Below are 45787 nucleotides of genomic sequence, written 5' to 3' on the forward strand. Positions count from 1 at the left end.
CTCCCGCCGGGCCCCCGACCCCAAAACCCCACCGGCCCCCCCCCTACAACACCCCCCCGCCCCACCCCCCACCAGGCCCCGGGCCCCCGCGCCCCGCCGGGCAGCTCCCGCGCACGCCCGACGGCGTACCCCCGGGTCGCCCCCGGGGACGGGTGCTGCCACCTACCGGTTCCTGCTGGTCCCTGCGGGTCTCCGCGGCTTCCCGCGGCTTCCGGAGGCTTCCCGCCGGGAGGGTGCTACTTCTTGCCCTTGCCCTCGCCGGCCGACTCGTCGGTCGACAGGACGGAGATGAACGCGTCCTGCGGCACCTCCACGTTGCCGACCATCTTCATCCGCTTCTTGCCTTCCTTCTGCTTCTCCAGCAGCTTCCGCTTACGGGAGATGTCACCGCCGTAGCACTTGGCGAGGACGTCCTTGCGGATGGCGCGGACGGTCTCACGGGCGATGACCCGGGAGCCGATGGCGGCCTGGATCGGCACCTCGAAGTTCTGCCGGGGGATGAGCTTCTGCAGCTTGGCGACGAGCCGGACGCCGTACGCGTACGCCTTGTCCTTGTGCGTGACCGCCGAGAACGCGTCGACCTTGTCGCCGTGCAGGAGGATGTCGACCTTGACGAGCTGGGCGGACTGCTCCCCGGTGGGCTCGTAGTCGAGGGAGGCGTAACCGCGGGTCTTGGACTTCAGCTGGTCGAAGAAGTCGAAGACGATCTCGGCGAGCGGCAGGGTGTAGCGGATCTCCACCCGGTCCTCGGAGAGGTAGTCCATGCCGATCAGGGTGCCGCGCCGGTTCTGGCAGAGCTCCATGATCGCGCCGATGAACTCGCTGGGCGCCAGGACCGTGGCCCTCACCACCGGCTCGTGCACCTTGTCGATCTTGCCCTCGGGGAACTCGCTCGGGTTGGTGACGATGTGCTCCGAGCCGTCCTCCATCTCCACCCGGTAGACCACGTTCGGGGCGGTGGCGATGAGCTCGAGGCCGAACTCCCGCTCCAGGCGCTCACGGATCACGTCGAGGTGCAGCAGGCCGAGGAAGCCCACGCGGAAGCCGAAGCCGAGCGCGGCCGACGTCTCCGGCTCGTAGACCAGGGCGGCGTCGTTGAGCTGGAGCTTGTCCAGGGCCTCACGCAGGTCCGGGTAGTCGGAGCCGTCCAGGGGGTAGAGCCCCGAGAACACCATCGGCTTCGGGTCCTTGTAGCCGCCCAGCGCCTCGGTCGCCCCCTTGTTCAGGGAGGTGATGGTGTCACCGACCTTGGACTGCCGGACGTCCTTCACACCGGTGATGATGTAGCCGACCTCGCCGACGCCGATGCCGTCGGCCGGGGTCATCTCGGGTGAGGAGACCCCGATCTCCAGCAGTTCGTGGGTGGCGCCCGTCGACATCATCCTGATGCGCTCGCGCTTGTTGAGCTGGCCGTCGACGACCCTGACGTAGGTGACGACACCGCGGTAGGCGTCGTAGACCGAGTCGAAGATCATCGCGCGCGCCGGGGCGTCGGCCTGGCCGACCGGGGCCGGGACGTCCCGGACGACCCGGTCGAGCAGCGCGTCCACGCCGACACCGGTCTTCGCGGAGACCTTGAGCACGTCCTCGGGCTGGCAGCCGATGAGGTTGGCCAGCTCCTCGGAGAACTTCTCGGGCTGGGCCGCGGGCAGGTCGATCTTGTTGAGCACCGGGACGATGGTGAGGTCGTTCTCCATCGCCAGGTAGAGGTTGGCCAGCGTCTGCGCCTCGATGCCCTGGGCCGCGTCCACCAGCAGGACGGTTCCCTCGCACGCGGCCAGGGAACGGGAGACCTCGTACGTGAAGTCCACGTGGCCCGGGGTGTCGATCATGTTGAGGATGTGGGTCGCGCCCTTGTCCTCGCCCTCGGTGGGCGCCCACGGCAGACGGACCGCCTGGGACTTGATGGTGATGCCGCGCTCGCGCTCGATGTCCATCCGGTCGAGATACTGGGCGCGCATCTGCCGCTGGTCGACCACTCCCGTCAGCTGGAGCATCCGGTCGGCAAGCGTCGACTTGCCGTGGTCGATGTGCGCGATGATGCAGAAGTTACGGATCAGCGCCGGGTCGGTACGGCTCGGCTCGGGCACGTTGGTAGGAGTCGCGGGCACGCAGGGTCCTGATTCTTGAGACGCCGGACGCCGTGTCTCGGGTCGAAGTCGGGTCGGACGGATCGATACGTAGCCTCCATCGTCCCACGCCTGAGGGACCGGGACCGGTTTGGGCCGGTCCGAGGGTGGCTGCTACCGTGGGCAGCTGTGCCTCGTGGCCCTCAGAAGCGGCGTGGCGCACATAGAAGATCCAACGAACCTGAAAAGGCTCTTTCGTGGCGAACATCAAGTCCCAGATCAAGCGGAACAAGACGAACGAGAAGGCGCGCCTGCGCAACAAGGCCGTCAAGTCCTCGCTCAAGACCTCGATCCGCAAGGCCCGCGAGGCTGCCGCTGCCGGTGACGTCGAGAAGGCCACCGTGGCCGTCCGCGACGCCTCCCGCCAGCTCGACAAGGCTGTCTCGAAGGGTGTCATCCACAAGAACGCCGCCGCCAACAAGAAGTCGGCGCTGGCTCTCAAGGTTGCCGCCCTCCAGGGCTGAGCTACTGATGTGATCGCCGGTACGGACTCAGCGGGCCCTCTCTCCCGCTCCTGACCGGCACCCCGCGCCGCACACCGAACCTGCGTTCGCCACGCGGGTGCGGCGCACCAAGCGTGAACCGAAGGCCCCGGCCACGTCCTCCCCAGGACGACGGCCGGGGCCTTCGTGCGTGGGTTGGGTTGCGGGGGGGGCGGGCGACGGGGGCAACGGGGGGCCACCGGGGCACCGGGGGGCGTGGCTGAGGCTGGGGGGCGGGACCGGGGCTGGGGCTGAGGGGCGGGACCGGGGCTGGGCGGGGGCTCGGGTCGGGGCTGGGGTGGGGGCTGGGGCTGGGGGGCGGGACCGGGGCTGGGGCTGGGGGCGAGGCTGAGGCTGGGGCTGGGGCTGGGGCTGGGGGCGAGGCTGGGGCTGGGCGACCCAGGCCCCGTGCCGCCCACGGGCTTGAGGCTGGTCGAGGCTGAGGGCTGAGGGTCGGCCGGGGGCGTAGTCAGGACCTCGGGTACGGGGCTGAGAGCTGGTCGGGCCTGGACTCGTACGTACTCAAGGCTTCGGGGCCGGAGGCCCACGGCCCCGACTCGGGGCCGGGATGCGTGAACCCCGGCTCGGGGCCGGGGTGTGTGAAACCCGGCTCGGGGGCGGGGTGCGTGGACCACGACTCGGGGCCGGGGTGCGTGCCAAACCTTCGAGTGCGGTGGGGGCGGGGCTGGGCCGGGGCTCGGGAGCGTACTCGACGCTTCGCGGTTGGGGCCCGCGGCTCGTCGGCGCTGGGGTGCGTGCCCAAGGCTTCGGATGCGACGGGACTGGGGCGGGGGCCCGGCCCCGCGCGGAGAGGGCTGGTGGACTCGGCTCGGATCGCAGAGGACCGGCGAGGGGAGGACCGGTGGGGTCGGCAAGGTGCGAGAGGTCCGGTTCAGGGACGACCGGCGGGACCCCGGGTGCGAGAGGACCGGCTCAGGGACGAACGGCGGGACCGTCAGGGGCGCGGCCGGGTACGGCGGCGCCGGGGCGCCAGGTGCCGGTGCGGCCGTCGGACAGCAGCCGATCGGACCGACGGTCGCCGGATCGCGCGCCGGCTCAGCGGCCTCCGGCTCGTGCCGCGCGGGCGACGGCGACCACGGCCTTCTCCAGGGCGTACTCGGGGTCGTCCCCGCCTCCCTTGACACCGGCGTCGGCCGCCGCGACGGCGGTCAGTGCCGCTGCGACTCCGTCCGGAGTCCAACCGCGCATCTGCTGGCGCACCCGGTCGATCTTCCAGGGCGGCATGCCGAGTTCGCGAGCCAGGTCCGCCGGGCGCCCGCCCCGGGCGGAGGAGAGCTTGCCGATCGCCCGGACACCCTGTGCGAGGGCGCTGGTGATCAGGACGGGTGCGACGCCTGTGGACAGCGACCACCGCAGCGCCTCCAGCGCTTCGGCCGCCCGGCCTTCCACGGCACGGTCGGCGACGGTGAAGGAGGATGCCTCCGCCCGGCCCGTGTAGTAGCGGCCGACGACTGCCTCGTCGATGGTGCCCTCGACGTCCGCGGCCAGCTGCGACACGGCGCTCGCCAGCTCCCGCAGGTCACTGCCGATGGAGTCCACCAGTGCCTGGCACGCTTCCGGGGTCGCGGACCGTCCGAGGGTCCGGAACTCCGACCGCACGAAGGACAGCCGCTCGGCGGGCTTGGTGGTCTTGGGGCACGCCACCTCACGCGCCCCTGCCTTCCGGACCGCGTCCAGCAGCCCCTTGCCCTTGGCTCCTCCCGCGTGCAGCAGCACGAGGGTGATCTCCTCGGCGGGGGCACCCAGGTACGCCTTGACGTCCTTGATGGTGTCGGCGGAGAGATCATGCGCGTTGCGCACGATCACCACCTTGCGCTCGGCGAAGAGCGAGGGGCTGGTGAGCTCCGCGAGTGTGCCCGGCTGCAACTGGTCCGGGGTGAGGTCGCGGACGTCCGTGTCGGCGTCGGAGGCCCGGGCCGCGGCAACCACCTGCTGCACGGCACGGTCCAGGAGCAGGTCCTCCTGGCCCACGGCGAGCGTGACGGGGGCGAGCGGATCGTCGGTGGAATTACGTCTGGTGGCCATCGCGGTCCAGCATCCCACGCCCCTGTGACAACGCCGCGGGGCAGCCGCCCCGGCGTACGGCCCGACCCTGCCTGACGGAGAATGACCCGGTGAGCGATGTGAGACATGTACTGGTGCTGCCCGACCGCGACGCGGCCGAGGAAGTCGCCGGAGAACTGGCCGACCGGTTCGGCGTCGGCGAGGAACCGCAGCTCGTGCGGGACGCCCTGGCCGGCGAGGACGACGCCGAGGACGCCCAGTGGCTGGTGGTCGTGGAGGACCCGGACGGACGGCTGGATTCCGCGGCGCTCGACGCGTTCGCCGCCGAGTACGAGGGGTGGCTGGAGGCACCGTGACAGCGGCGAGGACGTGTGCGGCCGACGGCGCCCGCCGGCCGCACCACCCTGCGGGCCCCGCACAGCCGTCAGCACGTGGTGTGTGGATGCGCCGAGTGGCGTGGGCCCGCAGTGCAATCCCGGTGTGGCGCGGGGGCGCGGCGGGGGCCCGCAGTGCAATCCCTGCGGCGCGAGGGCGCGGCGCGGGCCTGCGATGCAGTGCCTTCGGTGTCAGCCCTTGGGAACGATCTGGATGTCCATCTCGATCTTGATACTGGGGCCGACCACGGCGATTCCGCGTGCCAGCATCGTCTGCCACGTGAGCGTGAAGTCCTCGCGGTGCAGCTCAGTGGTCGCCCGGCAGGCGGCCCGGGTCTCGCCCTCCAGGCCGTTGCCCAGGCCGAGGTACCGGGTGTCCAGGGTGACGGTACGGCTCACGCCGTGCAGGGTGAGCGCGCCGGTGACACCCCAACGGGTACCACCGCGGTGGACGAAGCGCTCGCTGTAGAACTCGAGCGTCGGATAGCGCCCGACGTCGAGGAAGTCACCGGACCGCAGGTGGTCGTCGCGCATCCGGACGTTCGTGTCGATCGACGAGGCGTCGATGATGACGTGCATGGCCGAGTCCTCCATGCGGTCGGCGATCCGCACCGCACCGGCGAAGGTGTTGAACCTGCCGTGGATCCGGGCCATGCCGATATGCCGTGCCGTGAAACCGATCTGGGTGTGCGTCGGCTCGATCTCCCAGTCACCCGGGTCGGGCAACTGCGGGGGCTGGGACACCGGGAGCGAGACGTCGCCGACGCTCACGTGACCGCCCTGGGTCACGGTGACCGAACGGTGGAAGGGCGTGAAGCCCTCCGCTGTGACACCCAGGCGGTAGTCCCCCGGCGGCACCGTGGCGACCACGTTTCCGAAGGGGTCGGTCTCGCCGCCGACGACTTTGCGGCCCGCGCTGTCGGTGACGACGAAGTCGGCCTGCTGCACGGGCTCGGACACCGGGTCCAGCACCCGGCAGCTCAGCATTCCGGCATTCTGCGGCACGGGGAAGCCTGCGGGGGCACTGTTCTGCGCGGTGCCGGACTTCGCTCTGCTGCCTAGCCAACGGCCGAACATGTGCACGTACTCCCCAGGGCGGTTCTCACCTCGGACCCCTGACAGCCGGACGTCGTTGTCGGATCAGCGGCCCGCCGACGAATAGGCATTCGATCACCATTGCGATGTTCGAGGCAAACGCAGCAGCTCAGGCAGGTTGTGCCGAGCTGTGACCAGCTGTCCGCCACTGTGCGCAGGTACTACCGAAGGTCCGTATTGCACCGATACCCATCGGCCCCGTAGGCCCACTGGATGTCACCGGACCCCATCCGGCGTCCACAGCCCGTATCGCCCTGCTCAGCCGGTCATGGGCGGGCGTACCGACGGCGGGTGCGTCAGCGTGATGCCGAAGTGGTCCTGGTAGGCGGCGAGCACCTCGGCGTTGTTGTCCAGCTCCGTCTCGTGGCGCTCTCCTCTCCGGGTCGTGATCAGGGTGCGGCCGCGAAGCGTCACCCGGCCGTCCCCGGTGTACCGGGAGCAGATGAGTGACCGGGAGAAGTGGGATTCCGGCGACGTGCGGTGGTACCAGGCCCCGGCCCGGAACTCCGTCAGCACACGGGGCCTCATGTCCAGGCGGAACTGCCGTGACCCGTCGCGCAGTAGGTCGAGGTCCCCCTGCGGCGCCTCCCGGAAGCGGAAGGTGCCGCAGGGATCGTCCTGTTCGGTGCGGACCTCCAGTTCGAGCGGGTGAAGGGCGTGGTCGCCGAATCCCACATCGGCGAGCCAGGGGCCCGTACCGTCGTCCGTCTCGACCCGCAGCGCGACGTGGTCGTACGGGATGCCGAGGCGTCCGCCGTCTCCGAACACCCGCGCCTGGAGCAGGGTGACGCGGAAGCCCAGCTCGCGCAGCAGCGCGGCGAAGGCGCCGTTGAGCTCGTAGCAGAAGCCGCCTCGCCGTTGCGCCACGATCTTGTCGACGAGCTTCGCCTCCTCCAGGACGATGTCCTGTCCGAGATGGATCGAGAGGTTCTCGAAAGGCACGGTCATCAGGTGGCGGAGCTGGAGCACGCGCAGGGCCGAGGCGTCGGAACGGACCGGGCGGGCCGCGCCGATGCGTTCGAGATAGGCGTCCGCCCAGGCAGAGTCGGGCACATGGGCCGGCTGCCGCCGTTCCTCGTTCATGCAGGAAGTCTGCCGTGGTACGTCCGGCGGCGCCATTGGTCTCCCGACCTAGGACCGGTGGCCGATGCCACGGTCGCTGCCGCTGGCTAGCGTGTGGCCGATGACGGAGCGAGAGCCGGCACGCGACCGGAAACAGCGCAAGCAGGACGCACTCGATCGCCTGGAGAAGGACCAGGACGCCTGGGTGGCGACCGCCTCCGCCGACGGCGTGCCGTGCCTGGTGCCCCTGTGGTTCGTGTGGGACCGGAACACGCTGCTGCTGGCCACCCGGCGTACCAACCCGACAGCGGTCAACGTGACTCCGTCCGGACAGATCAGAGTCACTGTCGGCAACGCGCGGGACGTGGTGCTGATCGAGGGCACAGCCGAGGTCGTCGAGGGGACGGATCTCCCCACCGCGTCGGGGGAGGCCTTCGCGGAGAAGCTCAACTGGGACCCACGCGGTCATCCCACGTGGGTGTACCTGCGCATCACGCCGTACGCCCTCAAGGCCTGGCGCGAGAAGAACGAGCTGGCGGGCCGTGACCTGATGCGGGACGGAACCTGGCTGGTCTGACAGCAGTGCCCCGCCCACCGGACGCCCTCCCTCGGCAGCGGCAGGGACCGGCCCGGCGGGGGCAGGGGCAGGCCCGGCAGGGACAGGAACCGACCCGGCGGAACGGATCGGCCCGGCAGAATCGACGAGCGTGGCGGGGCGGATCCGCCCAGCAGAACCGACCAGCGTGGCGGGGATCGGCACATGCGGCGCCGGCACGACAGATACCGACAGGTCCAGGGCAGGAGCGGCAGCGACCGGCCCGACCCGGAACGTCCCGACGGCAACCGACCGCACTGGGATGCTCTCGACGGGGACCGGAACAACCAGGCTCCGCACAGCGGCGGTGGCACGGCACCCGCCGGGTTCCTCGCTCATGACCGGCCCGCCGCGCGCAGAGCCGCCCCTGCGCCTCGCACCGCGATCGCCCCATGGATGTCGGTACGCAGAACCTTCGCTCCTGTCGCCTCGAGGGCATCGACCGTACGGGCCGCCGGATGGCCGTACGGATTGTCCGTGCCGCAGCTGATCAGTGCGAGCCTCGGGTGTGCACTGCTCAGGAGTGCGGTGTCCTGATGGGCGGAGCCGTGGTGCGCGACCTTGAGCACGTCCACCCGGGGCAGCGCCGGCTGACCGCGCAACATCCCCCTCTGTGCCGGGGGTTCGAGGTCGCCCAGCAACAGCAGGGTCATCCCCCCGGACCGGACGAGAAGTGTGACGCTGGAATCGTTCGGTTCCTCGGTCGGACCGGCCGGGGCGGCCCCCGGCGCACCCGCCGCGGGCCAGAGCACCTGCCACTCGAGGGGGCCGGTCCGGCGTCGCTCACCCGGAACGGCCCGGATGGTGGGGACGTGCGCCTCCTCGGCCGTTCTCCTCACGAAGGCCGCCTGTTCCGGAGGCTTGTCGAGGCTCGTCGTCTGGATCGCGCCGACCTCGCGCCCCCTCAGCACACCGGGCAGACCGCGCACATGGTCGGCGTGGAAGTGGGTCAGCAGCAGGAGGGGCACACGGGTGATGCCGAGATCGCGTAGGCACCGGTCGACCAGGCGGGGTTCGGGGCCCGTGTCCACGACCACTCCGGTGCTGTCCCCGGCGGCGAGCACCATGGCGTCCCCCTGTCCCACGTCGCAGAGCGCGAAGGCCCACCCGGGAGGCGGCCACCCTGTCATGAGCCGGGTGAGCGGAACCGGCCTGAGCACCGCGAGCACCAGGAGGAGCGCGGCGGCGGAGCACACCCAGGGGTGGCGTGCCAGGCGTCGGGCTGAGAGCACCAGGAGAACCGTGAGGACGGCCAGGAGCGCGGCTCCTCTCCAGCCGCCCGGCCAGTCGACTTCCGCCCCGGGAAGCGCCGCCCCGGTACGGGCCACGGACGCGATCCATCCGACGGGCCAGCCCGCGGCCTCGGCCAGCGCTTCCGCCACCGTCATGGAGACAGGGGCGACGGCGAGCGAGGCGAACCCGAGGACTGTCGCGGGAGCCACAGCGAACTCGGCCAGCAGGTTGCAGGGAATCGCCACCAGGCTGACCCGCGACGCGAGGACCACGACCACGGGTGCACAGACCGCCTGGGCCGCCCCGGCGGCGGCCAGCACCTCGGCAAGCCGTGCCGGGACCCCGCGACGCTGAAGCGCACCGCTCCATCCCGGTGCGAGGGTGAGGAGCGCACCGGTGGCGAGGACGGACAGCAGGAAGCCGTAACTGCGGGCCAGCCACGGGTCGTACAGCACCAGCAGCAGAACGGCGGTCGCCAGCGCGGGAATCAGCGATCTGCGCCGGCCCGTCCCGATGGCGAGCAGTGTGATCACGCCGCAGGCGGCCGCGCGAAGAACGCTCGGCTCCGGACGGCAGACGATCACGAAGGCCAGGGCGACCGCGCCGCCGGTGAGGGCCGTCATACGCAGGGAGATGCCCAGGCGCGGTGCCAGGCCCCGGCGTTCACTCCGCGAGGCCGTACCCGGAGGGCCGATGAGGAGGAAGAGCAGGATCGACAGGTTGGAGCCGGACACGGCGAGCAGGTGGGTGAGGTCGGTGGCCTTGAAAGCGTCGTGCAGGTCGGGCTGAACCCGTGACGTATCGCCGACGACCAGACCTGGCAGGAGCGCCCGCGCGTCGGGGTCGAGGCCGTCGGTGGCCTCCCGGAGGCCGGACCGCAGCTTCCCCGCGGCGCGTTGGAGGAGGGTGGGCTCCGTCGTGATCTGCGGGGGCCGGTCCGCGTCGGTGCCGAGTACGGCTGCGATGCGCTCCCCCTCGTGGCGCGGTGGCGCGAGCCGTCCTCTGACGCGGAGGCCGGTCGAGGGCAGCAGCCGCTGCCAGCGCGCCGCCTCGTCACCCGGGGCGACCATGACGAGGACCGGGGTCCGGAGTTTGGTCACCGTCCCGTCGGGTGCGGTCAGCCGGTCGATCTCGGCGTCCAGGAGCAGCGAGACGGGGGTGCTGTGGTCACCCTGTACGCGCGGCCGGGTCCGGCGGGGGTCGGACGTCACGGTCACCTCCGCCTCGACCCGCGCGTAGGACTCCGCCAGCCCGGGGACGGGTCCGCTGCGGGCATCCGCGCCGTGGAGGCCGGCGGCCGCCGCTCCGGCCGCAGCGCACAGCAGCACTCCGGCTGCGACCGTGACACGTGCCCCCGCGCGCCGGGATCGCCCGGTGACTTGCGGGGCCGCCCGCCCGGGCTGCCCGCGCGCCGGGCCCCCGTGCCCGGCAGCGTCCGCCTCACCGGCCCGGGCGCCCGGCTCCCCGCTGCCGCCCGGTGCCGCTCGCGCCAGGAAGCGGGGTACGGCGAGGAGTGCCAGGCCGGTGCAGAGGCAGAGAGCCACTCCGGTCGCGACCGACACGCCAGGCGCTCCCGCTGCCAGGACCGCCGCCGCCCAGGCTGCCAGGGCCGGAGGGACCAGCCGCAGATCGGCCGGAGTCTGGGTGCGCGGATCGGCCTCGCCCGGACTCGGCCCGGAGTCCGTGTGGACGCCCGGACCGTTCATGGCCTGACCAGAGGACGGAGGTCCGCGAACCTGCGGTCCCCGATGCCGCTGACCTCGCGGAGTTCGTCGACGGAGCGGTATCCACCGTGCTCGGTGCGGTAGTCGATGATGTGCTGGGCGAGCACCGGTCCGACCCCGGGCAGGGTTTCGAGCTGTTCGGCGGTGGCCGTACCGAGGCTGACCGGCGCCGCAGGCCCGCCTCCGCCCGTCGCGGCGCCTCCCGTCCCGCCTTCGGGCGGCGGCGCACCGGGCAGGCCCACGGCCACCTGCTCACCGTCCGTCAGGACACGCGCGCGGTTGAGCAGGGTGACGTCGGCGCCCTCGCGGACACCTCCTGCGGCACGCAGGGCGTCCGCGACGCGTGAGCCGACGGGCAGGTACTGGATCCCCGGCCGGCGCACCTTGCCGCTCACATCGACGACGATCTGCCCGCCCGGGGAGGCGGCCCGCGTTCCCGTGTCCGGGCCGGCCGTGGGGCCGGGCGACCCGGCGTTCGGGGACTCCGCCCCGTCCGTCAGGACCGATGCCGCCTCGGTGACGCGGTCGGGAGCGTGTACGTCCTCGGGGCGGGCCGACCAGAAGTGGGTCGCGGCGAGAACCGCGGCCCCGGCCAGGACAACGGCGAGCGCGGCGAGCGCGCGTGGTTCCAGGCCGCACCGCAGCTGCACCCAGAGGGGTAAGCGGTCCCGCAGGGCGGGCCCGGCCTCTCGCCACCACCGCGGCCTCATGGCTGAGCCGTCGAGTGCCCCGGAGCGTGGCGGGAGCGGCGGCCCGGCAGGGGCAGGCGGAGCGGGAGCGGGAGCCGGGCACGCTTCGGGCTCCGTTCGCGCTGCCGGGGCAACGGCCCAGGACGGTGCCGCCCTGGTCCGGCCGTCCGCGCCGGACAGCACTTCGGGCGTGCCCTCCCCCGCCACTGCCGAGGCGGCCTTGACGGGACGGTCGGCTGCCATGAGGGCGTCCGCCCGGAGCCGGGAAGCGGCCGCGACCCGGGCGTCCGGCCCGCGCGCCAGGCGTCGTCGGCGTCCGTGCCGGGCCCCGGACGTCATGCCGGGCGAAGTACCGGCCGCACCGGCGGGACGCACGCCCGGCCTGTTCCGGGCGTGCACCGCCCGGCCGGCCCCGCGCGGCACCCGGTGCGCGGCCCCGGGTTCCGCCGGGTGACCGGGCGGGTCCATGGCCGCGTGCGCCGGGAGATCCGCGAGCCGGTGCGCGGCCGGGTTCGCAGCACTCCAGGAGACGCCGTCGGAAGGACTCCGCGGCTGCTCAGGGGCGGGCGCGGGGCTGATGGGGGGAAGTGGTCGGAAGGTCATGTCTCACGACGCTAGACACTTCCGCGAGAATCCGCTGATACGCCCTACATCCGGTGGATAACTGGCCAGTTGTGGATAACGGCGTCACCCGCGGGGGTGGGATTCAGCGTGGTGCGACCACGGCTCCCAGCAGCCCCGGCCCGGTGTGCGCCCCGATCACGGCGCCGACCTCGCTCACGTGCAGATCGACCAGTCCCGGCACCCGCTCGCTCAGCCGTTGCGCCAGTCGCTCGGCCCCGTCAGGGTCGGCAAGGTGGTGGACCGCGATGTCCACCGCGCCCTCACCGGCCCGCGCGGCGACGATCTCCTCGAGCCGCGCGATCGCCTTGGACGCGGTCCGCACCTTCTCCAGCATCTCGATGCGGCCGCCGTCGAGCTGGAGCAGTGGTTTCACGGCCAGGGCGGAACCCAGCAGCGCCTGCGCGGCCCCGATACGGCCGCCCCGGCGGAGGTAGTCGAGCGTGTCCACGTAGAAGAACGCCGCCGTGCCCGCCGCCCGCTTCTCGGCCGCCGCGACCGCCTCGTCCGGGCCGCCGCCGGCCTCGCCCGCCTCGGCAGCGGCCAGCGCGCAGAAGCCCAGGGCCATGGCGACCATGCCGGTGTCGACCACACGGACCGGCACGGGCGCGTCCTTCGCGGCGAGGACCGCGGCGTCGTACGTGCCGGAGAACTCGGCCGAGAGGTGAAGGGAAACGATGCTGCTGGCCCCCGCGTCGGCGACGGCGCGGTACGTGGCGGCGAAGACTTCCGGGCTGGGCCGTGACGTCGTCACCGAACGGCGCTTCTGCAGTGCCAGAGCCAGCGACCGGGCCGAGATCTCCGTGCCTTCCTCCAGGGCCTGATCACCCAGAACGACGGTCAGCGGCACCGCTGTGATGCCGTGCCGTTCCATCGTCTGGGGCGGCAGGTAGGCCGTTGAATCGGTGACGATCGCGACATGGCGGGACATGAGCCGGAGGTTACCTTCCGGGGCGTGAGCGTGGCAGCCCGGGACCGGCCTGCTGATCATTTTCGGTCGGTCCGGAGTCGGTCTCCGGACCTACCCTTTACGTCTTCGAAGGTGTTCAGCGCACGTGCGTTCAAACCCCAAGATCGTCGCGCATCCACGGCTGTCGAGCTCGCCCCGTGCGGCCCTCACGCATCCCCCGTGACCGCCCGGCCGCAGGGGATGCGGCCTCACCGGCCGCGGGAGGTCAGTTCGTGGTCTCCGGCCTGGCCGACTTGTGCCACGGATAGCCCGTGCGCGGCCGCGGATCCGGAGGGGTGAGTGACGGCGGTACCGGTGAGGTGTGCGCGCCGGCCGGTCCGCCGCGGCTCTGCCCGGCACCCTCGTCCCGGGCGGCCGAGGGTTCCTCGGTGGTCCAGTGCCGCAGGGCACCGGCCTCCAGATCGATCTGGGCGTTGAGTGCGGCCAGGTCGTCGTCCGCGAACTGCCTGGCACGGTCTCGCGCCGCCCAGCGCAGCGATTCCGCCGAGTGCGTGATGCGCTCGGTGCGCTCCTTCAGGCCCGGCAGCAGCGAGGCCACCGTCGCCCGGTCCGGCTCGCGTTCCAGTCGCTTGAGGTCGTTGTCGAGCTCATGCCCGTGCGCGCTCAGGCGCTGGAAGAGCCCGAGCGACTCCGAGAGGGAGGCGTCCTCCGCCACCCCGGCGTTCAGGGCGTCCTGGGTGGCCCGCATCGATGTGCGCAGCACGAGTCTGAGCTGGGCGAGCTCGCCCGCCACACCCGGCTGGCTGTAGCTCCTGGCCCGCAGCGTGGTGTCCTCCACGGAGCGGCGTGCCTGGGTGATCGTCCGGTCGACACCGCGCTTGGCCGCGCGCACCGTCTTCACACCGGCGTACACCCCGAGCGCCAGGAATGCCACGAACAGCAGCGTCACGATCAGGATCACGGCTTCCATGAACGCCCCTCGGTCGTCGGAATCGGCTGCGGTGTGCGGTCGCCCCTTCCACCGTAAACGGAACGGGCAGGCCGCGGGTTCCTCCGGAACCCCCAACCTGCCCGTAGGGGAAAGCCCTGGCACGTCCGTACGGACAGCCCGGCGCCGTCACGCGGGCGGCGCCCGGGCCTCCGGCCGTCCTGCCCCCGCAGAGCCGCCGGACCCGCCATGGGCCCTCGGCCGCCCTCAGAGGAAGCGGCCCGGGGCTCCCTCACGCGGAGGGAGCCCCGGATCCCGTCACGCGGGGACGATGTTGACGAGCTTCGGTGCCCGCACGATCACCTTGCGGATCCCGGCCCCGCCCAGCGCGGCGACGACGTTCTCGTCCGCCAGGGCCAGCGCCTCCAGCTCCTCGTCCGAGATCGACGGGGAGATCTCCAGACGGGCCTTGACCTTGCCCTTGATCTGCACCACGCAGGTCACGGTCTCGTCCACGACGTACGCCGGGTCGGCGACCGGGAAGTCCTGGTGCACCACGGACCCGGTGTGGCCCAGCCGGTGCCACAGCTCCTCCGCCACATGGGGCGCCAGCGGCGCCACCAGCAGGACCAGCCGCTCGGCGACCGAGCGGGACAGCGGACCGCCCACCTTCGTCAGGTGGTTGTTCAGCTCGGTGACCTTGGCGATCGCGGTGTTGAAGCGCATCCCGGCCATGTCCTGGCCGACACCGTCGATGGCCTTGTGCAGCGCCCGCAGCGTGTCCTCGCCGGGCTCCGCGTCCACGACGGTGACCTCACCGGTCTCCTCGTCGACGATGTTGCGCCACAGCCGCTGCAGCAGCCGGTACTGGCCGACCACGGCCCGGGTGTCCCACGGGCGCGAGACGTCCAGCGGTCCCATGGCCATCTCGTACAGCCGCAGGGTGTCCGCCCCGTACTCGCCGCAGATCTCGTCGGGCGTCACGGCGTTCTTGAGGGACTTGCCCATCTTGCCCAGGACGCGGCTGACCTTCTCGCCGGCGTGGTAGTACGCCCCGTCGCGCTCCTCGACCTCGGCGGCCGGGACCGCGATACCGCGGCTGTCCCGGTAGACGAAGGCCTGGATCATGCCCTGGTTGTACAGCTTGTGGAACGGCTCGGCGGACGAGATGTGCCCCAGGTCGTGCAGCACCTTGGACCAGAAACGCGCGTACAGCAGGTGCAGTACGGCGTGCTCGGCGCCGCCGACGTACAGGTCGACACCGCCGGTGGGCTGCCCCTCGCGCGGCCCCATCCAGTACTGCTCGATCGCCGGGTCGACCAGCCGCTGGTCGTTGTCCGGGTCCAGGTAGCGCAGCTCGTACCAGCAGGAACCGGCCCAGTTCGGCATGGTGTTGGTCTCACGGCGGTAACGCCGCGGGCCGGCGCCGTCGCCGAGGTCCAGGGTGACGTTGACCCAGTCGGCGTTCCGCGACAGCGGGGTCTCGGGCTGCGTGTCGGCGTCCTCCGGGTCGAAGGTGCGCGGCGAGTAGTCCTCGACCTCGGGCAGCTCCAGCGGCAGCATCGACTCGGGCAGCGGGTGGGCGATGCCCTCCTCGTCGTACACGATCGGGAAGGGCTCGCCCCAGTAGCGCTGGCGGCTGAACAGCCAGTCGCGCAGCCGGAAGTTGACGGTGCCCTCGCCGACGCCCCGCTCCTTCAGCCACTCGGTGATCTTCGCCTTGGCCTCGGCGACGCCCAGGCCGTCCAGCGAGATCTCGTCGTTCGAGGAGTTGACCAGCTTCGCGTCGTACGAACCGAAGGCGTCGTCCCAGGTGGAGGCGTCCGTGCCACGGTCGTCCGACGGCTCGACCACACAGCGCATCGGCAGCTCGAAGGCGCGCGCGAAGGCGAAGTCGCGCGCGTCGTGCGCCGGTACCGCCATGATCGCGCCGGTGCCGTACCCCATGAGGACGTAGTCGGCGATGAAGACCGGTACCTTGTCGCCGCTGACCGGGTTGGTCGCGTACGCCCCGGTGAAGACGCCGGTCTTGTCCTTGGCCTCGGCCTGGCGCTCCACGTCGGACTTGGCTGCGGCCTGCTTGCGGTACGCCGTGACGGCCTCGGCGGGGCTCGTGTGACCGCCGGTCCAGACCGGGTGGGTGCCCTCGGGCCAGGCGGCGGGGATGATCCGCTCGACCAGCTCGTGTTCGGGCGCCAGCACCATGTAGGTGGCGCCGAACAGGGTGTCCTGACGGGTGGTGAAGACGGTGATGTCTCCGGCGCCGTCGACGGGGAAGTCGACGCGCGCGCCCTCGGAACGGCCGATCCAGTTGCGCTGCTGCAGCTTGATGGCCTCGGGCCAGTCCAGCCCGTCCAGGTCGTTCAGCAGCCGGTCCGCATAGGCGGTGATGCGCATGTTCCACTGGCGCAGCTTGGCCTTGAAGACCGGGAAGTTCCCGCGCTCGGAGCGGCCGTCGGCCGTCACCTCTTCGTTGGCCAGTACCGTGCCGAGTCCCGGCGACCAGTTGACGGGCGCGTCGGAGGCGTACGCCAGGCGGTACTCCCCCAGGATGTCGGCGCGGTCGGCCGCGCTCAGCGCACCCCACTCGCGCCCACCGGGAACCGGGCGCTCACCGCTCTCGAACTGGGCGACCAGTTCGGCGATCGGGCGGGCCCGGTCGGCCTCGGTGTCGTACCAGGAGTTGAAGATCTGCAGGAAGATCCACTGCGTCCACCTGTAGTAGTCCGCGTCGATCGTCGCGAAGGAGCGGCGCTTGTCGTGGCCCAGGCCCAGCCGTCGCAGCTGGATCTTCATGTTCTCCATGTTGGCCTCGGTGGAGGCCCGCGGGTGGGTGCCCGTCTGCACGGCGTACTGCTCGGCCGGCAGGCCGAACGCGTCGAAGCCCAGGGTGTGCAGGACGTTGTGCCCGGTCATCCGCTGGTGGCGGGCGTAGACGTCGGTGGCGATGTATCCGAGCGGGTGCCCGACGTGCAGACCGGCACCCGAGGGGTAGGGAAACATGTCCATGACGAAGCGCTTCGGCTTGGCGGCCAGCTCCGGATCGCCCGCCAGGTCACCGGTCGGGTTGGGCGCCTCGTACGTGCCCTCCGCGTCCCAGAAGTCCTGCCAGCGTGCCTCGATGTCGGCGGCCATCGCTGCCGTGTAGCGGTGCGGCGCGGCCACCTCGGCCGCGGTGTTCGTCTCGCTCATGATCCTCAAAGCTCCATCGATCGTCATCTGCCGGCGCCACGTCTACGGACACACGTCTACGGAAACGAAAAATCCCCTCGCACAGGAGGGGACGCCGCGCCGAGTCCGACCAGGCATTCTCACCGGTCGGGAATGATCAGCGCGGCTCGCTAAGCAGAAGGCGTACGGCACGCATGGCGTCAGGGTACCGCACGGGCCCGGAACCCGGCCCGGGACATATCCCGGCGGGCGGCCGCACGCGGTCGCGTCACACCGGGCCGGCAGCCACGTCATCGGCGGCTCCCCGGCGGGGCGGAAGAGCCGGTGGCCGGGCGGACGGCACCGCGCTGTCCGGCCGTCGCGGACGGGAGCGCGGGACTCGTCGACACGGGCAGCCTGGGACGACGAGGAGTGACGTGGACGACAAGAAGCGGGCCATCCGATTCGGATGACCCGCTTCCTCACTGTGGAGCTAAGGAGAATTGAACTCCTGACCTCCTGCATGCCATGCAGGCGCTCTACCAACTGAGCTATAGCCCCGTGCTGTTTGCCGCCCGGTTTCCCTGGCGACATCGAGAACATTACACGGTCCGACCGGCCCATCAAAAATCGTTTCCACTCTGTCCGGATATGACCGGCGAGCGATGCCCTGACCAGCGGTTGCTACGACGGCGACCGTGCCGGCAGAAGGGCCGCGTCAGGCGGTGGCGAAGGAGTAGAAGCGCTTGAGGGTGCAGTGCTCCTCCAGGAGCCTGCCGTAGATCGGCTCCCCCTCGAGTTCCCGGTAGGTCTCGATGGGGTCGCCTTTTATGATCAGCGCCCGCGCGCACTCCTCGCACCAGTACTGGAACTCCGCGTTGACCGGGTCCATGTCCCTGACGATGGGCGTACCACTGCCGCACCAGTCGCATTTCCGCCTGTGCGCACCCATCCGCTCAGCTCCGGGGGTGGCCGCAGGCCGTGCACTCGAAGGGGCCCTCCTGCGGGGCGCCGAGGGAGCGGGTCGCGAGGGGGCCGTGAGCGGTGGAGCCGTGGGTCGCGAGGGGGCCAAGAGGCGGGCCCGGGGCCCGTACGCGGCTCGCAGGCATCGCGCTCCCTCCCGATCGGTCCGTCGCCCCCTCCGGCGCTCCGATTCTGCCATGGCGCCGCAAGGGGGTCAGCCCGACGAGCGCTCCACGGCCCGGCTTTGTCCGGAAGGAAGCCCGCGGGGACGGCCCGCGTACCTGCGGCGACGGCACCGGAGCGCGCCCTCGCCCCTTGTCCCAGGCGGGCCGGGGCAGTTGGGGCACACCAGGAGGGGGCCGCACCACCGGTTCCGCGGAACCGGCAAAAAAAGATCCCGCCCCCTGCCGGGGACGGGATCTTCACTGTGGAGCTAAGGAGAATTGAACTCCTGACCTCCTGCATGCCATGCAGGCGCTCTACCAACTGAGCTATAGCCCCGCTGTCCGCTGTGTTTCCCTGCGTTTCCGCGCTGCGAACAAGAAGAACTTTAGCCTGCGACGAGCCGGAAAGTGAAATCCGGCCCCCGCCGCCCGGAGGGAGCCTCCGGGCGCCCGCTAATCGTCGTCCCCGAGCACCGGTTCGGGGAGCGTCCCGGCGTTGTGCTCGAGCAGGCGCCAGCCACGCGCTCCTTCGCCCAGCACGGACCAGCAGCAGTTGGAAAGCCCTCCGAGCCCCTCCCAGTGGTGGGACTCGAGCCCGAGCAGGCGGCCGATGGTCGTGCGGATCGTGCCTCCGTGGCTCACGACGACGAGCGTGCCCGCGTCGGGCAGCTTCCCGGCGTGCTCCAGCACGACGGGCGCCGCCCGGTCGGCGACCTCGGTCTCCAGCTCGCCACCGCCCCTGCGGACCGGCTCACCGCGCTTCCACGCGGCGTACTGATCGCCGTACTGACCGACGATCTCCTCGTGCGTGAGGCCCTGCCAGGCGCCCGCGTACGTCTCACGCAGCGCGGAGTCGTGTGCGACGCCGAGGCCGGTGACCGCGGCGAGCTCGGCCGCCGTGGCCGCGGCCCGCCGCAGGTCGGACGCCACGATCGCGGCCGGCTGCAGCGAGGCGAGCAGCCGGGCGGCGCGGCGGGCCTGGCCGACGCCGGTCTCGGTCAGCTCGATGTCCGTGGACCCCTGGAAGCGGCGCTCCAGGTTCCACGCCGTCTGGCCGTGGCGCCAGAGGACGATCTTGCGGCCCCTGCCGCTCCCGCTGCCGTTCAGCTCTGGTCACCTTCCGTGCCGCCGTTGAGCTGGGCGTGCTCCTCGGCCTTGCCCTTGGTCTTGACCGCGTCCTCGGGGAGAGCGATCTCGGGGCAGTCCTTCCACAGGCGTTCGAGCGCGTAGAAGACGCGCTCCTCGCTGTGCTGGACGTGGATCACGATGTCGACGTAGTCGAGGAGGATCCAGCGGGCGTCGCGGTCGCCCTCGCGGCGTACCGGCTTGGCGCCGAGCTCCTTCTGCAGCCGCTCCTCGATCTCGTCGACGATCGACTTGACCTGGCGGTCGTTGGGAGCCGAGGCCAGCAGGAAGGCGTCGGTGATCGACAGCACGTCGCTGACGTCGTAGGCGATGATGTCGTGCGCGAGCCGGTCGGCCGCCGCCTGGGCGGCGGCGTTGATGAGCTCGATGGAGCGGTCCGTGGCGGTCACATGCAGGCTTTCGTCGGCGGTCAGATCGACCTCTAGGGTCTCACGGACCGCCGACAGCCCTTACGACATCCGTTCGGCCGTGCTCACGAGGTCTGCTCGGGGATCTTGTAGTCCTGTCCGAGGACGACGGAGACATCGGCGTTCGCGGCGGGGTCGCCCTTCTTGACCGCGCTCTCCGGCAGCCCCAGTGTCTTCGCGACCTCGACGGCCTTCGCCTTGTCCTCCGCGGTCCCGTGGATCACCTCGGACGACGGCGTGGAATCCGCCTTGCCGCTGTCGACGAAGGCGTAGCCGCCGTTGACGAGCTGGACCCTGGCGTACTCGGTGCCCTTCGTGTCACCCGTGGCGTTCTTGATGCCGACGCGTACCGCCGCGCCCTGGTCCGGGGCCTTCACCTTGCCGCCCAGGACGTCCTTGACGACGTTCTCGGTGGCCTTCTCGGTGAGGGTTCCGTCGCTCTGGACCGGGAGCAGCTCCGTCTTGTAGTCGCCCACCTTGGCGTGCCCGGCGAGCTTGGCCAGCGAGGCGCCCAGGTCCTGCTCCGGCAGGGACGGGTCGAGGATCTGCGCGAGCGTCTCGATGGTGACGGTCGCGGCCTTGGGGTCCTCGGACAGCTTGCGCAGCACACTGCGCATGACCTGGCCGAAGCGTGTCAGCTGGTTGGCCTCGGGCTCGCCCTCGCCCTGGTAGGTGGCGTACGCGACGGCCATCGGACCGCTCAGCGTCTGCCCCTCCCCCTTGTTCACGAGGGGCGAGGCGCCCTTCTTGGTGTCGGGGACGGCGGTGTCGGTGTCGACCTCGATGTTGCCGACGAGCTCGACGAGGTTCTCGAGGTACGGGGTGTCGAGGCGCCAGGTGCCGCTGATGCTGGTGCCGAGCAGGGTGTCGATCGCCTCACGGGTGCCGGTGGACCCGTCGTCGTCGACGGACTTGCCGAGCGTGGTGGTGGTTCCGTCCTCACCGGCCACGGCCAGCGAGTTGGGGAGCAGGACGGTGGTGCCCTGGCCCGTGGTGACGTTGTCGACGAGCAGCGCCGTGGAGGTGCCGCCCTTCTTGGTGTTGTGCAGGTGGACGACGATGACGTCCCGCTTCTGCGGCCCCGTCGTCGCGGTGTTCTGCTCGTCCCCGCCGGAGACTCCGGGGATCTTTCCGGCGAACCAGAGGTAGCCCGCTCCGCCGACGACCACCAGGGCCACGACGACTATGAGCGCGACCATCCGGTTGCGCCCGCGCCGGCGGGCCTCCTCCCGCCGCTCGCTGCGGGACTCGGTGAATTTCAGCCAGTCGATGACGTCTTCGGAGTCCTCGTCGGGCTCCTCGATGAAGGAGAACTCCTCCGTGCCGGGGTCGCGGTCGGCTCGGCGCGGTCCGGGAACGGCGGCCTCGGCCGGAGGTTCCGGGTCGCTCCGCGGCGCGGGCACCGGTGGCGGCGCGGCGGCTGTCGGCGCGGCAGGGGCGGCCGGGGCGGCGGCCCACTGCTGGGTCGAGTCGTCGACGGCGGGCTGCTGACCGGTGTCGTAGCCGTACGCGCCGTAGCCGCCGTCGTACGCGTAGCCCTGCTGGGGCTGCTGGGCCTGCTGGGCCTGCTGGGCCTGCTGGCCGGCGTACGGGTCGTACTGCTGCTGGGCCCCGGCGTACGGGTCGTAGCCGTAGCCCTGCTGCGCCTGCCCGTCGTGCTGGGGCTGCTGCTGAGGCTGCTGGGCGTACGGGTCGTACTGCTGCTGGGTTCCGTCGTAGTGCTGCTGTCCCTGCCCCTGCTGCTGTCCCTGCTGCTGATAGACCGGCTGCCCGTACTCGTCGTAGCCGATGATCTGCGGCTGCTGGTACGGGTCGTACGGGTTCTGTCGGTCGTTCACAGGTGCCCCTCTCCGTGGCTCATTCGCCGCGGTACAGCTGGCGCTTGTCGATGTAGCGGACGACACCGTCCGGCACCAGATACCAGACCGGCTCCCCCTGGGCGACCCTGGCACGGCAGTCCGTGGACGAGATCGCCAGCGCGGGCACCTCCACCAGCGAGACCCCGCCCTTCGGCAGCCCGTCGTCCGTCAGCAGATGCCCCGGGCGGGTCACGCCGATGAAGTGGGAGAGCGAGAAGAGCTCCTCGGCGTCCCGCCAGGTGAGGATCTGGGACAGGGCGTCGGCGCCGGTGATGAAGAAGAGGTCGGCGTCGCCGTGTGCGGTGCGCAGGTCCCGCAGGGTGTCGATCGTGTACGTCGGTCCACCGCGGTCGATGTCGCTGCGGCTGACCGAGAACTGCGGGTTGGACGCCGTCGCGATGACGGTCATCAGGTAACGGTCCTCGGCCGGGGACACCTGCTTGTGGCTCTTCTGCCAGGGCTGCCCGGTCGGGACGAAGATGACCTCGTCCAGGTGGAAGTGGGCGGCCACTTCACTGGCCGCCACCAGGTGTCCGTGGTGGATCGGGTCAAACGTCCCGCCCATCACGCCGAGTCGGCGCTTGCCGCGGCCGGTAGGCACTTCCTGCTCTCCCATGCGTGCAGACCCTACTGGTACAGCTGTTCGCCTGTTCGCCTCCGCCTCAGCGGTCGCGGTTGAAGCGGGTGGTGATCCACAGGAGGAGGAGGAGCGCGAGGAGCGCGCCGCCGCCGGTGAGGTACGGGCTGAGGCTGTCGTGGTTACCACCCTGCTCGCCTTCTGAGGCGAGGGTGACCAGCTGGTGCGCGGTGCTCGAGAGGCTCATCTTCTGCGGGACCTATCCATCGGGAATCAGGAGGGAGACGTCGGGCACATCGTATGCGGGCCTCACGGGCACGCTCACGCCGACTCAGTCGTTGTTGTCGTCGTTGCGGTATCCGCGCAGCAGGAACCAGGCGAGCAGGGCGGCTCCGACGAGCGCCACGAGCAGCACGACGCGGAGCGTGTTGCCCGGCCCCTGGTCCTCGGACACGGCGGCGAGCATGAAGGCGGTATGCGGCATTCCGGGCGCTCCTCAAAGTTATCCACAGCCCCCCGCACACCGTAGCGCCAGCACATACGCTGGCTTTTGTCAGGGGGACGAGCAACGTCTCGTACGAACAGGGGGCATCCATGACCGACACCGGCCACGAGAGCGTGCCGAGCAGGCACCGCAGGCGATTCCCGGACATCTCCTCACGGACCTACGAACACCCGGCGGACCGCTCGGCCCTGGTGGCCCTGCGCAAGCTGAGCGGTTTCGACACCGTGTTCAAGGCTCTGAGCGGCCTGCTTCCTGAGCGGAGTCTGCGGCTCCTCTTCCTGTCGGACTCCGTCCGGGTGAGCGACGCCCAGTTCGCACACCTCAACGACATGCTGCGGGACGCCTGTTACATCCTGGACCTCGAGAAGGTCCCGCCGATGTACGTGACGCAGAATCCGCAGCCGAACGCCATGTGTATCGGCCTCGACGAGCCGATCATCGTGGTGACCACCGGGCTGGTGGAGCTGCTCGACGAGGAGGAGATGCGGGCCGTCGTCGGTCACGAGGTGGGCCATGCCCTCTCCGGTCATTCGGTGTACCGCACGATATTGCTCTTCCTGACCAGCCTCGCGCTCAAGGTGGCGTGGATCCCGCTCGGCAACGTCGCGATCATGGCGATCGTGACGGCGCTGCGCGAGTGGTTCCGCAAGTCGGAGCTGTCCGCCGACCGGGCCGGGCTGCTGGTGGGGCAGGATCTGCACGCCTCGATGCGCGGCCTGATGAAGATCGCGGGCGGCAACCACCTTCACGAGATGAACGTGGACGCCTTCCTCGCCCAGGCCGACGAGTACGAGAAGAGCGGCGATCTCCGCGACTCGGTGCTGAAGATCCTCAATGTGCTGCCCCGGACGCATCCGTTCACCACGGTCCGGGCGGCGGAGCTGAAGAAGTGGTCGGAGAGCCGGGACTTCCAGCGCATCATGGACGGCCACTACCCCAAGCGGGACGAGGACAGGAACACCTCGGTCACGGACTCCTTCCGTGAGTCCGCGGCGCACTACGCCGACACGGTGCGCACCAGCAAGGACCCGCTGATGAAGCTGGTCGGCGACATCGCGGGCGGCGCCGGCGACCTGGGCGGCAAGCTCCGGGACAAGTTCACCGGCGGGAGCGGCGGGAGCACGGGCGGAGGGGACGGCGGCACGGGCAGGAGCGGCAAGGCCGGTCCGGCGGGGACGGACTCTACGGACGGCTCCGAGGGGACCTGGAGGCGTCCGGGCCCTGAGGAGGACCCTGGGTCGGGGACCTGAGGGTCAGCTTCCCGCAGAGCGCCGCCGCGGGCACTCCCGTGGCGTACGGGTCGGTGCCTCTGGGGCCCTCGGTGTCCGCCCGCTCGCCGGCGAGCAGGGGGTGGAGGGTCCCTGTCGTCCCGGCCGAGCACGACTGAGGACCGGCCTGGACGTAGGCACTGCGGACCTCGAGCCGGTGCAGCCGGATGTCTTCGCGGTCGAACAGGAAGTGCACGACTCGGCGCACGGTGAACAGGGAAGCACCGTCGACCGGGTGCGGGCCGGCCGCGGCGGGCCGCAGCGCGTACGTGAAGGTGTGGTCGGACACCACCTCCAGGGTGTCCGCGCCCGCCTCCGCGTAGGTGAGGGTGCCCTGGACCCTGATGTCGGGGTCGGCCAGCTCCACCTCCGCGGGGTCGAAGCGCACCAGCCAGCCGGCGGCGCTGTGCCGGCCGTCGTCGGCCGGTGCGTCCATGCTCCGGTCGAACTGCGCCGTCTGGTCGGGGTCGAGCAGCCGTCCGACCGGTCTGACCACCCCGCCGGTGAGTACGTCGGGGTCGAGGGAGGAGTCCACCAGGTAGTCCTTGGCCGTGGTGAGCGCCATGGTCACCTGGCTGTCCGAGAAGTTCTCGGTCCGCCGGACGGGCGGCAGGTTGATGCCTGCGGCGCCCGAGCGGTAGCCCGCGGCGGGGCCGTCGGCGAGGAGGGACTCGGCGGTGCCCCCGGGGACGGTGCCCTCGGGGGCGAGCGGGATCACTGTGGACCGCAGCGGTTCGGCGCTCCTGCCGACGGGTGCGGGGTAGGGGTTGCGGAAGCCGATGTAGACGGCGCTGGCGAAGGCCAGCGCGATCAGCACGACAAGGGCGATACCGGCCCTCGACCGGCGTCGGCGGGTGCCCCGTCCCGGGAGGGAGCGCACGGCGCGGGCGTGCCGGCCCATCCGCTCCTTGGCAGAGAATTCCTGCAGCCTGGCAGCGCGGACGAACGATTCGTCGAAGACGAGTGAGCGGTACTCGTCGTCCCAGCCCGAGGGGTTGTCGGGCGGCCCTTCCGGCGGTTCTCCACGGCCTGTCATGACTTCTCCCGATCTCCGCGCCACCGGCGGGGGCTGGCGCTGGGATCCGCCTCAGCCACTTGGCATCGGGCGGACCTGTCCGTCACGGGTTCGACACATGGACAAGTGGCTGGCCCTCTCCCCGGGGACGGGGACGGAACGAGGGATCACACGGTCATACCTTCAGAGTGGGTCGATCCTCATCAAGGTAAACGCGCCGCAGGTGGGAGCGCAGGTGGAGCGCGGCCGAGAGGGCGCCCGGCGGGGAGGCGGCGCGCAGGTGGAGGGGCCGGGGAGGGGCGGGGGCCGGGGGAGGGGGAGGGCCCCGAAGGAAGGGAAGGCCCGGAAACTCAGGGCGTGCGGGGAACCGCGGACACGGCCGGCAGCGAGTGCTCGGCGGAGACGGAAGGGATCGCCCCTGGGTTGCCGACGCCGACACCGCTGGTAGCGGGGGGTGGCACCTCGTCCTGTCGGCTGCTCCCGGAGCCCCGGTACACGGCGCTGAAGGCGAGCGCCACCATCCCGATCCCCATCAGCACGGCGAGCAGCCAGGCGATCGGCCGGTGCCAGCGGGCCGAGCCACGGTAGGGGCGCAGAGCGCCGCCATGAGGCCCGTAGGGGCCGTTCTCGTCCTCGTGGAAGGCGTCGGGGTCGTCAGGGTCGTACGAGCCGCCGAAGGGTCTCTCGCGGCCGTACACGCCGTCCGGGCCGTATCCGTCCTCGTAGAGGTCGTCGTCCACGGCGCTCGCGCCGGAGCGGGCTCTGCCGGCCTCTGCCTCGGCGCGGGCCTGCGCGGCGGCGAGCAGACGCTCGACCGCGGTGGGTTCGTGGATCTCGGCGGACCTGACGAAGTCCTCGTCGAACACCACGGAGGCGAAGTCCTCGTCCGCGCCCCCGCGGTCGTCGTCGGGCTCCCAGCCGTCCGGGAACGGCTTGCCCCCCACGTCGTCCGGCACAGCTTCAGCGTAGCCCCGGCGGGACGTTTTGGGCAGAGAGCCCGCAAACTCGCCCGTCCCTCCGCGAGCGTCCGCGGCCGGCTCGTCCACTGCCCGATGGCGGCTCGTCCACCCTCCGGCGACGGCTCGTCCACTCTCCGGCGAGGGCTCGTCCGCTCCCCGGTCTCCGCCGCACCGCCGGCGGCTGGTCCGCCGACTGCGGACGGCTGCCCCGCCGCTCCCATCGGCAGCTGCCCCACCGCTCACCGACGGCGGCTCCGCAGACCCCCGACGGCAGCTCCGCAGGCCCCCGACAGGTGCCCCACCGTCCACCGACAGCTGCTCCGGAGACCCGCCGACGGCTGCCCCACCGTCCACCGATCGCTGCTCCGGAGGTCCCCGACAGGTGCCCCGCCGTCCTCCGGCGGCTTGTCCGCTAACGGATGTGGCCGTCCCCGGTGACGATGTACTTGGTCGACGTCAGCTCCGGAAGCCCCATCGGTCCACGGGCGTGCAGCTTCTGCGTGGAGATGCCGATCTCGGCGCCGAATCCGAACTGGCCGCCGTCCGTGAAGCGGGTGGACGCGTTCACGGCGACCGTCGTGGAATCCACCAACTGGGTGAAGCGGCGGGCCGCGGCCTGCGAGGTGGTGACGATCGCCTCGGTGTGGCCGGAGGACCAGAGCCGGATGTGCGCCACGGCGGACTCCAGGGACTCCACGACGGCGGCCGCGATGTCGTACGAGAGGTACTCGGTCTCCCAGTCCTCCGGGGTCGCCGCCACGACGGTCGCCTTCGATCCCTCGGCGTACGCGAGCACCCGTTCGTCCCCGTGCACCGTCACCCCGGCCTCGGCCAGGGCGTCCAGGGCCAGGGGCAGGAAGTCCGCGGCGATGTCCTTGTGGACCAGGAGGGTCTCGGCGGCATTGCAGACGCTCGGGCGCTGCGCCTTGGAGTTGACCAGGATCTCGACGGCCATGGCGAGATCGGTCTGCGCGTCGACGTACACGTGGCAGTTGCCGGTGCCCGTCTCGATGACGGGGACCGTCGACTCCTCCACGACCGTGCGGATCAGGGAGGCGCCGCCACGCGGGATCAGGACGTCGACGAGACCGCGGGCCCGCATCAGTTCGCGCACCGAGTCGCGGTTCTCACCCGGGACGAGCTGTACGGCGTCCGCGGGGAGGCCGGACCCGCCCACCGCGTCGCGGAGCACCCGTACGAGTGCGGTGTTGGAGGCGTACGCCGATGACGATCCGCGCAGCAGCACCGCGTTGCCCGACTTCAGGCAGAGCGCGGCGGCGTCGACGGTCACGTTGGGGCGGGCCTCGTAGATGATGCCGACCACCCCGAGGGGCACCCGTACCTGACGCAGGTCGATGCCGTTGGGGAGGGTGGAGCCCCGGACCACTTCGCCGACCGGGTCGGGCAGCGCCGCCACGTCACGCGCGTCCGCGGCGATGGCGCGGATCCGCTCCGGGGTGAGCGTGAGCCGGTCGACGACCGACTCGCTCGTCCCCGCCTCCCTGGCCCTCGCGACGTCCTCGGCGTTCGCCTCGACGATCTCGCCGGTGCGCACCTCCAGGGCGTCCGCGATCGCCAGCAGGGCGTCGTCCTTCGCCGCGCGCGGGAGTGGCGCGATGTCGTCGGCGGCGGCGCGTGCCCGGTACGCGGCCTGGGCGACCGGGGACATGTTGTCGTACGGCGAAAGCGTGGTCATGCCCGCAGGGTAGTGCGCGTACTGCGGGCGTCCGGCACGTATCCCGTGATGCGAGACGGCCGCGCCGGTGGCTGACGCAGGGCCCGGACCGCTGACGCACAGCTGTGATCACCGACGCACGACCTGGATCCCGGGACGCACAGCCCGGACCGCTGACGCACAGCTGTGATCACCGACCCATGACCTGGATCCGGGGACGCCCAGCCCGGGATCTCCGGACGCACAGCCCCGATCGCCGCCCCCCGAGCCCGGATCCCTGCCGCACAGCCCCGACCGTCGACGCACGAGCCCCGTCCCCGGACGCACAGCGCGGATCGAACGCGGGGTGACCCGCTCGGGCGCGGAGTGGTCCGGCCACGTCGGCCCGGATCGATCACGCCCCGACCCTCGCCCGCCGGACCGATCAGCCCCGGCGCGGCCGGCCCCGGGCCCAGCACGACCGACCAGCCCCGCGACCCGTCCGCACGACGCGCCGCACCGGGAATCAGCACAGGTTCACCCCGGCGCGAACGGCCGACCCCGGCCCCGGACCCGGCCGCAGCACGACCGACCAGCCCCGGCCCGTCCGCACGACGTGCCGCACCGGGGGTCAGGGTCAGTACGGGTGCACGCCGACGGGGGCGGCCGGGGGCGGGCCGTAGCCCTCGGCGACACGCAGGTGGTACGTCTCCCGGTCGATGACCTCCAGGCCGACGATCTCCCAGGGCGGGAGCTTCGCGCTGGAACGGTGCTCGCCCCACAGCCGCAGGGCGACGGCGGCGGCGTCGTGGAGGTCGCGGGCCTCTTCCCAGTAGCGGATCTCGGCGTGGTCGTTGGCGTACCGGCTGGTGAGCAGGAAGGGGTGATCGTGCGCCAGCTGTTCCAGTCCGCGCCTGATCTCCGCCAGCGGTGTCTCGCTGCCGGAGACGCTGAGGGTGATGTGCCACAGCTTGGAGCGGGTCAGTTCCTCGTCCGTCACCACCGGTTTCTGCTCGAGGGTCTGGTCGGTGTGCGTGCCGACGAAGTCGGCTCCCGCCCCGACGCTGGTCAGGGCACGGCTGCCCGTTCCGCGGGGCGGCGCCCCCGGGCGCGCTCGTCTCACCGGCGGCCTCCTGTGAATGTGTGGCTGTGCTGACCCCTTTGTGTCCCTGTGACAAAGTTGACCAGCCCGGAGCGGGGTGTGGGGTGGTTTTCGTGAAGGTCTCCGCCCCAAGGCTGGACTTTCAGCCGTTTCAGGGGGTCGGGCGGGGCGTGAGGACGACGAGATCGTCCCTGTGTACGACTTCCCGCTCGTAGGCGGGGCCCAGTTCACGGGCCAGGTCGCGGGTGGACCGGCCGAGCAGCTGGGGGATCTCCTTCGCGTCGAAGTTGACGAGCCCGCGGGCGACGGCCCGGCCGTCGGGGTCCCTCAGTTCGACCGGGTCCCCCGCTGAGAACTCGCCCTCGACCCCGGAGATCCCGGCGGGCAGCAGGGAGGTGCGGCGCTCGACGACGGCGCGCACGGCTCCGTCGTCGAGGGTGAGGGCGCCCTGCGGGGTGGAGGCGTGGGCCAGCCAGAGCAGCCGGTCGGCCGAGCGGCGCCCGGTGCGGTGGAAGTACGTGCCGGTGTCGCGCCCCGCCAGGGCGTCGGCGACGTGGCTCGCGGAGGTCAGGACGACCGGGATCCCCGCGGCGGTGGCGATCCGGGCCGCCTCGACCTTGGTGACCATGCCTCCGGTGCCGACGCCCGCCTTCCCCGCGCTGCCGATGGTGACACCGCGCAGGTCGGCCGGTCCGCTGACCTCGGCGATGCGCGAGGTGCCCGGTGTGCTGGGGTCGCCGTCGTAGAGGCCGTCGACGTCGGACAGGAGGACGAGGAGGTCGGCGTGGACGAGGTGCGCGACGAGTGCGGCGAGCCGGTCGTTGTCCCCGAACCGGATCTCGTCCGTGGCCACCGTGTCGTTTTCGTTGACGACGGGGAAGGCCCCCATCTCCAGGAGCTTGTCGAGGGTGCTGTAGGCGTTGCGGTAGTGGGCGCGCCGGCTGGTGTCGTCGGAGGTGAGAAGCACCTGCCCGACACGTACGCCGTACCGGGCGAAGGACGCGGTGTAGCGGGCGACGAGCAGTCCCTGGCCGACGCTGGCCGCCGCCTGCTGCCGGGCGAGGTCCTTGGGTCTGCGGACGAGCCCGAGGGGGGCGAGGCCGGCGGCGATGGCTCCGCTGGAGACGAGGACGATCTCCCGCTCGCCGCCGCTCCTGACCTTGGCGAGCGCGTCGACGAGCGCGTCGACGCGGTCGGCGTCGAGTCCGCCCGCCGCGGTGGTGAGCGAGGAGGATCCGACCTTGACGACGATCCTGCGGGCGTCCGTCACCCCCGGCCTGCGTCCCGCGCCGTCACCGGGCGGTGTGCGCGGAGCGCTGTCGGGTTCCGCTGCCGCGCCTTCGGATTCCGTTGCCCCTGACACGTACGTCCGTCCCCATCACGTCGTCCTGCTCGGTTCGCCTCAATCTACGCGAGGGGGCGGGCCGGACACCGTGCCGTCTCAGCTTCTGTCACCACGTGGGCGCCCTTATACGGAACGACCGCTTCGAGTCACCTTCCGACATGCCCCCGAATGGGACCATTTACGTAATCTCCACCGCCCATTCATCGGGCTACCCTCTAACGCGTGACAGTTGAACCGGCCCGCAAGAGGCGCATTCTTCTCAGGTCGGGCAAAAGCCCCTTCGATGTGGCTTCGCTCGAACAGTCCCTCGACAGAGATGTCTTCGCGACCAACGCGGGCAATCTGATCTTCAGTGATGCGTCGCACAAGATTCTGACGACGTCTCGGGCAGAGGTCTTCTCGAACGGCATCCGCACGGATCCATCGGCGGCCGCGCGCATCAACGAGGAGTACGACGTGTTCGTCGTGCCTCTCGCGAACGCCTTCCGCCCGACCTTCGAGCGGCCCCTGAAGCGGATGACGCAGCTGATCAAGAAGCTGCGCATCCCCGTCGTCGTCCTGGGTGTCGGCGCGCAGGCCGACCTCAGGTACGACGCGGCCCGGCTGAAGCCGATGGAGCCGACGGTCAGGGAGTTCGTCACCGAGGTGCTCGACCGCAGCGCGTCCATCGGCGTGCGCGGCGAGTTCACCGAGCAGTACCTGAAGGACATGGGTTTCCGGGACGTCGAGGTCATCGGATGCCCCTCGATGTTCATGAACGGCGAGACGTTCACCCTGGAGAGGAAGTCCGAGTCGCTGACCAGGGACTCCCTGATCTCCGTGAACGGATCGCACAGCGCGGTGCGTTCGCACGGGCTCGACGCCATGATCCGGCAGGCCCACGAGCGTTACCCGAACCTGCGTTTCGTCGGGCAGAACCTCCTGGAGGCGCAGCTGCTCCACTGGCGGGAGACGCCGAACCCGATCGGCGCCCAGACGTCGATGCCGACCCACCCGTCGCACCCGATGTACCGGGAGGGCAAGGTCCGGCTCTACGTCGATCCGCGGACCTGGATAGATGAGCTGCGCGCCTTCGACTACTCGTTCGGCTCGCGCATCCACGGGAACATCGCGGCGCTCCTCGCCGGCGTCCCGAGCACGGTGCTGTGCAGTGACTCGCGGACCCTGGAGCTCTGCCGGTACTTCGGCATCCCGCACCGCAAGATCTCCGAGACGCCCAAGAACATCGACCCCGCCGAGCTGTACGAGGCGGCGGACTTCGGCGACCTGGTCAACGGCCACAAGGAACGCTTCCTGCGCTTCACGGGCTTCATGGAGAAGAACGGCCTGGAGAACACCTTCGACCACGGTGACCGGGGGAAGGCCTTCGACGCACAGGTGTCCAAGCTCGCCCTTCCGCCGGCCGTCCGCCCGTGGACCGAGACCGACCCCGATTCGCTGAGCAGCCGGTTCAGCTGGATGCAGAGCCGGATGGAGGAGCTGGCCACGCAGAACGCCCAGCTGCGCGGCCAGCTCGAGAAGAAGGCCGGCCCGGTCGGCATCAAGGTGCAGGCGGGCGAGGGGACGTCCGCCTACCGGCGCGCCCGGCGCGTGGTGGGCCGCCCCGTCCGGAGGCTGCTCCGCCCCGAGCAGTAGGGATCGCACGTCCGCCGCCCTGCCCCTGCCTCAGACCTTGTGGGCGCGGCGCGGCATGTGCAGCCCCGCGGACCGGGCGGTCCTGCGCGCCTTGCCCACCAGCCGGCGCAGGAAGGCGGCCGGGGACTGGCGCCCCGGCACGTCGATCCGCTTGCCGCCGATCCACTCGGGCACGGTCAGTTCGTACGCCGACAGGGGCAGCTCCGGGCCCTCGCCGAAGTGGGGGTAGACGAGGTACAGGCGGCCCCGGAGGCCCTTGCGGACCGCCCTGGGCTTCTCCTTGTCGTTCACGAACCGCAGGATGTCCAGGAGCAGGTCCAGGCGGCCCTTCGAGATGCAGATCAGCCGGAGCCGCTCGTTGACCTTCAGGCGGCGGGCCACGCCCGGTGACCAGTGGTTCTCCAGCAGCGGCGCCGCCAGGTCCATCTTCCGCTTCCGCACCTCGTCGGACTGGCGCAGCAGCGCCGGTCCGAACTGCGGGAGCAGGGTGATGACGAAGGGGCGGACCATCAGGACGTCCCGCTTCGGCCCCGGGGGCACGTGCTCGGTGATCAGTGCCATCAGCGCGCGGGCGGAGTCGAAGCGCAGGACGTAGCTGCCGCTCTTCGTCACGTGCTTGCCGTCGTCCCGGCCCACCAGGTAGTAGCAGGTGTAGTCGGCGACGACCGAGACGCCGTTGCCGCGCAGGTACGCCTCCATGGTGAAGAGCGCGTCCTCACCGGTCTTGAGGCTCTCGTCGAAGGTCATGCCGAGCCGCACGAGGAGGTCCCGGCGGAACAGCTTCTGGGCGCTCAGGGTGAACTTGATGTTGGAGGAGTACAGATCGGCCCGCTCGACGGTCTCCTTCCACATCGACTTCGCCGCGCCGCGGTTGACGCCGACGACCTTTCCGAGCACCACGTCGGTGCCGGCCCGGTCGCCCATGGCGACCATGCGTTCCAGTGCCTCTTCGCCGAAGTAGTCGTCGGCGTCGAGGAAGAAGACGTATCTGCCGCGGGCGAGGCCGATGCCGCGGTTGCGCGGGCCGCTGGGGCCGCCGGAGTTCTCCTGGCGGACGACGCGCATGTCGATGGCCGTCCGGGCCGCGAACTTCTCCAGGTACTCCCCCGTGCCGTCGGTGGACCCGTCGTCGATGGCCACGATCTCCATGCGATCGGCCGGCAGGGTCTGTGCTTCGACGGACTCCAGGCAGCGGATCAGGTAGGGCATCGCTTGATAGGCGCCGATGATGACGGTCACATCCGGTGCGCTGCTGCTCATCTCTCCCCGGTTCACACATATACGTATTAATCAGGAGAGACGATAGAACGACGACAGATGGCGTGCTCCGTGTACGGACACGCCGAACGGCCCGTACGTTCCCCTCCCGGAGGAGGAGACGGACGGGCCGCCGGGTAGGTTGCGTCTCGGACCGGACGACTTTCGAACAACTGGATGACGGCTGGATTACACCTGGTCGTCAGCTCCGGATCCGGCCACCGTCGTCACTTCGCGCCGCCGGCCGGACACCCGGGGTCAGCGGATCGGGGACGGGCCCGCGCCGATCTCCGCGTCGGCGTCCGGGGCCGGTACGTCGGGATCGGCAGCGGCTTCGGCCTCGGCGACGATCTCCGCCTCTCCGTCCCCGGCTCCGCTGGAGGCCGACTCGGAGTCGGGCAGCGGCGCGGGAACCTGCTCGCCCACACGCTGTGCGACGCCCGCGTTGCGGGCCTCGGCCTTGGCGGCGAGGGCCTTCACGGCGGCGTTGAACTGCTCCATGGAGGTCGGCTCGTCCGGGCCCAGCAGGTAGGTCTTCAGCTCGTGCCGGGCCCCGGCCAGCGGGTCCTTCGCCGGGTCGGCGACGGCACGCAGCAGTTCACCGATCTCGTCGGCGCCGTTGGAGAGGATGACGGCGGCCCGCACGGCGGTGTTCTGGCGCCTGAACTCGTCCACGCCGAGCTGGGCCGAGTCCGTGACCGCGTACGGCTTGCCGCTGGCGATGAAGTCGGACACCACACTGGAGATGTCCGAGACCATGGCGTCGGACTGGTTGAAGCAGTCGTACAGCTTCGGCTGCGCGCCGGTGACCGTCTTGTGCTCCCACCAGCCGAAGGAGCGCCAGTAGGCGTCGTTCCACTCGGCCCGCAGGGTGGCGATCTCCGCCTGGCGGGCCGGGTCGGCGAGGGCGACCCGCGACTCCTCCGACTCGTCGCCGCCGGCCCTGCCGGGCTTCGCCAGCTCCGCCAGACGGGCTTCCAGGTGGACCAGCTCGGCCTTGGCGGCGCCCTGCGCGGTGGCGGCCGTCGCGGCCTCCTTCGTCCAGCGCGGGTCGGCGGCGCGTTCCTGCGCGGCCTTGGCGATCAGCGCCTTGATCCGGGTGTCGACGGCCCTGGCCTTGGCGCTGCGGATGCCGGTGAAGGGGTGCGGCTTGTAGATGACCCGGACCGGGCTGTCCGCCTTCAGCAGCCGGCGGACGATGTTCTCGCCGGCCAGCAGCAGCGAGGTGTTGCCGGGGTTGTCGTCCCAGCCCTCCCAGGTGGGGGCGTACAGCACCGTCGGGATGGGGTTCCTCGTGGTGCCGGTCCAGCTCTCGATGGGCGCCAGCTGCGGTCGGCCGACCTCGACGATGTCCTCGTCGCGGATGCCGACGTCGGCCAGGGCGTAGCGGTCGCGGCCCGCACGGCCGGCCGTCCAGACCTCGTCGTACACCTTGGAGTACGGGTTGACGCTGGCCAGCTTGTCGCTGTCGCCGTGGCCGATGAAAACGTGCTTCATGGTGGGGACGCGGAGCATGTGGATGTTCTTGCCGACGTTGGCCGGGTACAGGCACACGCGCACGGTGGAGAGGTTCAGGTTCATCAGGTGCGTGCCGGCCGGTACGCAGACCACGGGCACGGAGGTGTCCGCCAGCTGCGGGACCAGGTTGCGCTCACGCATGACGATCAGCGGGCGGCCCTCGACGGCGGCCATCGTGTCGAGCCACATGTTGCCCTGGTAGGCGGACTCGTTGGAGCCGGAGAAGTACAGCACGACGGTCGGCTGGTACTCGCTCAGCCAGGTGTCCAGGGCCTTCAGCACGGCGGGGGCGGACGGCGCCCGCCGGTTCCGGCGCAGGTACGGGATGAGCAGGGCGTTGTAGGCGACGGCGAGCAGCAGCGTGATCCCGGCGCCGAGGAACGCGAGGTAGTCCTCGCCCGTGCCCGCGGCGACCAGGACGCCCGCGACCGCGGGGAGGTCCAGGTGGAGCATCTTCTCGCTGGAGCGGTGCAGCAGCGCGTGCGGCGGGGCGTCGGGGATGCGGACGGCGTGCAGGTCCACGTTCCGGGTGACGATCGGGAGGGTGCGGCGCAGCCGGATCAGGGTCGTCAGCGCGCCGTGCGGGGCCTGGAGGCCGTAGAAGAGGAGGAAGCAGGCGACCGTCGCGTAGAAGAGCGGTTCCTCGGCGAGGTCGAGCCGTGCCAGGAGCAGGATGATCATCAGCTGGCGCAGCAGGAAGCGGATGGGCAGTCCCGCCCGCACCTTTCCGAGCCGGTTGACCAGATAGCTGCCGCGCTGGTGCAGATACCAGTCGGCGACGTACGTGACAGCCGTGGCCGCCGCGAAGAACCAGATATCAGGGAGGAGAGCGGCGATCATGACGCAGGGGTAACCCAGCGTCATCAGTATTGCTGCCAACAGTTCTGACCGGCTGCCCACACGGGCCAGGCGAATGGCTGTCGAAATCACGAAGAACCTGCTCCAGGGGGTGCCGGTTGTTTCACGTATAGAGGGAAATGTGAAGATGCGGCTTCACGCACTCGGGCCTCTGGGTCCACCGAAAGGTGAACCCAGAGGCCCGTAAAAGTACATTTGTCAAGAATTATTACACATCTTCCTGACGGTCCAGAACCGAGGCCAGCGCCTGCTCGAAGCCGGAGGCCTCGGTGACGTCACGGGTCGGGTCCTGCTGCCGTACGTCGATGACGTGGCCCGTCATCGCGGACAGGAGGACGTCCAGCGAGGTGCGCGCCACGGCTTCGGAGGAGAGCAGCGATCCTTCCGGCTCCTGGCCGAACGCCTTGGTCCGCATGGGGGTGGCGGTGCGCTCCGGGTTCACGCAGTTGACCCGGATGCCCTCGCCGGCCCACTCGTCGGCCAGCGCCTGGGTGAGGTTCACCATCGCGGCCTTGGTGGAGGAGTAGAGGCTGTACTCGGCGCGGCCCCGGGTGTAGCTGCTGGAGGTGTAGAGCAGCAGCTGGCCCTGGGTCTCCGCGAGGTACTTGTACGAGGCACGGGCGATCTGCACGGGCGCCAGGTAGTTGACGTTCAGCGCTTCCTGGATCGTCGTGTTGTCCGTCTCGGCCAGCTTGCCGATCCGCAGCACGCCCGCAGTGTTGATCACGTAGTCGATGCGGCCCGTCTCGGCGTACGCCTTGGAGAGCGCGTCGTCGATGTGCTCCGGGTTCTCGACGTGCGTACCGGTGGTGGAGCGGCCCAGCGCGTACACGCTGGCGCCGTACTGCTCGGCGAGCGCGGCGATGTCGGCGCCGATGCCGTACGAACCGCCGAAGACGACCAGGGTCTTGCCGGACAGCAGGTCACGGTAGGCGGCCTCGTCGGCCTGGCGCGGCGCGGCGGTGGAGGCGAGCTGGAAGAGCTTGTCGGTGATGAAGACGTCGACCGGCTGCGTCACCTTCATGTTGTACTCGTCGCCCGCGACGACGTAGATCGGCACGTCGGGGAGGTACCGCAGGACGACCGAACAGTCGTCCGTGGCCTGGAAGTTCGGGTCCCCCGCCGCGACCTCGTACGCCTTGCGGATGGTGGACAGCTTGAACGCCTGCGGGGTCTGGCCGCGGCGCAGCCGGGACCGGTCCGGGACGTCGGTGATGAACTCGCCGTCCTCGCCGTGGGTCCGGGTCACGATGATCGTGTCGGCGGACGGGATGGCGACGTCGACCGCCTGGTAGCGGTCGAGGGCGTCGACGCAGTCCTTGATGACGCGCTGTGACAGGAGCGGACGGACCGCGTCGTGGAAGAGGACGTTGCGGTCCTCGCCCTCGGCGAGCCCTTCGCCGAGGGCGGCGATGGCGCGCTCGGTGGTCTCGTTCCGGGTGTTTCCACCCTCGATGATCTTGACGACCTTGGTCAGCCCGGCCTTGGCGACGATCTTCTCGACGTCGGGCACGAAGCCGGGCGCCATCAGCACGATGACGTCGTCGATGCCTTCGGCGTTCTGGAAGATGGTCAGCGTGTGCTCGATGACTGCCTTACCGGCGATCTTCAGCAGCTGCTTGGGGATCGACAGTCCCACTCGCTGACCGGTCCCGCCGGCGAGCACGACTGCGGTGGTCCGGGGCTTGGCTTCATGCGGCACAGACACAGACGACCTACCTTGCGATGACAGGGGGGAACAGTGTGATGGTCGCACTCTCCGTGACCGTCTCGCAAGGCGGACGTTTACCGCCACTCACTCCTGGGAAACCCGTCGTTCACCGCCTGGCCAGGCAGATTGGGCCCTCACACGCGGGTACCCGGAGTGACGGACTCCACAGACGCGTTACGTAATCCGCACATCCTGGGCCGCCAACGGCCCGTCACCTGGCAGTTCTCTGTGAATCCGGGCACCCCCGCCGTGCGGGGGCGCCCGGTGCGCGCGGGTCTAGAAGGGGTCGAACTCGTCGTACTCGCGCTGTGCGTCGTCGCGCTCCGACTCGCGTTCGCGGCGGCGCTGCGCGGCGGGGCGGGGGGCCTCCATCCGGTGGTCCTCACCCCGGCGGCCGAGCATCTCGGCGCCGGCGGCCATCGTCGGCTCCCAGTCGAAGACGACCGCGTTGTCCTCGGCGCCGATGGCCACGCCGTCGCCGGCCTGGGCGCCCGCCTTGCGGAGCGCGTCCTCGACACCGAGCCGGTTGAGCCGGTCGGCGAGGTAGCCGACGGCCTCGTCGTTGTTGAAGTCGGTCTGGCGGATCCAGCGCTCGGGCTTCTCGCCCCGCACGCGGTAGATGCCGTCGTCCTCCACCGTGACGGTGAAGCCGGCGTCGTCGACCGCCTTCGGGCGGATGACGATCCGGGTCGACTCCTCCTTGGGCTGCGTGGCCCGCGCCTCGGCGATGATCCCGGCCAGGGCGTAGCTGAGGTCGTTGAGGCCCTTGTGGGCGATGGCCGAGACCTCGAAGACGCGGTAGCCGCGCGCCTCCAGGTCCGGGCGGATCATGTCGGCGAGGTCCTGGCCGTCCGGGATGTCGACCTTGTTCAGGGCGACGATGCGCGGGCGGTTCTCGAGGCCGCCGTACAGCCGCAGCTCCTCCTCGATCATGTCGAGGTCGGAGACCGGGTCGCGGTCCGACTCCAGGGTGGCGGTGTCCAGGACGTGCACCAGGACGGAGCAGCGCTCGACGTGCCGCAGGAACTCCAGGCCGAGGCCCTTGCCCTGGCTGGCGCCCGGGATCAGGCCCGGGACGTCCGCGATGGTGTAGACGGTCGAGCCGGCGGTGACGACGCCCAGGTTGGGGACGAGGGTCGTGAACGGGTAGTCCGCGATCTTCGGCTTGGCGGCGGAGAGCACCGAGATCAGCGAGGACTTGCCGGCGCTCGGGTACCCCACGAGGGCGACGTCGGCGACGGTCTTGAGCTCCAGGACGATGTCCCGGCTCTCCCCCGGCTCGCCGAGCAGAGCGAAGCCGGGCGCCTTGCGGCGGGCGGAGGCCAGCGCGGCGTTGCCGAGACCGCCGCGGCCGCCCTGGCCGGCGACGAAGGTGGTGCCCTGGCCGACGAGGTCCGCGAGGACGTTGCCGGCCTTGTCGAGGACGACGGTGCCGTCCGGGACGGGCAGCACGAGGTCCTGGCCGTCCTTGCCGGAACGGTTGTCCCCCGCGCCGGGCTGGCCGTTCGTGGCCTTGCGGTGGGGGTGGTGGTGGTAGTCGAGGAGCGTGGTGACGGACTGCTCGACGACGAGGATCACATCGCCGCCGCGCCCGCCGTTGCCCCCGTCGGGACCGCCCAGCGGCTTGAACTTCTCACGGTGTACGGAGGCCACGCCGTGGCCTCCGTTACCCGCGGCGGCATGCAGCTCGACGCGGTCCACGAAGGTGGTCATGGTGGGGCCTCCAGGTACTGCGGAAAAATACGGGAATGTCTCTTGACGTAACGCGCCGAGGGCGGACCCGCTTCCCCGGTTGCCGGGAAAGCTGAGATCCGCCCTCGGAAGGTGCTGTGCCGTTCGGCCGTTGCCTGGATCAGGCAGCGACGGGAACGATGTTCACGACCTTGCGGCCACGGTGCGTACCGAACTCCACCGCACCGGCGGTCAGCGCGAACAGCGTGTCGTCGCCGCCACGGCCGACGCCCGTGCCCGGGTGGAAGTGGGTGCCGCGCTGGCGGACCAGGATCTCACCGGCGTTGACGGCCTGACCGCCGAAGCGCTTCACGCCGAGCCGCTGAGCATTGGAATCGCGCCCGTTCCGAGTGGACGATGCGCCCTTCTTGTGTGCCATGTCTCCTCAGTCCCTTACTTCGCAGCCGCGGGGATACCGGTGACCTTGATCGCCGTGTACTGCTGGCGGTGACCCTGGCGACGGCGGTAGCCCGTCTTGTTCTTGTAGCGAAGGATGTCGATCTTCGCGCCCTTGTGGTGGTCCACGATCTCGGCCTGGACCTTGATGCCGTCCAGCACCCACGGGTCGCTGGTCACGGCGTCGCCGTCGACCACGAGCAGGGTCGAGAGCTCGACCGTGTCGCCAACCTTGGCGGTGGAAATCTTGTCAACCTCGACGATGTCGCCGACAGCAACCTTGTGCTGGCGACCACCGCTGCGCACGATGGCGTACACGCGGATCTCTCTCTCACTCGGAACGGATCCCCTGATGCCAGCCGCCCGCGCGGGCCGGGGCCCACGACAGTCCGGAAGGATGAGCGGCCTCCCCCGGGGACGGATCACCGGGAGGGATGTGCTCAGGGGGTAGGCGCACGGAAACACGCCGAGGGTCAAGATTACGGGGCGGGGTGCGGGGGGGTCAAACCGGGTCGTGCCGCGGCTGCGGCCCCCGGTCGGGCCGGGCCCTCGGAAGGCGGGCGGTCCGGCACGGGCCATGCGCGATGCGGTGGACGGCGAGGCCCAGGAACGCTGCCGGGACGCCGCTGCCCACAGGGTCCGGAGCCCGGAAGCATCACCGTGGGGACGCGTCCGGACCGGCCGGTGTCCCCGCGCGGGGCCTGTCGGTGCCCGAGGAAAACCACGGGCACCGGCAGAACAGGTCCGCGGTGTCCAGGACGTGCACCAGGACGGAGCAGCGCTCGACGTGCCGCCGGCGGCCCGGGACGAGGCTCCTGTGCGTCCTGGTGGGCATGGCCGGAACCGTCACCGCGTACCGGGCGGCGGCGGACAGCCACCGGAGCGGCGGGTCCGGCGGCCTCTCGCGGCCCGCCCGTGGAAGGGCCGCGAGGAATGCCCTCGCGGCCCTCGCCGGTCAGGCCGTGAACCACCCCACGACGGAAGCGACCGTGTCATGGGCTCCCTTGACCGCGGCCTTGCCCACGTTGCTGACCATGGAGCCCGCCGCGAGACTCCCCACGCCGCCGAGCCCGAGCGTCAGCGCTATGCCCGCCGTGGCCGTGAAGAACTCCGAACTCCCCCACCCGTACGCCTTGGCGTTGTACAAGGCGCTCACTCCGGCGAACACGAGGGACGCTCCGGCCAGTCCCCCTGCCAGCAACTGACCACCCGGGATGAAGGCGGCGACCACTGCGGCTCCGCCCAGGACCGCGCTGATCCTGGCCGTGTACGTGGCGGCGTCCGCGGCATTCTCCACCTCCTCCTGTCTGATCTGCTCGACGTTCACGTTGTCGTGGGCGGAGGAGTTCGCCGGATCGACGTTGTTCTGCGCGTTCTCCTTCGCCTGCTGTGCGGCCTTCGCGGCCTCTGCGGCCACCTCGTCCTGCCGCTTCCGGGCGGCCGTCGTCCTGGCCTCGGAGGCCGCCGCCCGGGCCTCGCTCGCGCTCTTGCCGGCCGCCACGGCGTCCGCGTACGCGCGGTTGGCCGAGGCCTGGGCGCTGGCCGCGGCGGATACCGCTGTGTTCGCGGAAGCGATGGCCTGGTTGGCGGAGTAGTTGGCCTGCCGGCTCGCGGAGCGGGCGGCCGACGCGGCGTCCGACGCCTGTTTGGCGGAGGTCGCCGCCGCGGACGCCGCCGCGTCCGCCTGGGTCGCGGACCTGGCGGCGTCGTTGGCGTAGTTCTGTGCCTCGGTCGCGGAGTTCGCCGCCTTGGTGGCCCATTCCCTGGCCTCGGCGGCGGCGCCACGGGCTTCGGCGGCCGCCTTCGCCGCTTCCGCGGCCTCCTTGTAGGCGCCGCACGCGATGCCCGCCGCCCTGGCGATCTGCGCCTGGATGGCCGCCACGTGGGTGGCCGTGTCCTGGTCGGCCTGCTGGGCCTTGTGGCGGGCGGAGCTGACGAAACGCTCCAGCATCCACTGCGGCCCCTCGAGCGCGACCCTGGCCGCCGATTCGACGTTCGGGCCGGCTCCGCCGAGGGCCGAGAGCGTCGTGACCCTGTCGTCCTCGGTCCTGGCTCGCGCGTAGCCGGTCAGCAGATACGTGTGCAGGGCTTCGACACTGCCGTCGTCGAGGGCCGCGTTGGCGGCGGCGGTCACGGACCTTCCCGCCCCGTCGAGGGTCCTGAGGGCCTTGATCCGGTAGTCGTCGATCTGTACGGCCAGAGCGCCGGTGGTCAGGAAGTCGGTGACCGTCTGCTGCCGCCCGTCGGCAAGGACACGCTGCGCGGCGTCGGCCAGCACAGCCTTTCCGGCACGGGCCAGCGTGAGGACCTTCTCCCGGTCGTCGAGCCCACCGGCCTGGCCGTGCTTGGTCCTGACCCAGTCCACGACCGCCGGGTCGTCACCGGTCAACGCCTCCTGCGCGGCCTGACGGGTCCAGGTGCCGGCGTCGTCCATCAGGTTGACGGCGGCCTGGCGGCCCAGCACAGCCGCCCGGGTGACGTCGTCTTCGGCCTCGGCCCGCGCGAGCAGGTCACGGGTCTCCTGGTCGGTCAGCTCCTTCTGGGTCTGGATGCGCTCGATCTGGACCTGGTACTCCGCGTCTTCCTTCTTGAGCTGCTTGGCCATCTCGATGGCCAGGGCGCGGTCCTCCGCGATCTGCGCGGCCTCGGTCTCCCGCGCGAGCCCGGCGACGGTCTGCGCCTGCGCGACCGCGCTCGCCGCGTCTGTGGCGGCCGCGAGCGCCTTGTTGGCCTGCGTCGTCGCCACGTTCGCCCAGTCCTGGGCCTCTCCGGCGTGATCAGCCGCGTCCTCCGCCGCCTTCGCCGCGGCCTCCGCGTGCGTGGCGGCGCCGTTGGCGGCCTTGTTGGCCTCGCGCGCGGCGGCGGCCGCCCGCTTCGCCAGGGATCCGGCCCTGGCGGCCGCCGCCGTCGCGGTGTTCGCCGCACTCGTGGCGAGCGCCGCCGCTTCACGGGCGCGCTTCGCCTGCGCCTGGGAGACCCCGGCGGCGGACGCCGCCTGGGCGGCGGCGTTGGCGGAGGCGGCCGCGTTCTGGCCGGCCCGCGCCGCGGCCGCGCTGGACGTTTCCGCCTGGGCACTCGCGTCGGCGGCGGCCGCGGCCGCCGCGGCGGCCTTACGGGCCTTGGCCGCGGTGTCACGCGCGACCACCGCGGCGTCGCGTGCGGCCTTGGCCTGGCCCGCGTCCTTCGAGGCGGCCGAAGCCGCGCGGTAGGCGCGCACCGAGGCCTGCGACGCGGTGGCGGCCGCGGCTGCCGCGGCCTGGGCGGCGCCGGCCGCGGTACGGGCGGCCGAGATCGCTGTGCGCGACGCGGCCACCGCCGTACGTGCCGCCGCGGCGGCGCCGTTCGCGGCGTCCGCTGCCCGCCCGGCGGCCCGGGACGCCTTGAGGGCGTCGTCCTTGGCCTCCTCGCTCTCCTTGGCCGCCAGCAGGGCCGCGTTCTTCGCTTCCCTGGAGGCCGCTTCGGCTCGATCGGAAGCCTCCTTGGCCTCGAGGGTGGCCGTGTGCGCGCGCTTGCCCGACGTCTCCGCCTGGACCACCAGCTGATCTATCGTCAGCTTTTCCTGGTCCCTGGCGCGCGCGAGATGCTGGCCCTTCTCCAGGAACTCGGTCACGTCGGCGGCGGTGCCGCTCATGGCCCGGTTGACGGCCAGCGTCAGATTCGGCCCGGCGCCGGAGAGCATGGAGAGGGTCTCGACCCGGTCGTCCTCCTGACGCGCCGTGAACTGCCCCTCTTGCAGAAACGCCTCCAGGGCTGCCTGCGTACCGACGTTCAGGGCCTTGTTCGCCGCACTGACGACAGCGGTCCCCCCGCCCCCCAGGACCGTCAGGACCGCGACACGCCTGTCGTCGGCCAGGGGCAGCTGATAGCCCTTGGTGACGAACTCGTGGAGATCGGCGTCCGTGCCGCTCAGCGCGATCTGGGCCTGCTCGCGCACCCCCGTGCCCGCGTAGTTGAGCGTCTCCAGCACGGCCACCCGCTCGTCCTCGGTCCGCGCCCTGGCCAGTCCCGTGGTGAGGAAGGCCGTCAGCGCGGCCTCGGTCCCGGAGAGCGCCTTCTGCGCCTCCGTACGCACCGCCCGGCCGCCGATGTTCCACGCGTCGACGGCCTCGGACCGGCCATCGCCCCCCGCGTCCCCGCCGGACCGCGTGGACGCCCGGCTGTTCCCCGTACCCACGACCGACACCGCGGTCGCGGCGACGGCCAACGTCAGAAATCGTCTGCGCGAAGGACCGAAATCGGCCATGTCACGTCTTGATGCACCACGACTGAGCACTATCAATTCCCCCCACACGGTAATCCCCCGAAATAACTTCCGGCGCCTTCGTCAGGCGCCCTTTAACGTGCCAGACCCGCAACCGAATCCGCAAGCATGCGGATCGCACACGTCCGAATTGCCCCCCAGTAAGGAATGTGCGACACCGGGCACACTGGGCATTCGAGAGAAAGCGGTTACTATCCCACCGAACACCCCTGCCCCGGCGCGGGCCGCCAACGGCACCGGGTGACGAAAAGCAACAACAGCCTTGCGGAAGAGCGCACATCAGGTGATAGGAAGGGGTGTCAACTTTGACGTTGCCTGGCGGGGGGGTCTGTGCAGGCCCATTTCGGCGTCCCTACACCCATGCGATTTTTCTGCCGCCGGGTGCGCCGCAGGCACTTTCACAGAAATGGTCACTTCATGAGACGCAAATACACCGCGATCGGAATGATCTCGCTGGCCGGCGCTTTCGCCGCTCTGGCCTTCACCGGGGTGGGAACGTCCTCGGCGGCGGAGACAGAGGACACGCCGCCCTACGCCGTCGAGGATTTCGCATACCCCGACAGTGAAAAGATTCTCGCGGAACAGGGGATCCGCCTGAAGAGCGGGGACGGACACATCACCCTGGCCGAATGCTCGGGTGACCCGGCGCAGATGGAGGTCTGGTCCCGGAGTCAGCCCACGTTCTGCTTCGAAGTCACGGGGGCGACCGGCTATCTCGCGCTGGAGCTCGACCGCGTCTACGGAATCAAGGGAAACAACTACAACACGAAGGTCGACATGACGGTCGACAACTCCGAGGTGTCCTTCGACCTCGTGAAGAACGGCTGGACACAGGTCGGTGAATCCGCGGACCCGCAGCACCGCGACCACACGCTCATGGAAATCCACGCCACCAGGTGACGCATCGCTCGCGGAAGAACCTGCCGTGCACGGCACGCGCCCGTGCCTCAAAATTCCGCGACGCCATCCGTCCATCGGCATCAGGGCCCCGCTGTCCGGTTCGGCGAGGCCCCCGTACTCCATGAGGAAAAGATCGATGCTCAGACCCACCCTCCGCACGCGGACCATCGCCCTGGCCGCTGCGACGGCCGGCGCCCTCACCCTCGTCTCCCCCGCCCAGGCGCTCATCGGTGACGCGGTTCCCGACAACGCCTACGCCTACACCGTGAAGATCCGGATAGGCGACGGCGGCACCGGTCGCTCCTGCACCGGCTCCCTCGTCGACGCCCAGTACGTCCTCACCGCGAGCAGTTGCTTCGCGGCCGCCGGCCGGCCCGCCTTCCCGATTCCGGCCGGAGCGCCCGCGGAGGAGGCCACGGCGGTCATCGGGCGTGCGGATCCGGACGGCACCGGCGGCAGGACCGTCGGGATCACCACGCTGGTGCCCCGGGCGGACCGCGACCTGGTGATGGCCAAGCTCGCCACACCGGTGACCGACATCGCCCCTGTCCCGCTCGCCGCCACCGGTCCCACGGCGGGCGAGTCGCTCCAGGCGGTGGGCTACGGCCGTACCGCGGACACCTGGGTCCCGGACCGGCCGCACGCCGGTGCGTTCACGGTGACGCGGACGGGGGCCACCACCGTTTCCGTCACCCGCGACGGCGGCAGCGTCTGCAAGGGCGACGCCGGCGGTCCGGCGCTCCGCGAGTCGGCGGGCGGGGCCGAACTCGTGGCCGTGCACAGCGCGTCCTGGCAGGCCGGGTGCCTCGGCTCCGAGGAGACCCGTGCCGGTGCGGTCGAGACCCGTCTCGACGACATCACCGCGTGGGTCGAGCAGGTCCGGGGTCTGCCGAAGGATCCCCAGGTCGCCTCAGGGGACTTCAACGGTGACGGCAAGGAGGACATCGCCGCGTTCTACGACAACGGCGCGGACCCCGACGGCACCAACCGGGCGTCGCTCTTCGCGTTCTACGGTGACGGCACCGGATTCGCCGCACCGAAGAAGGTGTGGACCAGCACGGGTTCGTTCACCGGTGCGTCGAGCAAGCTGACCTCGGGCGACTACAACGGTGACGGCAGGGACGACCTCGCCGTCCTGTACAACGGCGGGACGGCCGCCGACGGCCGAGCCGTCTCCAGTCTGTTCACGTTCACCAGCAACGGCGGCGGTTTCGGCGCGCCGAAGAAGACCTGGACCAGCTCCGGTTCGTTCGACTGGGCGAAGAGCAAACCCGTCTCGGGCGACTTCAACGGAGACGGCAAGGACGACCTCGCCGTCCTCTACAACGGCGGCCAGGCCACCGACGGAAAATACGTCACCCTCGCCTTCACCTTCACCAGCACCGGCACCGCCTTCAACAACCCCACCACCACCTGGACCAGCTCCGGATCCTTCGACTGGTCCAAGAGCAAACCCGTCTCGGGCGACTTCAACGGAGACGGCAAGGACGACCTCGCCGTCCTCTACAACGGCGGCCAGGCCACCGACGGAAAATACGT

General features: G+C 70.9%; 35 protein-coding genes and 2 tRNA genes. 7 read left to right on the forward strand and 30 right to left on the reverse strand.

The genetic code is table 11. The features are described 5' to 3' along the window. Positions 1–236: 236 nt before the first annotated feature. Positions 237–2111 carry a translation elongation factor 4 gene (gene lepA / locus ACFVS9_RS09835; protein WP_383113266.1) on the reverse strand — a complete coding sequence of 625 codons (1875 nt, stop codon included), beginning with the start codon at positions 2109–2111 and terminating at the stop codon, positions 237–239. A gap of 215 nt (positions 2112–2326) precedes the next feature. Between lepA and rpsT the strand changes: the two genes are divergently transcribed. After that, positions 2327–2593: a 30S ribosomal protein S20 gene (gene rpsT / locus ACFVS9_RS09840; RefSeq protein WP_014156344.1), complete on the forward strand. Its 267-nt coding sequence runs from the start codon at positions 2327–2329 to the stop codon at positions 2591–2593. Between the two features lie 1074 nt (positions 2594–3667). Here rpsT and holA read toward each other — a convergent pair. Beyond that, positions 3668–4657: a DNA polymerase III subunit delta gene (gene holA / locus ACFVS9_RS09845; RefSeq protein WP_383113267.1), complete on the reverse strand. Its 990-nt coding sequence runs from the start codon at positions 4655–4657 to the stop codon at positions 3668–3670. An 89-nt stretch (positions 4658–4746) separates the two neighbouring features. On the opposite strand from holA, the gene ACFVS9_RS09850 reads away from it, so the two are divergent. Beyond that, positions 4747–4992: a hypothetical protein gene (locus tag ACFVS9_RS09850; protein WP_383113268.1), complete on the forward strand. Its 246-nt coding sequence runs from the start codon at positions 4747–4749 to the stop codon at positions 4990–4992. 210 nt (positions 4993–5202) lie between these two features. On the opposite strand, the gene ACFVS9_RS09855 is transcribed toward ACFVS9_RS09850, so the two are convergent. Continuing rightward, the gene (locus tag ACFVS9_RS09855) at positions 5203–6087 is read right to left on the reverse strand and encodes a YceI family protein (protein WP_383113269.1); all 885 of its coding nucleotides are present in this window, start codon (positions 6085–6087) and stop codon (positions 5203–5205) included. 276 nt (positions 6088–6363) lie between these two features. Continuing rightward, complete coding sequence (locus ACFVS9_RS09860) at positions 6364–7188, reverse strand: arylamine N-acetyltransferase (RefSeq protein ID WP_389931280.1); 825 nt, start codon at positions 7186–7188, stop codon at positions 6364–6366. Positions 7189–7288: 100 nt separating this feature from the next. Between ACFVS9_RS09860 and ACFVS9_RS09865 the strand changes: the two genes are divergently transcribed. After that, positions 7289–7744, forward strand: a complete 456-nt coding sequence (locus ACFVS9_RS09865) for a pyridoxamine 5'-phosphate oxidase family protein (protein ID WP_389931281.1) — start codon at positions 7289–7291, stop codon at positions 7742–7744. A 353-nt stretch (positions 7745–8097) separates the two neighbouring features. Here the strand turns inward: ACFVS9_RS09865 and ACFVS9_RS09870 are convergent, their stop codons facing one another. The 14 genes from ACFVS9_RS09870 to ACFVS9_RS09935 all read right to left on the reverse strand — a co-directional run bounded on the left by ACFVS9_RS09870 (position 8098) and on the right by ACFVS9_RS09935 (position 22617). Beyond that, entirely contained in the window at positions 8098–10701 is a 2604-nt protein-coding gene (locus ACFVS9_RS09870; RefSeq protein ID WP_389931282.1) for a ComEC/Rec2 family competence protein, read from the reverse strand. After that, positions 10698–11369 carry a helix-hairpin-helix domain-containing protein gene (locus ACFVS9_RS09875; protein ID WP_383113273.1) on the reverse strand — a complete coding sequence of 224 codons (672 nt, stop codon included), beginning with the start codon at positions 11367–11369 and terminating at the stop codon, positions 10698–10700. Before ACFVS9_RS09875 ends, ACFVS9_RS09870 begins: the two co-directional genes overlap by 4 nt. A gap of 745 nt (positions 11370–12114) precedes the next feature. Next, positions 12115–12960 (reverse strand): DegV family protein, encoded by an 846-nt coding sequence (locus tag ACFVS9_RS09880; RefSeq protein ID WP_389931283.1) that lies wholly within the window; start codon positions 12958–12960, stop codon positions 12115–12117. A gap of 244 nt (positions 12961–13204) precedes the next feature. Further along, positions 13205–13909, reverse strand: coding sequence for a hypothetical protein (locus ACFVS9_RS09885; protein WP_383113275.1), 705 nt, complete (start codon positions 13907–13909; stop codon positions 13205–13207). Between the two features lie 276 nt (positions 13910–14185). Further along, a complete protein-coding gene (gene leuS / locus ACFVS9_RS09890) occupies positions 14186–17059 on the reverse strand; it encodes a leucine--tRNA ligase (RefSeq protein ID WP_389931284.1) in 2874 nt (957 codons plus the stop codon). A gap of 446 nt (positions 17060–17505) precedes the next feature. Continuing rightward, positions 17506–17578 (reverse strand) — tRNA-Ala (locus ACFVS9_RS09895). A gap of 157 nt (positions 17579–17735) precedes the next feature. After that, on the reverse strand, positions 17736–17969 hold the full coding sequence (locus ACFVS9_RS09900; protein ID WP_033305681.1) for a hypothetical protein: 234 nt from the start codon (positions 17967–17969) through the stop codon (positions 17736–17738). A gap of 439 nt (positions 17970–18408) precedes the next feature. Then, positions 18409–18481: transfer RNA gene (locus ACFVS9_RS09905), tRNA-Ala, on the reverse strand. Between the two features lie 116 nt (positions 18482–18597). After that, the gene (locus tag ACFVS9_RS09910; protein ID WP_383113340.1) at positions 18598–19251 is read right to left on the reverse strand and encodes a histidine phosphatase family protein; all 654 of its coding nucleotides are present in this window, start codon (positions 19249–19251) and stop codon (positions 18598–18600) included. Beyond that, a complete protein-coding gene (gene rsfS, locus ACFVS9_RS09915) occupies positions 19248–19679 on the reverse strand; it encodes a ribosome silencing factor (protein ID WP_383113277.1) in 432 nt (143 codons plus the stop codon). Before rsfS ends, ACFVS9_RS09910 begins: the two co-directional genes overlap by 4 nt. 83 nt (positions 19680–19762) lie before the next feature. After that, positions 19763–21535 carry an LCP family protein gene (locus ACFVS9_RS09920; protein WP_389931285.1) on the reverse strand — a complete coding sequence of 591 codons (1773 nt, stop codon included), beginning with the start codon at positions 21533–21535 and terminating at the stop codon, positions 19763–19765. A 19-nt stretch (positions 21536–21554) separates the two neighbouring features. Next, entirely contained in the window at positions 21555–22172 is a 618-nt protein-coding gene (gene nadD / locus ACFVS9_RS09925; protein ID WP_383113279.1) for a nicotinate-nucleotide adenylyltransferase, read from the reverse strand. A gap of 46 nt (positions 22173–22218) precedes the next feature. Next, the gene (locus tag ACFVS9_RS09930; protein ID WP_383113280.1) at positions 22219–22380 is read right to left on the reverse strand and encodes a hypothetical protein; all 162 of its coding nucleotides are present in this window, start codon (positions 22378–22380) and stop codon (positions 22219–22221) included. A gap of 84 nt (positions 22381–22464) precedes the next feature. Then, positions 22465–22617: a hypothetical protein gene (locus tag ACFVS9_RS09935; RefSeq protein ID WP_383113281.1), complete on the reverse strand. Its 153-nt coding sequence runs from the start codon at positions 22615–22617 to the stop codon at positions 22465–22467. Positions 22618–22727: 110 nt separating this feature from the next. Here ACFVS9_RS09935 and ACFVS9_RS09940 point away from each other — a divergent pair, with 110 nt between their 5' ends. Continuing rightward, entirely contained in the window at positions 22728–23888 is a 1161-nt protein-coding gene (locus ACFVS9_RS09940) for a M48 family metallopeptidase (protein ID WP_389931286.1), read from the forward strand. On the opposite strand, the gene ACFVS9_RS09945 is transcribed toward ACFVS9_RS09940, so the two are convergent. The 5 genes from ACFVS9_RS09945 to proB all read right to left on the reverse strand — a co-directional run bounded on the left by ACFVS9_RS09945 (position 23821) and on the right by proB (position 29906). Next, positions 23821–24942: a hypothetical protein gene (locus tag ACFVS9_RS09945; protein ID WP_389931287.1), complete on the reverse strand. Its 1122-nt coding sequence runs from the start codon at positions 24940–24942 to the stop codon at positions 23821–23823. The genes ACFVS9_RS09940 and ACFVS9_RS09945 overlap by 68 nt on opposite strands. 329 nt (positions 24943–25271) lie before the next feature. Further along, positions 25272–25877 carry a hypothetical protein gene (locus ACFVS9_RS09950; RefSeq protein WP_383113284.1) on the reverse strand — a complete coding sequence of 202 codons (606 nt, stop codon included), beginning with the start codon at positions 25875–25877 and terminating at the stop codon, positions 25272–25274. 415 nt (positions 25878–26292) lie between these two features. Further along, complete coding sequence (locus ACFVS9_RS09955) at positions 26293–27576, reverse strand: glutamate-5-semialdehyde dehydrogenase (RefSeq protein WP_383113285.1); 1284 nt, start codon at positions 27574–27576, stop codon at positions 26293–26295. Positions 27577–28171: 595 nt separating this feature from the next. Further along, entirely contained in the window at positions 28172–28657 is a 486-nt protein-coding gene (locus tag ACFVS9_RS09960) for a hypothetical protein (protein ID WP_383113286.1), read from the reverse strand. 130 nt (positions 28658–28787) lie between these two features. After that, complete coding sequence (gene proB, locus ACFVS9_RS09965) at positions 28788–29906, reverse strand: glutamate 5-kinase (protein ID WP_383113287.1); 1119 nt, start codon at positions 29904–29906, stop codon at positions 28788–28790. 297 nt (positions 29907–30203) lie between these two features. Here proB and ACFVS9_RS09970 point away from each other — a divergent pair, with 297 nt between their 5' ends. Then, entirely contained in the window at positions 30204–31616 is a 1413-nt protein-coding gene (locus tag ACFVS9_RS09970; protein ID WP_383113288.1) for a polysaccharide pyruvyl transferase family protein, read from the forward strand. A gap of 30 nt (positions 31617–31646) precedes the next feature. On the opposite strand, the gene ACFVS9_RS09975 is transcribed toward ACFVS9_RS09970, so the two are convergent. The 7 genes from ACFVS9_RS09975 to ACFVS9_RS10005 form a co-directional block, all read right to left on the reverse strand. Then, entirely contained in the window at positions 31647–32876 is a 1230-nt protein-coding gene (locus tag ACFVS9_RS09975) for a glycosyltransferase family 2 protein (RefSeq protein WP_383113289.1), read from the reverse strand. 255 nt (positions 32877–33131) lie between these two features. Beyond that, the gene (locus ACFVS9_RS09980; protein ID WP_389931289.1) at positions 33132–35231 is read right to left on the reverse strand and encodes a hypothetical protein; all 2100 of its coding nucleotides are present in this window, start codon (positions 35229–35231) and stop codon (positions 33132–33134) included. 226 nt (positions 35232–35457) lie between these two features. Then, complete coding sequence (locus ACFVS9_RS09985) at positions 35458–36957, reverse strand: SDR family NAD(P)-dependent oxidoreductase (protein ID WP_383113291.1); 1500 nt, start codon at positions 36955–36957, stop codon at positions 35458–35460. A 279-nt stretch (positions 36958–37236) separates the two neighbouring features. Beyond that, positions 37237–38673 (reverse strand): GTPase ObgE, encoded by a 1437-nt coding sequence (gene obgE / locus ACFVS9_RS09990; RefSeq protein WP_383113292.1) that lies wholly within the window; start codon positions 38671–38673, stop codon positions 37237–37239. Between the two features lie 139 nt (positions 38674–38812). After that, positions 38813–39070, reverse strand: a complete 258-nt coding sequence (gene rpmA, locus ACFVS9_RS09995; protein ID WP_014045902.1) for a 50S ribosomal protein L27 — start codon at positions 39068–39070, stop codon at positions 38813–38815. Between the two features lie 14 nt (positions 39071–39084). Then, on the reverse strand, positions 39085–39405 hold the full coding sequence (rplU, locus tag ACFVS9_RS10000; RefSeq protein ID WP_015577124.1) for a 50S ribosomal protein L21: 321 nt from the start codon (positions 39403–39405) through the stop codon (positions 39085–39087). Between the two features lie 637 nt (positions 39406–40042). Beyond that, a complete protein-coding gene (locus ACFVS9_RS10005; protein WP_389931291.1) occupies positions 40043–43330 on the reverse strand; it encodes an ALF repeat-containing protein in 3288 nt (1095 codons plus the stop codon). 435 nt (positions 43331–43765) lie between these two features. Between ACFVS9_RS10005 and ACFVS9_RS10010 the strand changes: the two genes are divergently transcribed. Then, on the forward strand, positions 43766–44248 hold the full coding sequence (locus ACFVS9_RS10010) for a hypothetical protein (RefSeq protein ID WP_389931293.1): 483 nt from the start codon (positions 43766–43768) through the stop codon (positions 44246–44248). Positions 44249–44384: 136 nt separating this feature from the next. Beyond that, positions 44385–45787: trypsin-like serine protease (locus ACFVS9_RS10015; RefSeq protein ID WP_389931294.1), on the forward strand; the 1403-nt coding region annotated here is incomplete at its 3' end.

Source organism: Streptomyces sp. NPDC058008, assembly GCF_042886395.1.
Lineage (GTDB): Bacteria > Actinomycetota > Actinomycetes > Streptomycetales > Streptomycetaceae > Streptomyces.

What these genes read in the sequence shown, in the direction of transcription:
- holA (WP_383113267.1), bottom strand. Translation starts at nt 4,657, where the DNA reads ATGGCCACCAGACGTAATTCCACCGACGATCCGCTCGCCCCCGTCACG.
- ACFVS9_RS09855 (WP_383113269.1), bottom strand. Translation starts at nt 6,087, where the DNA reads ATGTTCGGCCGTTGGCTAGGCAGCAGAGCGAAGTCCGGCACCGCGCAG.
- ACFVS9_RS09860 (WP_389931280.1), bottom strand. Translation starts at nt 7,188, where the DNA reads ATGAACGAGGAACGGCGGCAGCCGGCCCATGTGCCCGACTCTGCCTGG.
- ACFVS9_RS09865 (WP_389931281.1), top strand. Translation starts at nt 7,289, where the DNA reads ATGACGGAGCGAGAGCCGGCACGCGACCGGAAACAGCGCAAGCAGGAC.
- ACFVS9_RS09870 (WP_389931282.1), bottom strand. Translation starts at nt 10,701, where the DNA reads ATGAACGGTCCGGGCGTCCACACGGACTCCGGGCCGAGTCCGGGCGAG.
- ACFVS9_RS09880 (WP_389931283.1), bottom strand. Translation starts at nt 12,960, where the DNA reads ATGTCCCGCCATGTCGCGATCGTCACCGATTCAACGGCCTACCTGCCG.
- ACFVS9_RS09885 (WP_383113275.1), bottom strand. Translation starts at nt 13,909, where the DNA reads ATGGAAGCCGTGATCCTGATCGTGACGCTGCTGTTCGTGGCATTCCTG.
- leuS (WP_389931284.1), bottom strand. Translation starts at nt 17,059, where the DNA reads ATGAGCGAGACGAACACCGCGGCCGAGGTGGCCGCGCCGCACCGCTAC.
- ACFVS9_RS09900 (WP_033305681.1), bottom strand. Translation starts at nt 17,969, where the DNA reads ATGGGTGCGCACAGGCGGAAATGCGACTGGTGCGGCAGTGGTACGCCC.
- nadD (WP_383113279.1), bottom strand. Translation starts at nt 22,172, where the DNA reads ATGGGAGAGCAGGAAGTGCCTACCGGCCGCGGCAAGCGCCGACTCGGC.
- ACFVS9_RS09930 (WP_383113280.1), bottom strand. Translation starts at nt 22,380, where the DNA reads ATGAGCCTCTCGAGCACCGCGCACCAGCTGGTCACCCTCGCCTCAGAA.
- ACFVS9_RS09935 (WP_383113281.1), bottom strand. Translation starts at nt 22,617, where the DNA reads ATGCCGCATACCGCCTTCATGCTCGCCGCCGTGTCCGAGGACCAGGGG.
- ACFVS9_RS09940 (WP_389931286.1), top strand. Translation starts at nt 22,728, where the DNA reads ATGACCGACACCGGCCACGAGAGCGTGCCGAGCAGGCACCGCAGGCGA.
- ACFVS9_RS09945 (WP_389931287.1), bottom strand. Translation starts at nt 24,942, where the DNA reads ATGACAGGCCGTGGAGAACCGCCGGAAGGGCCGCCCGACAACCCCTCG.
- ACFVS9_RS09955 (WP_383113285.1), bottom strand. Translation starts at nt 27,576, where the DNA reads ATGACCACGCTTTCGCCGTACGACAACATGTCCCCGGTCGCCCAGGCC.
- ACFVS9_RS09975 (WP_383113289.1), bottom strand. Translation starts at nt 32,876, where the DNA reads ATGAGCAGCAGCGCACCGGATGTGACCGTCATCATCGGCGCCTATCAA.
- ACFVS9_RS09980 (WP_389931289.1), bottom strand. Translation starts at nt 35,231, where the DNA reads ATGATCGCCGCTCTCCTCCCTGATATCTGGTTCTTCGCGGCGGCCACG.
- obgE (WP_383113292.1), bottom strand. Translation starts at nt 38,673, where the DNA reads ATGACCACCTTCGTGGACCGCGTCGAGCTGCATGCCGCCGCGGGTAAC.
- rpmA (WP_014045902.1), bottom strand. Translation starts at nt 39,070, where the DNA reads ATGGCACACAAGAAGGGCGCATCGTCCACTCGGAACGGGCGCGATTCC.
- ACFVS9_RS10005 (WP_389931291.1), bottom strand. Translation starts at nt 43,330, where the DNA reads ATGGCCGATTTCGGTCCTTCGCGCAGACGATTTCTGACGTTGGCCGTC.
- ACFVS9_RS10010 (WP_389931293.1), top strand. Translation starts at nt 43,766, where the DNA reads ATGAGACGCAAATACACCGCGATCGGAATGATCTCGCTGGCCGGCGCT.